General features: G+C 68.9%; 39 protein-coding genes. 6 read left to right on the forward strand and 33 right to left on the reverse strand.

All coding sequences use genetic code 11. The features are described from left to right. Positions 1-90: 90 nt before the first annotated feature. From ACLJK8_RS14710 to fmdA, 7 genes are all read right to left on the reverse strand, one after another. Positions 91-597: a hypothetical protein gene (locus tag ACLJK8_RS14710; RefSeq protein WP_413151062.1), complete on the reverse strand. Its 507-nt coding sequence runs from the start codon at positions 595-597 to the stop codon at positions 91-93. A gap of 33 nt (positions 598-630) precedes the next feature. Next, positions 631-933 (reverse strand): hypothetical protein, encoded by a 303-nt coding sequence (locus ACLJK8_RS14715; protein ID WP_413151063.1) that lies wholly within the window; start codon positions 931-933, stop codon positions 631-633. Between the two features lie 363 nt (positions 934-1,296). After that, on the reverse strand, positions 1,297-1,740 hold the full coding sequence (locus ACLJK8_RS14720) for a flotillin domain-containing protein (RefSeq protein WP_413151106.1): 444 nt from the start codon (positions 1,738-1,740) through the stop codon (positions 1,297-1,299). Between the two features lie 483 nt (positions 1,741-2,223). Beyond that, a complete protein-coding gene (gene nirK / locus ACLJK8_RS14725) occupies positions 2,224-3,819 on the reverse strand; it encodes a copper-containing nitrite reductase (RefSeq protein WP_413151064.1) in 1,596 nt (531 codons plus the stop codon). A 455-nt stretch (positions 3,820-4,274) separates the two neighbouring features. Then, complete coding sequence (locus tag ACLJK8_RS14730; RefSeq protein WP_413151065.1) at positions 4,275-4,568, reverse strand: FmdB family zinc ribbon protein; 294 nt, start codon at positions 4,566-4,568, stop codon at positions 4,275-4,277. 35 nt (positions 4,569-4,603) lie between these two features. After that, positions 4,604-5,116 carry an AmiS/UreI family transporter gene (locus ACLJK8_RS14735; RefSeq protein ID WP_413151066.1) on the reverse strand — a complete coding sequence of 171 codons (513 nt, stop codon included), beginning with the start codon at positions 5,114-5,116 and terminating at the stop codon, positions 4,604-4,606. A 56-nt stretch (positions 5,117-5,172) separates the two neighbouring features. After that, entirely contained in the window at positions 5,173-6,399 is a 1,227-nt protein-coding gene (fmdA, locus tag ACLJK8_RS14740) for a formamidase (protein WP_413151067.1), read from the reverse strand. A gap of 183 nt (positions 6,400-6,582) precedes the next feature. On the opposite strand from fmdA, the gene ACLJK8_RS14745 reads away from it, so the two are divergent. Next, on the forward strand, positions 6,583-7,302 hold the full coding sequence (locus ACLJK8_RS14745) for a response regulator (RefSeq protein WP_413151068.1): 720 nt from the start codon (positions 6,583-6,585) through the stop codon (positions 7,300-7,302). Here ACLJK8_RS14745 and ACLJK8_RS14750 read toward each other — a convergent pair. Further along, positions 7,266-8,804 (reverse strand): response regulator, encoded by a 1,539-nt coding sequence (locus ACLJK8_RS14750; protein ID WP_413151069.1) that lies wholly within the window; start codon positions 8,802-8,804, stop codon positions 7,266-7,268. The genes ACLJK8_RS14745 and ACLJK8_RS14750 overlap by 37 nt on opposite strands. Beyond that, entirely contained in the window at positions 8,797-11,445 is a 2,649-nt protein-coding gene (locus ACLJK8_RS14755) for an ATP-binding protein (RefSeq protein WP_413151070.1), read from the reverse strand. Before ACLJK8_RS14755 ends, ACLJK8_RS14750 begins: the two co-directional genes overlap by 8 nt. 299 nt (positions 11,446-11,744) lie before the next feature. On the opposite strand from ACLJK8_RS14755, the gene ACLJK8_RS14760 reads away from it, so the two are divergent. Both ACLJK8_RS14760 and pdeM read left to right on the forward strand, forming a co-directional pair. Beyond that, complete coding sequence (locus ACLJK8_RS14760) at positions 11,745-14,231, forward strand: ligase-associated DNA damage response DEXH box helicase (protein WP_413151071.1); 2,487 nt, start codon at positions 11,745-11,747, stop codon at positions 14,229-14,231. Positions 14,232-14,273: 42 nt separating this feature from the next. Further along, positions 14,274-14,966, forward strand: coding sequence for a ligase-associated DNA damage response endonuclease PdeM (pdeM, locus tag ACLJK8_RS14765; protein ID WP_413151072.1), 693 nt, complete (start codon positions 14,274-14,276; stop codon positions 14,964-14,966). A 35-nt stretch (positions 14,967-15,001) separates the two neighbouring features. On the opposite strand, the gene folD is transcribed toward pdeM, so the two are convergent. From folD to ACLJK8_RS14780, 3 genes are all read right to left on the reverse strand, one after another. After that, a complete protein-coding gene (folD, locus tag ACLJK8_RS14770) occupies positions 15,002-15,913 on the reverse strand; it encodes a bifunctional methylenetetrahydrofolate dehydrogenase/methenyltetrahydrofolate cyclohydrolase FolD (RefSeq protein ID WP_413151073.1) in 912 nt (303 codons plus the stop codon). Between the two features lie 67 nt (positions 15,914-15,980). Further along, positions 15,981-16,304 (reverse strand): chorismate mutase, encoded by a 324-nt coding sequence (locus tag ACLJK8_RS14775; protein ID WP_413151074.1) that lies wholly within the window; start codon positions 16,302-16,304, stop codon positions 15,981-15,983. A 95-nt stretch (positions 16,305-16,399) separates the two neighbouring features. Next, positions 16,400-18,076 (reverse strand): formate--tetrahydrofolate ligase, encoded by a 1,677-nt coding sequence (locus tag ACLJK8_RS14780; protein ID WP_413151075.1) that lies wholly within the window; start codon positions 18,074-18,076, stop codon positions 16,400-16,402. A 223-nt stretch (positions 18,077-18,299) separates the two neighbouring features. Here ACLJK8_RS14780 and ACLJK8_RS14785 point away from each other — a divergent pair, with 223 nt between their 5' ends. Continuing rightward, positions 18,300-19,406 (forward strand): phytanoyl-CoA dioxygenase family protein, encoded by a 1,107-nt coding sequence (locus tag ACLJK8_RS14785; protein ID WP_413151076.1) that lies wholly within the window; start codon positions 18,300-18,302, stop codon positions 19,404-19,406. Between the two features lie 28 nt (positions 19,407-19,434). On the opposite strand, the gene ACLJK8_RS14790 is transcribed toward ACLJK8_RS14785, so the two are convergent. The 12 genes from ACLJK8_RS14790 to ACLJK8_RS14845 all read right to left on the reverse strand — a co-directional run bounded on the left by ACLJK8_RS14790 (position 19,435) and on the right by ACLJK8_RS14845 (position 30,384). Next, positions 19,435-19,890: a cupin domain-containing protein gene (locus ACLJK8_RS14790; protein WP_413151077.1), complete on the reverse strand. Its 456-nt coding sequence runs from the start codon at positions 19,888-19,890 to the stop codon at positions 19,435-19,437. 37 nt (positions 19,891-19,927) lie between these two features. Continuing rightward, on the reverse strand, positions 19,928-20,512 hold the full coding sequence (locus tag ACLJK8_RS14795) for an MOSC domain-containing protein (RefSeq protein WP_413151078.1): 585 nt from the start codon (positions 20,510-20,512) through the stop codon (positions 19,928-19,930). A gap of 118 nt (positions 20,513-20,630) precedes the next feature. Then, the gene (ftsH, locus tag ACLJK8_RS14800) at positions 20,631-22,550 is read right to left on the reverse strand and encodes an ATP-dependent zinc metalloprotease FtsH (RefSeq protein WP_413151079.1); all 1,920 of its coding nucleotides are present in this window, start codon (positions 22,548-22,550) and stop codon (positions 20,631-20,633) included. A gap of 77 nt (positions 22,551-22,627) precedes the next feature. After that, positions 22,628-23,950 carry a tRNA lysidine(34) synthetase TilS gene (tilS, locus tag ACLJK8_RS14805; RefSeq protein WP_413151080.1) on the reverse strand — a complete coding sequence of 441 codons (1,323 nt, stop codon included), beginning with the start codon at positions 23,948-23,950 and terminating at the stop codon, positions 22,628-22,630. Between the two features lie 18 nt (positions 23,951-23,968). Beyond that, the gene (gene ybgF, locus ACLJK8_RS14810; protein ID WP_413151081.1) at positions 23,969-24,799 is read right to left on the reverse strand and encodes a tol-pal system protein YbgF; all 831 of its coding nucleotides are present in this window, start codon (positions 24,797-24,799) and stop codon (positions 23,969-23,971) included. A 154-nt stretch (positions 24,800-24,953) separates the two neighbouring features. After that, on the reverse strand, positions 24,954-25,499 hold the full coding sequence (locus ACLJK8_RS14815) for an OmpA family protein (protein ID WP_413151082.1): 546 nt from the start codon (positions 25,497-25,499) through the stop codon (positions 24,954-24,956). A gap of 63 nt (positions 25,500-25,562) precedes the next feature. Continuing rightward, positions 25,563-26,891, reverse strand: a complete 1,329-nt coding sequence (tolB, locus tag ACLJK8_RS14820) for a Tol-Pal system beta propeller repeat protein TolB (protein WP_413151083.1) — start codon at positions 26,889-26,891, stop codon at positions 25,563-25,565. After that, positions 26,885-28,057, reverse strand: a complete 1,173-nt coding sequence (locus tag ACLJK8_RS14825) for a hypothetical protein (protein WP_413151084.1) — start codon at positions 28,055-28,057, stop codon at positions 26,885-26,887. Before ACLJK8_RS14825 ends, tolB begins: the two co-directional genes overlap by 7 nt. A 132-nt stretch (positions 28,058-28,189) precedes the next feature. Further along, positions 28,190-28,702, reverse strand: coding sequence for a protein TolR (gene tolR / locus ACLJK8_RS14830; RefSeq protein ID WP_413151085.1), 513 nt, complete (start codon positions 28,700-28,702; stop codon positions 28,190-28,192). A gap of 1 nt (position 28,703) precedes the next feature. Next, positions 28,704-29,408: a protein TolQ gene (gene tolQ / locus ACLJK8_RS14835; protein WP_413151086.1), complete on the reverse strand. Its 705-nt coding sequence runs from the start codon at positions 29,406-29,408 to the stop codon at positions 28,704-28,706. Positions 29,409-29,560: 152 nt separating this feature from the next. Continuing rightward, entirely contained in the window at positions 29,561-30,013 is a 453-nt protein-coding gene (gene ybgC, locus ACLJK8_RS14840) for a tol-pal system-associated acyl-CoA thioesterase (protein ID WP_413151088.1), read from the reverse strand. A 59-nt stretch (positions 30,014-30,072) separates the two neighbouring features. Beyond that, positions 30,073-30,384, reverse strand: a complete 312-nt coding sequence (locus ACLJK8_RS14845; RefSeq protein WP_413151089.1) for a hypothetical protein — start codon at positions 30,382-30,384, stop codon at positions 30,073-30,075. 229 nt (positions 30,385-30,613) lie between these two features. Here ACLJK8_RS14845 and ACLJK8_RS14850 point away from each other — a divergent pair, with 229 nt between their 5' ends. Beyond that, entirely contained in the window at positions 30,614-30,946 is a 333-nt protein-coding gene (locus ACLJK8_RS14850; protein WP_413151090.1) for a hypothetical protein, read from the forward strand. 16 nt (positions 30,947-30,962) lie between these two features. On the opposite strand, the gene ruvB is transcribed toward ACLJK8_RS14850, so the two are convergent. From ruvB to ruvC, 3 genes are read right to left on the reverse strand one after another with little or no spacing between them, the layout of a single operon-like run. Beyond that, positions 30,963-31,991 carry a Holliday junction branch migration DNA helicase RuvB gene (gene ruvB / locus ACLJK8_RS14855; protein ID WP_413151091.1) on the reverse strand — a complete coding sequence of 343 codons (1,029 nt, stop codon included), beginning with the start codon at positions 31,989-31,991 and terminating at the stop codon, positions 30,963-30,965. A gap of 4 nt (positions 31,992-31,995) precedes the next feature. Then, the gene (gene ruvA, locus ACLJK8_RS14860) at positions 31,996-32,697 is read right to left on the reverse strand and encodes a Holliday junction branch migration protein RuvA (RefSeq protein ID WP_413151093.1); all 702 of its coding nucleotides are present in this window, start codon (positions 32,695-32,697) and stop codon (positions 31,996-31,998) included. Further along, positions 32,694-33,206, reverse strand: coding sequence for a crossover junction endodeoxyribonuclease RuvC (ruvC, locus tag ACLJK8_RS14865; RefSeq protein WP_413151095.1), 513 nt, complete (start codon positions 33,204-33,206; stop codon positions 32,694-32,696). Before ruvC ends, ruvA begins: the two co-directional genes overlap by 4 nt. 251 nt (positions 33,207-33,457) lie before the next feature. On the opposite strand from ruvC, the gene ACLJK8_RS14870 reads away from it, so the two are divergent. Then, a complete protein-coding gene (locus tag ACLJK8_RS14870) occupies positions 33,458-33,676 on the forward strand; it encodes a DUF1127 domain-containing protein (protein WP_413151097.1) in 219 nt (72 codons plus the stop codon). 168 nt (positions 33,677-33,844) lie between these two features. Here ACLJK8_RS14870 and ACLJK8_RS14875 read toward each other — a convergent pair whose 3' ends face one another. The 6 genes from ACLJK8_RS14875 to ACLJK8_RS14900 form a co-directional block, all read right to left on the reverse strand. Then, entirely contained in the window at positions 33,845-35,308 is a 1,464-nt protein-coding gene (locus tag ACLJK8_RS14875) for a calcium-binding protein (protein WP_413151098.1), read from the reverse strand. A 195-nt stretch (positions 35,309-35,503) separates the two neighbouring features. Next, positions 35,504-37,126, reverse strand: a complete 1,623-nt coding sequence (locus ACLJK8_RS14880; protein ID WP_413151100.1) for a calcium-binding protein — start codon at positions 37,124-37,126, stop codon at positions 35,504-35,506. 82 nt (positions 37,127-37,208) lie between these two features. Then, positions 37,209-38,072 (reverse strand): 50S ribosomal protein L11 methyltransferase, encoded by an 864-nt coding sequence (locus tag ACLJK8_RS14885; protein ID WP_413151101.1) that lies wholly within the window; start codon positions 38,070-38,072, stop codon positions 37,209-37,211. 82 nt (positions 38,073-38,154) lie between these two features. Continuing rightward, complete coding sequence (gene msrA / locus ACLJK8_RS14890; protein WP_413151102.1) at positions 38,155-38,811, reverse strand: peptide-methionine (S)-S-oxide reductase MsrA; 657 nt, start codon at positions 38,809-38,811, stop codon at positions 38,155-38,157. A gap of 28 nt (positions 38,812-38,839) precedes the next feature. Next, positions 38,840-40,216 carry an MATE family efflux transporter gene (locus tag ACLJK8_RS14895; protein ID WP_413151103.1) on the reverse strand — a complete coding sequence of 459 codons (1,377 nt, stop codon included), beginning with the start codon at positions 40,214-40,216 and terminating at the stop codon, positions 38,840-38,842. Between the two features lie 474 nt (positions 40,217-40,690). After that, a complete protein-coding gene (locus ACLJK8_RS14900; protein WP_413151105.1) occupies positions 40,691-42,118 on the reverse strand; it encodes a homospermidine synthase in 1,428 nt (475 codons plus the stop codon). Positions 42,119-42,625: the final 507 nt, after the last annotated feature.

A 42,625-nucleotide genomic window follows, 5' to 3' on the forward strand; every position in this document is an offset into this window, starting at 1 on the left:
GTCCCTCCAAACGCCGAAGCCGGGCGTTTCGCCACCCCAACCGCTCCACGCCCGGCCCCGGCTCTCACCTCAGCTTCAGGACATCGTCTGTCAGATCAAGTGCTGACTTATACAGTTGAACCCGCCGACGACGGACGCGTCGACGCGGTCGAGTAGCTTCCACCGGGCCTCCTCGGGTTCGAGCTCGAGGACATCTCCTGCCGCCCAGCTGAGCACGTCGTCCCAGATCAGGAAATGGGCGTCTCCATCCCAGGCGACAACTCCGAGTCGCCGGACCGCCGGTATTCGCGCGGGCACCGTCACGTCCTGCTGCGGCTCCCACGGGTCAGACAGCAATCGCAGCGTGATATCGCAGACACCCTCGAACGGCGAGCAGGCGAAAGCTGTCGGAGCCGCCTGTTTCGTCCTCCGGCCGACTGGCGATGGGTAGGTCGGCGACCGGATGTCGAGGTCGGTCCACGGGCGCGTCGGATCCGGCACCATGACCTCGACGACCGGATATCCGAAAACAGGGAGCAGCGCCTCGAGCGGGCTGTCGAAGGAGATGCCCTGCCAAGCGGCTGCATTGGTGGCGTCGGCGCTGCCCACGACCGCCATCAGCGGCCGGTCGGCACGGGCGTCGTCGGCTGGTCACAGTCCGACTGCCGCGAATGCCTCGGGCAGGTCGCGAATGGTGACGACTTCGGCGCCATCCTCGGCTTGCGCATCCTCGAGCCAGGCCGACCAGTCGTCCTGGCTCAAGGGGCGCGCCGCGGCGACGGTCGCACCCAACGGAAGCAGCCGCACCTGACCGAGAATGCGTTCGTCACCCATATGGCGGAGATCGGCTATCCGGCTGGTCTCCTCATAGACCCAGCCATCGATTTCGCGCTGTAGCGGCAGAAATCCGAAGGAGGCGATGCCGATGGCAAGCAGGAGTTGCGCCCAGATCATCGTCCTGAGCGAGGTTAACGCCCCCTCGAGCCATCGTCGCATCCGATGCCCATGCGGTTTCTGGAGCACTATCGCGGCCGCGCGCGCGTCTGACAATGCGCGCGCGAAGGCTCGGACGGGCGGCGGAGCAGATGAAAGGGGGGCCGGCGATTCGCCTCGGCCGCTTCGTGCGGAGGTGTAACACGACAAGAAGGGGATGCGCGGCGGCGCCGCGCAGACCTTTCGCTGTTCGGTCGCCGGTTCGACTCCTGGCCGGATCAGGCGGTGTGGCGGCCTGCTGAAGCTCGATCACCTCGGCCACGGCCGAGGCCGGCTGGCCGCCGAGCCCGCCCTCAAGAATGCCGTGCAGCCCCTCGCCGAGGGTCAGCCTGCGCTCTCGCCAATCGCCTTCAGCACCGGATGATGGAGCGCCATCGCCCCGATTGCTCCGACCGCCTGGTAGACCAGCCCACCCCTGGGCGCCGGTGACAGCGCCGGCAGCACCGTGCCGAGGCCAGTGATTTGGTTGATGCGGATCGACTCGATCTTCTCGGCCGGCTTCACCATCGTGGCTATGATCGCCGGCAGCGCTTCCAGCCGGGCGATCAGCAGCTTGAGCTCGATGATCTCCGGAGAAGGCGCATTCTCGGCCGCGATCAGCGTGGTCTGACCTTGGGCCGTAGCGCGTTTCTTGGTCGCCTCGGCGCGGATGGTGACTGGCGCCGCCTGGGCCTCGGCAATCTCGCGGATCCCCGCCGACCGGTCGGCCGCTGCCTCGCGCTCGGCCTTCGCCTCAACGCGGACGCGAGTCGCCTTCTTCTCGGCGATTTCCTCGGCGGCGGAATCGCGATGCGCTTCTGGCGCTCGGCCTCGGCGACCTTACGGCCGGTCGAGACGCTCGCCTCTACTGCCACCGGGAGCGCATATGGGGCGCCGAGGTCGTGTCTCCGGTGGTGGTGTAGCTCGCCGGTAGCGTCGCCGTCTTTCCAAAGGGGATGCGGTGAACTTCGAGAGCCCAGGCGTGGTTCCACCGACTTTGCCCAGCCGATCTCGTTACTTGAACGTCGCTCATCGTCGCTCAAGTACGGGACAGGTGGCTCTAATGAAATCAATATCTTAGGCCTCAGAGAAGGTTGGATGGCGATCGTTTGGCCAGCCAATATCAAGAGTCTGTGACCTCCCCCGCGAGCCGCCGGTGCGGGCGTGCCGGAGACCCTGGCCGGGCCGGAGTCTCGATCATTTCAGCCGTGAGCGCGGGGTATCGCCGCGCCGGGGCCGAAGCGCGGAGTGGGCCCCGCGCCAGGGATGGGGCTATTCGGGGTTCCGGCCGGGGGCCTGATCGGCCGGGCTCGCATGCATTATCTCGTCGTCCTCCGGGCCGTCGACGATCAGATACCCGGCGAGCCCGCGCTCGGCGCGGGAGAGCGCATGATCGACGAGGACGAAGGTTCCGGCGCGGTCGATCGTGAAGTCGACCACCGTCGCTCCCCCCGGCGGCACGCTGACCGTCTGCACGTTCGTCAGCGGCGGCGAGGTGATGCTGGCGAGCGGATAGACATTGTCGAAGATCTCGCCGATGACGTGGAACGACGAGGTGAAGTTGGGACCGCCAACGCCGAAGAAGACGCGGACCCGCTCTCCGGGATTGGCATAGAGCGGATGCTCCTTGGTCAGCGCGCCGACCGAACCGTTGAAGATGAAGTATTCCGGATTCTCGGAGATCAGCTTGTCGTAGTCCATCTCCATCAGGCCTCGGGTGCCGTAGGGCTCCACAGTGTAGATCTCGCCCTGCATCACGTAGAATTCGCGGTCCACCTGCGGCAGCCCACCCTCGGGCTCGACAACGATGAGACCGTACATGCCGTTGGTGATGTGGTGGGCGACGCTCGGCGTCGCGCAGTGATAGACATAGACGCCCGGCTTGAGCGCCTTGAAGGTCACCACGGTCGCCCCGCCGGGCTCGGTCTGGGTCGCATGCGCGCCGCCCCCGGGACCGGTCGCGGCGTGAAAATCGACCGAGTGCATCATGACGCTGTTCGCATGGTTCTTGAGCGTCACCTCGACGGTGTCGCCGACCCGCACCCGCACCAGCGGCCCCGGAACCTTGCCGTCGAAGGTCCAGAACTCGTAGGAGGTGCCGTCGTCGAGCCTGCCCTTGAGTTCGACGGTTTCGAGTTCGACCTTCACGACCTGCGGCGCCCGCTGGCCGATCGGGTCGGGAAGATCGGCGGGGTCGCGCACGATGTCGGCGCCGTCTTCCCCCTCGGCGGTCCGCTCGCCCCCGACGACGCGGATCAGCCCCTCCATGCCCGCCGCCCGGTGTCCGGCGATCGTGCAGTAATAGGCGAACTCGCCCGGGCTGGTGGCGCGAAAGGAGAAGGTCGAGGAGGCGTTCTTGCCGATCACGAGCGAAGATCGCGCGCCGTACTGGTCGACGAAGATGTCGTGCTCGGCGCCCTCGCCGTTGATGAGGATGATCTGCACGAGTTCGCCCTCGTGCACGGTGAGGGTCGGGTTGACCTGCTTGTCGATCGTACCGCCGACGCCGATGTAGACCATGCGGCCCTCGGCGATGCCGGTCCGAAGGGTGAAGGACAGCGGGGCGTGATAGCTGACGTCCGGCGAGGCCGCGGCCGGTGTCGCGCCCTCTGTCGCGTCCTCTGTCGCGCCCCCTGTCGCGCCCTCGTTCGAGGCTTCGCTGGCGCCCTCGGTGGCCGCCTGGCCGGATTCCCCTGCGGCCTGCGCCACTTCGGTCCCGGCGCCATGCTGATGTTCTTGGGCGAGGGCCGCGTGCATCGCGGCGAGCGAGCCGACCGCCACGGCGCAGAGGATGAGCAGGCACAGGGCGAAACGGCGAAACGGCGCGTGCCCGGCGCCGGGCAATCTTGCGTACTTCGAGAGAGACATCGTCGTATCTCCGATGACGTTGAAAAGAGCCGAGCCCGGCTTCACGGGCCGTGACAGACTTTCCACTACGTCCCGGCCCTTGATCGTTGCGCGATCGCAAGCAACCGGTATCAGGGGATCGGATCGGCAGAAGGCCCCGCGGCGGACCTGCGAGCCCGGTCGCACCTGTCGCTCAGCCTCCGGCGGTTGCCTCGCGGTTCGTCATCGATGAAATTCGCCTGGAAGGGGGGCGGCGCGGACGCGGCGCTAGCTCGGCGCGGCCAGACCCCGCGGCGCGGCGCGGGCGCGTTCCGTCGCCGCCGGGCCCGCGCGTCGAGCCATATGTGTCGAGTACGCCGGGAAACGCATTGAGGGCGTTCAGCCGCGCACCGAACCGCGCCCAGCCCATGAAGCCCCTGGAGCGGGGCTTCCGGAGGAGGTCAATGTCGAGCCCATCCCCGAAAGGGGAAACGCGGTCAGTGGCCGATCTTCCAGCGCGAGGAGACCTGGTTCCCGCTGGGCTTGCAGATCGAGCAGCCGCAGCCCGCGAGATGCTTCTTGTTCACGAGCTTCGGCTCATCGACGCTGCGCTCCGACCGGGCGAGCGCGGAGCGCAGGGTTCCGTTCAGCGTGCTGATCTGGGGCGCGGACACCACGCGGGCGCAGCCGTGGCCGCAATCGGGGCATTCGGCGGCGCTCTCGCTCGCCGCCATGATCATCCAGGCGCGGAACGGGCCGCAGTCGCCGCAGACGAAATCGTAGATGGGCATGTCTTCTTCCTTCCGCGTTTCTGACGAGAGGCGGCTCAGAGCCACCCGTCGAGGATGAGGTAGCCGGGCACCCAGCCGGTCACGACGCCGGCGAAGACCGTGAAGCTCGCCGTCGGGCCGAGGATGTCCTTCTTCAAGGCGAGAAGCAGGAAATACATGAACCAGAGCGCGCCCCAGATCACCCAGTTGATGGCCATCCAGATTTCGAGGGTCGACTGCATCGAGGCGAGGCTGCCGAGCACCACCGGAACCGTGGTGATCGCGACGAAGAGGCTGAACCAGCCGAGCCCGCGCCCGTCCACATCGGCGAACCGGTTGTAGGCGACCCAGAAATAGGTGGCGGTGAAGAGCAGCGTCAGCGCGGCCGCCTTGACCGAGCCGAGGTCGGCACCGGGGCCGAAGGCCCAATAGATCACCACGGCGAGCGTGGCGAAGCCCGAGACGACATTGATCACCGCGATCTCGCGGTCGTCGATCTTGCCGTGCAGCCAGAGGCCGTTGAGGAACAGCACGGCGCCCACGTAGAGCAGGCCAAATCCGAGTAGCATGGGAATTCTCCGCGATGGCGAAGCGGGCCCGCGCCGGAGGCGGGGCCCGCCCGCGCTCAGCTCGACGTTGCGACGGACACTTCGGGGACCATGCGTCGTGGCCCCTCGGCGTTCGGGCGGATGTCGAAGTCGAAGATCGCGGTCGGAATCGCCAGCGTCGCGCAGACGTTCGGAATGTCGACGATGCCGGCGATGCGGCCCTCGCCCGGCGCCGTGCCGAGGATCATGTAGGCCTGTTCGCCGGAATAGCCGAATTTCTTCAGATATTCGATCGCGTTCAGGCAGGCCCGGCGATAGGCGACATGGGCGTCGAGATAGTACTGCTCGCCGGTATGCTCATCGACCGAGATGCCCTCGAAGATGAGGTAGTCATCGAAATGCGGGTCGATCGGGCTCGGCTTGAAGATCGGGTTGATGATCCCGTATTTCGACATGCCGCCCTTGATCACATCGACCTTGATGTCGATCCAGCCCGCCATCTCGATCGCGCCGCAGAAGGTGATCTCGCCGTCGCCCTGCGAGAAGTGGATGTCGCCCATCGAAAGCCCGCCGCCCTTCACATAGACCGGGAAATAGACCTTCGAGCCGCGCGACAGATTCTTGATGTCGCAGTTGCCGCCATGTTCGCGCGGCGGCACCGTGCGCCAGGCCTCGGCGGCGGCGGCGTCGCGCGCGGCGCCCGTCATCTGGCCCATGAGCGCGGTGTCGGCGTAGGGCGGCGCCGCGAGCGGCGGCACGCGGTTCGGATCGGTCGCGATCAGCGCCGCCTCGCGGCGGTTGGCCTCGGCGAGCAGCTTCTCGTCGGGCAGGCAGCCGATCAGGCCGGGATGGATGAGGCCCGGATAGCGCACGCCCGGGATGTGGCGCGAGGTCGTGTAGATACCCTCGAAATCCCAGCAGGATTTGGTCGCATTCGGATAGTGCTCGGTCAGGAAACCGCCGCCGTTCTCCTTGGCGAAGAGCCCGTTGAAGCCCCATTCGGAGCTTTCGAGCGCGCCGATGTCGAGAATGTCGACGACGAGCAGGTCACCGGGCTCGGCGCCCTCCACGCCGAACGGGCCGGAGAGATAGTGGACGCGCGTCAGATCGACATCGCGGATGTCGTTCGCGCTGTCGTTGTTGCCGATCTGGCCACCGGTCCAGTCGTAGCATTCGACCCGGAAGACATCGCCGGGCTTGAACGTCTCGACCATCGGGATGTCGGGATGCCATCGGTTGTGGGTCTTGATATCCTGTTCCTCGGGCGCCTTGTTGAGATCGATCTTGAAGGCCGTCTTCGGCATTTGGATTCTCCCTGTCGTCGGACCCGCCGGTTGGCGAGTCGCGAAAGGAAGCGTATGCAGGGCAATGTAACCGGCCTCGCATCCGCGCCGGGCCGCCGTGTAACGTTTTGTAACGCGAAGGCTCGGACCCGGCGGCCTCGCGGCATAGTCGCCGAAAACGGTTTCACTCGGGAGGGAGCTTCCATGAAGGCAAGGATTCTCCTGGTCGATGACGATCGTCGGCTCTGCGGTTTCCTCGCGCGCTTTCTCACGGACGAAGGGTTCGAGACCACCAAGGCCCATGACGGGATCGGAATGCGGCGCGCGCTCGCCGACGCGGGTTTCGACCTCGTGCTGCTCGACCTCGGCTTTCCCCGCGGCGATGACGGGCTTTCGCTCGCGCGCGACCTGCGGGCGCAGTACGAATCCGCCCTGATCGTGCTCACCGGCAAGAACAGCACGATCGACAAGGTGGTCTGCCTCGAGCTCGGGGCGGACGACTATGTGACGAAGCCGTTCGAGCCCAGGGAACTGCTCGCGCGCATCCGCGCCGTGCTGCGACGAGTGATGACCCGGCCGGAAATAGCGCCGGTCCCGGCGGCGGAGGAGCTTCGCTTCGACGGCTGGTCGCTCGATCTGGCGCGGCGCGAGGCCTATGATCCGGTCGGGGCGCCAGCGGGGCTGACGAGCATGGAGTTCGACGTGGTCGCGGCGCTGGCGCGCAGACCCGGCCGCGTGCTCTCGCGCGATCAGCTGCTCGACCTCGTGGCGAACCGGTCCTGGACGCCTTGCGACCGCAGCGTCGATGTGCTCGTCGGCAAGGCGCGGCGCAAGCTCGGCGACGAGGGGCCGAACCATCGCATCATCCGCACCGTCCGCGGGATCGGCTACGTCTTCGCGCCCGAGGCCGCGCCGCGCGCCTGAAGCGCCGCTCGGACGGCGCGCGCCAGCGTTCCGAGGTCGACGGGCTTGACGAGGAAGCCCGCGCCCGGAACCGGGCCGCGCGGCCTCCGGGCCGGGTCCGCGGTGAGAAGCAGCAGGGCGAGGCCGGGATGCCGGCCCGCCGCCTCGCGCGCGAGATCCATGCCGTCGCGCCCTCCGCCCAGACCGATATCGGTGACGAGCAGGTCGAACCCCTGTCCCCCGCCCAGCAATGCGCTCGCCTCCTCCGCGCCCGCGGCCAGTGTCACGCGGTAGCCGAGGTGTTCCATCTGGCGGCCGAGGGTGCGGAGCAGATCGGCGTCGTCCTCGACCACCAGAAGGCGCTCGGAGCGTCCGGTGGGGATCGGGTCGCGTCCGGGGGCGGCCGCCTCCATGCCCATCCCCGAGCCCACGCCCGAGCCCACCGGCAGGCGGATCGTCGCGGTGAGGCCCTCGCCCTTCCGGCTGTCGAGCCTGAGCGCGCCGCCCGAGCGTTCGGCGAAGGCCGCGACCATCGCGAGCCCGAGGCCGAGCCCCCGACCGGCGGGCTTGGTCGTGACGAAGGGCTCCGCCGCTTGCCCGATCACATCGTCGGGCAGGCCCGGCCCGGTGTCGGTGAGCGAGAGATCGACGAACCCCTCCCCGGCCCGCGCCGCGACGATCAGCGTGCCGCCCTCCGTCATCGCATCGCGGGCGTTGATCGCGAGATTGATCAGGCTCGCCTCCAGCTGGCCGCGGTCGACAAGCACCGGCGGGGTGTGTTCGGGCACATCCAGCACGATGGCGATGTCGTCGCCGAGCGCGCGGTCGAGCAGGCGCAGGGTCGCGGGCAGGGTCGCGGCGAGATCCGTCACCTCGGCGTGGAGCGGCGCGCCCCGGGCATGGGAGAGCAACCGGCTGGTCAGTTCCATCCCGCCCCGCACCGCCCCCAGCGCATCCTCCACCATCTCGCGCAGCCCGGCTTCGCCTTCGAGCCGTTCGCCGAGCAACTGCAGGTTGCCAAGGATGACCGCGAGCGTGTTGTTGAACTCATGCGCGACGCCGGCGCTCAGCTGCCCCAGCGCATCGAGCCGCTGGGCGCGCCTGAGCTTCTCCTCGGCGGCGTCGCGTTCATCGAGGAGCCGCAACCGCTCGAAACAGCGCCCGAGCGTCCGGTCGAGGTCGTAGAAGAAGAAGGGCTTCATCAGGAAATCGTAGGCCCCGGCCTTGAGCGCCCCGATGGCCGTCTCGAGCGAGGCATAGGCCGTCATCATCACGACGACCGCCCGCGGCGCCGCCCGCCGGATGTCGCCCACCAGCGCCACGCCGTCGTCGCGGCCGAGCCGCACATCGACCAGCGCCACATCCGCCGCCCAGTCCGCGAGCACGGCGCGCGCGGAGGCGGCGTCCTGGGCGACGCGGGTCTCGTGCCCTTCGAGAGAGAGCAGTTTCGCGAGGCTCTCGGCGAAATCGTCGTCATCGTCGATGACAAGGAGCCGCCAGGGCCGCCCGGGGAACTCAGCCATCGCCCGGCTCCCGCGGCTTCGGCAGAAGGAGGGAGATCGTCGCCCCCTCGCCGCCCGTCGGTCCGAACTCGATCGCACCGCCGTGCATCTCCATCACCCGCTGGACGACCGACATGCCGAGGCCGACGCCATAGGACTTGGTGCTGAAGAGCGGCTCGAAGATGCGCGCCCGCGCCGCCTCGGGAATTCCGCCGCCATTGTCGGCCACGAAGATCGCGACGGTGTCGGTCCGGGCCCGCGTCCCGACCACGATCCGCCCGCCGCCCTCGGGATGGGCCTCGCGCACGGCGTGGAGCGCATTGTCGAGCAGATTCACAACCGCCTGCCGGAGCCGCTCGGCATCGGCGGGGATCGTGATGCCGGCGGCGAGGTCGAAATCGATGAGCGGCGCGGCCGCGTGCTCGCCGACCTGCGCCGCGAGCCAGGCGTCGATCGGGAGCGGCGCGAAGACCGGTTCGCGCTGGCGGGAGAAGTCGAGCAGTTCCTCGATGATCCGGGAGCAGCGCTGGACACTCCGCCGGATGCGCGCGAATTCGGGGCCGTCGCGCTCGGCTTCCGGCAGGGACCGGTCGAGCACATCCACCGAATTGGCAAGCGCGCCGAGCGGGTTGCGCAACTCGTGCCCGACCGTCGCGGTCAGCTTGCCGATCGCGGCCAGCCGCTCGGTCCGTGCAAGCTCGGCCTGGGTCGCGCGCAATTCCTCCAGCGAGGCGACGAGTTCACGCTCGGCGAGCTCCCGGCTTTCATGCGAGAGCACGATCCACCAGGCCCCGATCGCGAGCAGCGGCAGCACGGCGATGAAGACGCGGATCAGCATCTGCCCGTTGGTGAAGGGCGCCGGATCGATATGCAGTTCCGCGAGCCGGTAGGTCAGCAGGAACACGGCCGCCGCCACGGTCCAGAGCACCAGCGTGATCCCCGCCGCCTTGGCCGCGCGCTGCATCGGACGCAGCGCGAAGCGCTGGCCGGGCGCGCTGACCCGCACCACGCCGCCCTGAACGACGCGGCGTTGCGTGGCACCGGGGGCACCCAGGGGCGCGGCCTTGCACATGTCATGGCAATGCGTGTCGAGGCCGCAGCAGAGCGAGCAGATCGGACCCTCGTAGAACGGACAGAACGCCATGTCCGGCTTTTCGTAGGAATGGTCGCAGGTCCGGCACCGGACCACCTCCCGCCCGCGTTCGGGGTAGTCGGCCGGGCGCAGGATATAGGTCCGGCCGCGCGTCGCGACACCGATCGCCACGGCCGAGACCATCGCGACGACGAAAGCGATCGGCGCCGACCAGGCCTGGGCGCCGGGACCGAGAACACCGCCGTAGCAGACGAGCCCGACCACGGAGGCGAGCGCCATCGAGCCGCAGCCGACCGGGTTGAAGTCTGGCAGATAGGCGCGCTTGAACTCGGGGATCGGCGGGCTGACCCGGAGCGGCTTCAGGATCGCCAGATCCGCCACCAGTGAGCCGAGCCAGGCGGTGGCGATATTGGCATAGACCGCCAGCACCAGTTCCAGCGTGTCGAAGATGCCGAGCAGGATCAGCAGGAGGGCGATCAGGATATTGAAGACGAGCCAGACCACCCGCCCCGGATGGTAATGCGTCACGCGCGAGAAAAAGTTCGACCAGGCGAGCGAGCCGGCGTAGGCGTTGGTGACGTTGATCTTGACCTGCGACACCATGACGAAGAGCGTCGCCGCCGCGAGCGCCGTCTCCGGACTGGCGAAGACATATTCGTAGGCGAGCGTGAACATGTGGATCGGCTCCAGCGCCTCGGCCGTCGGCCGGCCCGCCGAGACGACCAGCACCGCGAGCAGGCTGCCGCCCAGCATCTTGAGCCCGCCGACCACGATCCACCCCGGCCCCGCCGACAGCATCGCCGCCCACCAGCACCGCCGGTTGGTCCGCGTGAGATCCGGCAGGAAGCGGAGGTAATCGACCTGTTCGCCGACCTGCACCGTCAGCGAGCAGAGCACCCCGACCGCGCCGCCGAAGGCGAGAAAGCCGAAGCCACTTTCGGCCCCGGCGAAGTCGCGCCATTGATCGAGCGCGCCGGGGTCCCTGACGATGATGAAGAGAAACGGCGCCACCAGCATCACGACCCAGAGCGGCTGCGTGATCATCTGCAACCGGCTCAGCATCGTGATCCCCATCGCGGTCAGCGGAATGATCACGAGCGAGGAAACCACATAGCCGACGACGAGCGGCACATCGGCGTAGACACGCATCGCCTGTGCCATGATCGCGCCTTCGAGCGCGAAGAAGATGATCGTGAACATGGCGTAGATCAGCGAGGTGATCGTCGAGCCGATATAGCCGAACCCGGCGGCCCGCGTCAGCAGGTCCATGTCGATGTTGTAGCGGCTGGAGTAATAGGCGATCGGCAGGCTGGTGACGAAGATGAAGACGGAGACGCAGAGGATGGCCGGGATCGCATTGGTGAAGCCGTAGCGGAGCGTGATGGCGCCGCCGATGGTCTCGAGCGCGAGAAACGCGATGCCGCCGAGCGCGGTGTTGGAGATGACGAAGGGCGACCAGCGGCGGAAGGAATGCGCGGCATAGCGCAGCGCATAATCCTCCATCGTTTCGTTCGCGACCCACGACCGGTAGGACCGGATCGACGGCCGCTGCTCCGCCGCGCGCGCCATGCTTCCCCTCCCTCCGGTCGATCTCGTCCGCCGGCTTTCTCGTCCTTCCGCCCGACCTCTTCCGCCGGGCCACGGCTGTAGCGCATCCGATCCCGGCCTTCATAGTTCGGCCCCTCGGGCCCGTCGAGGCGACCTTTTGGTCTCGCCGACCTCGGCGGCGGTAGCGAACACTCGTACACGGCGACGATCACCGGGACGAAAATTGCGCGGCCCAACTCCGGCATTCGCGGATGCGCGCACTTGGACCTCCGGGCGATCCGCGTTAGCTCATCGCGGGCAAGCCGCCGCGAAGGTCGTCCATGCCAGATGCCCCCGCCCCGCCCGCGGCGAAAGCCGCCCAGCGCCCGCCGGAAGCCGCTCCATCCCCGGCGGCGGCCGATCCGCCCCGGGTGGACGCCGCCCTCCCGGAGCCGTTCGCGGGCTGGTTCGCCCGGCAGGGCTGGCAGCCGCACGCGCACCAGCTCGAGCTTCTCGCCCGGGCGGGCGACGCCTCGACGCTGATGATCGCGCCGACCGGCGGCGGCAAGACGCTCGCGGGCTTCCTGCCGAGCCTGATCGCCCTCGGCGCGACGCCCCCGCCGGGGCTTCACACGATCTACGTCTCGCCACTGAAGGCGCTGGCGGCGGATATCCGGCGCAACCTCGAACGGCCCATCGCCGAGATGGGGCTCGCGATCCGGGTCGAGGGCCGCACCGGCGACACGCGCGCCGCGACGCGCGCGCGCCAACGCGTCGATCCGCCGCATATCCTGCTGACCACGCCCGAGTCGCTGGCGCTCATGATCTCCTACCCCGAGGCGCCCCGCCTGCTCGGCTCGGTCGAACGCGTCATCGTCGACGAGATCCACGCGCTCGCCGAATCGAAACGGGGCGACCAGCTGGCGCTCTGTCTCGCGCGGCTCCGGGGCCTCGCGCCGGGCCTCCGCCGCGTCGGCCTCTCCGCGACGGTCGAGGACCCGCCCGCCCTCGCCCGGTTTCTCGGTCCCGGCACCGCGCTCCTGATCGCCGATCCCGGTCCCGAGCCCGACATCACCATCCTCGAAACCGGAACTCCGCCGCCCTGGGCAACGCAGGGGGCGCGCTACGCCGCGCCCTCGGTAATGGAGTTGATCCGCGAAGCGCGCACCTCGCTCGTCTTCATCAACACGCGCGCGCAGGCCGAGCTCTTCTTCCAGGCGCTCTGGGCCGAGAACACCGACGGCCTGCCGATCGGCCTGCACCACGGCTCGCTCAGCCGGGAGGCGCGGTCGCGGGTCGAGGATGCGATGGCGCGGGGCGAGCTTCGCGCCATCGTCGCGACCGGCAGCCTCGATCTCGGCATCGACTGGGGCGATGTCGATCTGGTGATCCAGGTGGGAGCGCCGAAGAACATCAAGCGGCTGGTCCAGCGGATCGGGCGGGCGAACCACCGCTACAACGCCCCCTCCCGCGCCGTGCTGGTTCCCGCCAATCGCTTCGAGGTCCTCGAATGCCGCGCGGCGCTGGAAGCGGCCCGGGAGAACGACCTCGATGGCGCGCCGCGCGCGGCGGGACCGCTCGATGTCCTCTGCCAGCACATGCTGCTCACCGCCTGCGCCGGGCCGTTCGACGCGGAGGCGCTGCTCCGCGAGATCCGGACGGCGGCGCCCTACGCCCGCCTCTCCCGCGCCGATTACGACGCCTGTCTCGACTTCTGCGCCACCGGAGGCTACGCGCTCCGCGCCTACGACCGCTGGCGGCGCCTCGTCGAGCGCGACGGGCTCTGGCAGCTGCGCGATCCGCGCCGGGCGAAGACGATCCGGATGAACGTCGGCACCATCGCCGCCACCGAGACGCTCAAGGTGCGGATGCGGGGCAATTTCGCCGCGCTGGGCGAGATCGAGGAGGATTTCGCCGCCACGCTCTCGCCGGGCGACACCTTCCTGATCGGCGGGCAGACGGTGCGGTTCGAATCGCTCCGCGAGATGGTCGTGGAAGTCACGCGGCAGGCGTCGCAGAGCCCGAGGATCGCCGCCTTCATGGGCGCCAGGCTCGCCACATCGACCCGGCTCTCGCACCGGGTGATGGATCTGATCGCCGATCCGGCGCGCTGGGCGACGCTGCCTCCGCATATGCGCGACTGGCTCGCCACTCAAGGACGGGTCAGCCGGCTGCCGGAACCCGACCGCCTGCTCGCCGAAAGGTTCCGGCGGGGCGGGCGCTGGCATCTCTGCCTCTACGGTTTCGCCGGGCGCAACGCGCATCAGACACTGGGTCTGCTCGTCACGCGGCGGATGGAAACGGCGGGGCTCAACCCGCTCGGCTTCGTCGCGAACGACTACGCGCTGCTCATCTGGGGGCTCGACGAGGTGCGCGATCCCGCCGCGCTGCTTTCGCCCGAGGGGCTCCGCGAGGGGCTCGAAGGCTGGCTCGGCGAGAACGCGGTGATGAAGCGCACCTTCCGCACGGCGGCGACCATCGCCGGTCTCATCGACAAGAACCTGCCCGGCCTCAGGAAATCCGGACGGCAGGCGACCTTCTCGACCGACATCCTCTATGACACGCTGCGCCGCTACGATCCCGAGCACCTGCTGCTCCGGGTCACGCGCGAGGAGGCGGCGCACGGGCTCGTAGATTTCGACCGGATCGAGGAAATGCTGGCGCGTGTCTCCGGCCGGATCGACGCGGTGAGCGCGCCGCATGTCACGCCCTTCGCCGCGCCGCTGCTCCTCGAGGTCGGAAAGGTCCCGATCCGGGGCGCGGCCGAGGCCCGGCTGCTGACCGAGGCGGCCGAGGCGCTGATGCGGGAAGCGGGCCTTGGCACCTGACGGGTTGCGCCACCGGTACTGATGGGGCTAAGCGGGAAGCCCATGGGGCAAAGCGTGAACATGCTGGAGCGCGTGATCGACTTCGCGGGGGTCCGCGTGACGGCGCGGGCCGCGGGCTCGCTCTGGTGGGCGGAACACCGGCTGCTCTGCGTCGCCGACCTGCATCTGGCGAAATCGGAGCGGATCGCGCGGCGCGGCGGCGCGCTGCTGCCGCCTTACGAGACGCGCGAGACCATCCGCCGCCTCGCCGCCGAGATCGCCGCGCTCGATCCGGCGACGGTCCTCTGCCTCGGCGACAGTTTCGACGACATGGCGGGTGCGGCGGCGCTGGAACCCGCCGACCGCGCCGAACTGGCCGCGCTGGCGCGGGGGCGGGACTGGCTCTGGCTCGCCGGCAATCACGATCCGGCGCCGCACGGGTTCGCCGGGCGGTGCCTCGGGACGCTCCGGCTCGGCCCGCTCACCTTCCGTCACGCCGCAGCCCGCGACGCGGAACCGGGCGAGATCTCGGGGCACTATCACCCGAAGCTGCGCCTTCCCCTCAGGGGGCGGGCCCTGGCACGGCCCTGTTTCCTCTGGGACAGCCGCCGGCTGATCCTGCCGGCCTTCGGCGCCTATACCGGCGGGCTGGAGGTCGGGAGCAGCCCGCAGCTTCTCGGCCTGCTCGAACCCGGGGCGCGCGCGATCCTGACGGGGGAGCCCTGCGTGATCCTGCCGGTCCCGACGCGCGCCTGAGGAGGGACGGCTGGCCGAAGCCGGCGCTCCGCGGTTCAGGCGGTCAGGTCCCGCGGCTCGGCGAGGCCATGCGCCCGGCAGCAGGCGGTGACCGTATTCGCGAGCAGGCAGGCGATCGTCATCGGACCGACGCCGCCCGGCACCGGCGTGATCGCGCCCGCGACATCGGCGACATCGTCGAAATCGACATCGCCCACCACGACGGATTTGCCGCCCGGCACCTCGACCCGGTTGATGCCGACATCGATCACAGTCGCGCCGGGCTTGATCCAGCTCGCCTTGACCATCGCGGGACGGCCGACCGCCGCGACGACGATATCGGCGCGCGACACCACCTCCTCGATATTCGCCGTCCGGGAATGTGCGATCGTCACGGTGCAGCTGTCGCGGAGCAGAAGCTGCGCCATCGGCTTGCCGACGATATTGGAGCGGCCGATGACGACGGCGCTCCTGCCGGAGAGATCGCCGAGCCGGTCGCGCAGCAGCATGAGGCAGCCGAGCGGCGTGCAGGGCACCATCGCCCGCTGCCCCGTCGCGAGACGGCCGGCGTTCGAGATGTGAAACCCGTCCACATCCTTCTCGGGGGCGATCGCATTGATGACCAGCGCCTCGTCGAGATGCCCCGGCAGCGGCAGTTGCACGAGGATGCCGTGGATCGTGGGATCGGCGTTCAGCCGCTCGATCAGTTCGAGGAGTTCCGCCTGCGTGGTCGTGGGTTCAAGCCGGTGCTCGGCGGAATGCATGCCGCATTCCACGGTCTGCCGCGCCTTGTTGCGGACATAGATCTGGCTCGCCGGGTCCTCGCCGACCAGCACCACCGCGAGCCCCGGGACCAGCCCGGCCTCCTCGCGGATACGCGCCACTTCCTCGGCGACGCGGCCCCTGATCCGCGCCGCGAAGGCCTTGCCGTCGATCACTTCCGCGCGCGTCTTCGTGTCCGTCGTCATCTGCCAAGCTCCCATGAACCCGGTCCCCGCCCGAAGCGGAGCTTCGAAGCGCGGCCCATCCGCGATTTCAGTCGCGCCCGAGATCGCGCCCGTGTCCGGGTCCGAGCCGGCGTTCCTCGAGCGCGATCGACCAATCTATCAACCGGCGCCACAGCGCCTCGACGAGCTCGGGATCGAGCTCGTTCTCCTCCGCCGTGCGCCTTGCCCGCGCCACGACCTCCTCGACACGGGTCTCGATCCGCGCCGGCCATCCGTTTCCGCGCTTCAACTCCGCCGCGCGCTCGATATAGCGCCGCCGCTCCGAGAGCATGGCGACGAGTTCACGGTCCAGGCGGTCGATCTCCCGTCGGAGTTCCGCCATGTCGGCGCAGTCGTTGGGGGCACGTTTCATGCCCCATCGGGTAGCCTCCCCGTCCGCTTGATGCAATGCGGGAAACGAACACCGCGCGCTCAGCCGCGACAGGGTATGCGACGCGAGGGGCCGACTCAGGACAGGCCATGGATCTCGCCGTCGGGACTGATTCCGATCGTCTGCGCCGAGGGCGTCCGGGGCAGGCCCGGCATGGTCATGATCTCGCCGCAGATCGCGACGACGAACCCGGCCCCGGCGGCGAGCCGCACCTCCCTGATCGGGATCGGGAAGCCGGTCGGGGCGCCGCGTTTCGCCGGATCGGTGGTGAAGGAGTATTGCGTCTTCGCCATGCAGATCGGCAGGTGCCCGTAGCCCTCCTTCTCCCAGGTTTCGAGCTGGGCGCGGATGCTTGGCGCGGCGACCACCTCGTCGGCGCGGTAGATGCGCTTGGCGATGGTCTCGATCTTCTCGAAGAGCGGCATTTCGTCGGGATAGAGGAAATCGAACTGCGGCTTCGTCCCCTCGGCGATCCGCGCCACGCGGGTTGCGAGGTCGGTGATCCCGGCCGATCCCTCGGCCCAGTGCCGGCAGAGCACGGCCTCGGACCCATGGGAGGCGACGAAAGCCTTCACCGCCGCGACTTCCGCCTCGGTATCGGTCGCGAAATGGTTGATCGCGACGATGACCGGAAGCCCGAAGCTCTTCACGTTGGAGATATGCCGCCCGAGGTTGGCGCAGCCAAGCCGAACCGCGCCCACATCCTCGGTTCCGAGCGCGTCCTTGGCCACGCCGCCGTTCATCTTGAGCGCGCGCACGGTCGCGACCAGCACCACGGCGTCGGGCACCAGGTCGGACTTGCGGCACTTGATGTCGAGGAATTTCTCCGCGCCGAGATCCGCGCCGAACCCCGCCTCGGTCACCACGAAATCGGCGAGTCGCAGCGCGGTGCGCGTCGCCATCACCGAGTTGCAGCCATGGGCGATATTGGCGAAGGGTCCGCCATGGACGAAGGCGGGCGTGTATTCGAGCGTCTGCACGAGGTTGGGCAGCAAGGCCTGCGCCAGCAGCACGGTCATCGCCCCATCCGCCTTCAGATCGCGCGCGGTCACCGGCGTCTTGTCCCGGGTATGGCCGATGATGATATCGCCGAGCCGCCGCTGAAGCTCTTCGAGATCGCGCGAGAGGCAAAGGATCGCCATGACTTCCGAGGCGACGGTGATATCGAATCCGGTCTGCCGCGGAAAGCCGTTCGCCACGCCGCCGAGCGAGACGACGACATCGCGCAGCGCCCGGTCGTTCATGTCGAGCACCCGGCGCCAGGTCACGCGGCGCGGATCGATCTCGAGCTCGTTGCCCCAGTAGATATGGTTGTCGATCATCGCCGCCAGCAGGTTGTGCGCCGAGGTGATCGCGTGGAAATCGCCGGTGAAATGGAGGTTGATGTCCTCCATCGGCACCACCTGCGCCCGGCCGCCGCCGGCCGCCCCGCCCTTCATCCCGAAACACGGCCCGAGCGAGGCCTCCCGGATGCAGACCGCGGCCCGCTTGCCGATGGCGTTGAGCCCGTCGCCGAGACCGACCGTGGTCGTCGTCTTGCCCTCGCCCGCCGGCGTCGGGTTGATCGCGGTGACGAGGATCAGCTTCCCCGCCGGCCGCGTTTCAATCTCCGCGATGAAATCCGCGGTCAGCTTCGCCTTGTCATGGCCGAACGGCAGCAGCGCCTCCGACGGGATGCCGAGGTCGGCGCCGATCTCCTGGATCGGACGCATGACCGCCGCGCGGGCGATCTCGATATCGCTCAAATAGCCCATCCGCTCTTGATCCCCCGCGAAACCTTCCGGAACGACCTCAGAATACCGGGCGGTCCCCCTTGGCGCGACAATCAAATAGTCGCGCGGCTTAGGTCGTAGGCGGCGGCGGGCTACCGCGCTGACCTGAAAGCACCGAATGTTGACTTATAGGATCTTAAGCAATATTCATTGCCAAAAGCAGGCAACGGCGGCGACGCTCCGCCGTGACGATGACGGAGGAGCCATGCTCACGCTCGATGAACCCGATCTGGCCGCCTTCCGCGCCGAGGTCGAGACCGAGACACGCGCCGCCGATTATCCCCGCGCGGTCGCGGTCGAGAAGAACATCCCCATCTATGATGGCGCGGACGCGGACGAGACCACGGCGCTCGAATGGACCCGCGTGCTCTCCGAAGGACCCGGCGTCTTCGTGATCCGCCGCGCCTTCCGCGATCTCGGCGCGATCGACGCGGCGACGGAAACCTTCCGCGCCATCATCGCCGAGGAACGCGCCGCCGGCATCGCCGCCGGCGACCATTTCGCCAAGGCGGGCGCGAATGACCGGGTGTGGAACAGCCTGCAGAAACTCTGCCTCCGCGACCCGGGCGTCTATGCCCGCTATATCGGCAATCCGGTGATCGATCTCGCCTGCCGCGCCTGGCTCGGCCCCGGCTACCAGATGGCGACGCAACTCAATGTCGTGCGCCCCGGCGGCAAGGCGCAGCAGGCGCATCGGGACTATCACCTCGGCTTCATGCGGCCGGAGGAGATGCGCGCCTATCCCGCGCATATCCACGCCCTCGGCCCGGCCCTGATCCTGCAGGGCGGGGTCGCGCATTGCGACATGCCGGTGGAAAGCGGCACGACCAAACTCCTGCCCCATTCGCAACGCTACCTGCCCGGCTATGTCGCGGCGACGCGGCCGGATTTCCGCGCCTATTTCGAGGAGAGTCACGTCCAGTTGCCGCTCGCGAAGGGCGATGCGATCTTCTTCAGCCCCGCGCTCTTCCATGCCGCCGGCGAGAACCGGACCGAGGATGTGGCGCGGACGGTCAACCTCATCCAGACCGCCTCGGCCTTCGCACGGCACATGGAGTCGATCGACCGGGCGGCGATGAGCCGCGCCGTCTATCCCCATCTCGCGGCGCTGACACCCGAGGCGCGGGCGGCGGTGATCGCGGCGACGGCGGATGGCTACGCCTTCCCGACCAATCTCGACACCGACCCGCCGATCGGCGGCCTCGCCCCGGAAAGCCAGCAGGCGCTGCTCGCGCGCGCGGTGGAGGAAGGCTGGGCTCCGGAACGCGTCGATCAGGCGCTCGGCGCGCAGCTCGCGAAACGCGCCGCCTGATCCGTCCCGCCTTGGCACCCGGCGCGCCCTATTCGTAGGGTGTGCCGTTCTTGCGGGTGAACCGGCCGTCCGCGTTCGCGCTCATCATGTCGACATCGGAGCAGGTAGTGAGGTCCTCCGGCTGGCGCGAGCCAATCTCGAGATAGACCGCCGGACGATCCGACCGGTTGACCATGTGGTGCCCATTGCCCGTGTTCTTCGGAAAGGCCGCGCAGTCGCCCGCTCGCAGGATGCTCTCGCCGCCATCCTCGACGAGCGTCAACTCGCCGTCCAGCACATAGACGAATTCGTCCTCGTGCGAATGCCAGTGCCGCTGGCTCGACCATTGGCCCGGAGGCAGCGAAGTCAGGTTCACGCCGAATTCGGCGATCCCGCCCGCATCGCCGAGTCGCTGGCGGGTCCGGCCGGCCGAGACCGCGCGAAAAGGGGCCGGATATTCCGTCCCGACCCGCTTCGGGATCGTCTCCACGCGGAGCTTCGGCATGCATCCTCCGGTCAGGTCGCGGGCAAGGTCGATACGTTCAGCTCAGCGGCGGGTAGAGACGGACCGGCGGGGTATGCAGCGTCGCGATGGCATGGATCGTGATCTCTCCCTCCGCCTCGACCCAGGCGGTGACACCGCGCCGGCCGCGCGCCGCCGCCCGCCAGCGTGCGCCATGGCCCGGGTGTTCCGCGTCGATCTCCTTGGCCGGGAAGGCGCAGGGACCGTTCTCCATGTCGACCGTCAGCGAGGCGCCACTGTCGAAGATGAGCCGCGACGACGGCGGCATCAACGTCAGTTCCGGCAGCCCCTCCAGAACCAGATTGGCACCGAGCAGCCGCGGGTCGACATGATCGAGCCCGATATCCGCCGCCGTCGCGGTCATCTCCTCGAGCGACAGGATCGAGACCTGCCGCGTGTTCCGGATCGTCGTGCCCTTGGGATACTGCTCCGACACGCGCGAGCAGGAGGGGCGCGTCAGGCCGCCATGGCATTCCCCCTCGAAGCCCTCGAACCGCGCAGACACCCGTTCCAGCGCCTCGGAGCGGAGCGACGTGGCGCGATCGCGTACGACACCGATGAACACCACGCGGCCCGCGAGGCCGGTCGGTCGCAGAATGGGCATGGGCGGGCTTGCTCCGGCGAGGGGTTGACGATCGACATCCTGAATGAACGGCAGGCTGAATCAGGAATGCCGCGCCACAAACGGCGCGGCATTCGAAATCTGCACGGGGCGCCGCGGCTCAGCCCACCGGCTCGGGCTCCATTCCCTTGTCCCGGCTCGGAAGGCCCGCCTTCCCCGCCTTCGGGATCGCCGAGATGCCCTTGTCCTCGCGGTCCCCGCCCTCGTCGTCGCCGCCGCCGCGGTTGAGCGGCTGGCCGGCGACCACGCGGGCGATCTCCTTGCCGGTCAGGGTCTCGTATTCGAGCAGCCCCTGCGCCATCCGCTCCAGGTCGTCGCGCTTCTCGGTGAGGATGCGCTTCGCACTCTCGTAGCCCTCATCGACGAGCTTGCGTACCTCGGCGTCGATCAACTCGTGCGTGTCGGGGCCGGCGTTCACGCCCCCGGCCTGCGGCCCGAGATACGAGAACTGCTCGTTCGCATAGTCGATGTTGCCGAGCTGATCGGACATGCCGAACTTCGTCACCATCGCGCGCGCGATCCGACTCACCTGCTGGATGTCGGAGGCGGCGCCGGAGGTGACGTTCTCGGGACCGAAGACCAGTTCCTCGGCGACCTTGCCGCCCATCGCCATCGCGATCATCGACTTGTACTTCGTCTTGGTGACCGAAAGCTGGTCGCGCTCGGGCAGCGAGAGCACGAGGCCGAGCGCCCGGCCGCGCGGAATGATCGTCGCCTTGTGGATCGGATCGTGCTGCGGAACGTTAAGGCCGACGATCGCATGGCCCGCCTCGTGATAGGCGGTCAGGCGACGCTCGTCGTCGGTCATCACCATGGAGCGGCGTTCCGCGCCCATCATGACCTTGTCCTTGGCGTTCTCGAAATCCTCCATCATGACGAAGCGCTTGCCGGTCCGCGCCGCCATCAGCGCCGCCTCGTTCACGAGGTTGGCAAGATCGGCGCCCGAGAAGCCGGGGCAGCCGCGGGCGATGATACGCAGATCGACATCCGCGGCGAGCGGCACCCGGCGGGCATGGACGGCGAGGATCTTCTCGCGGCCCTTGATGTCGGGGTTCGTCACCTGCACCTGCCGGTCGAAGCGGCCGGGGCGGAGCAGCGCGGGGTCGAGCACGTCCGGACGGTTGGTCGCGGCGATCAGGATCACGCCCTCGTTCGCCTCGAACCCGTCCATCTCGACGAGAAGCTGGTTCAGCGTCTGCTCGCGCTCGTCGTTGCCGCCGCCATAGCCCGCGCCGCGATGGCGACCAACGGCGTCGATCTCGTCGATGAAGACGATGCAGGGCGCGTTCTTCTTCGCCTGCTCGAACATGTCTCGCACGCGGCTCGCGCCGACGCCGACGAACATCTCGACGAAATCGGAGCCGGAGATGGTGAAGAACGGCACGCCCGCCTCGCCCGCGATGGCGCGCGCGAGCAGCGTCTTGCCCGTGCCCGGAGGTCCGACGAGCAGCGCGCCCTTCGGGATCTTGCCGCCGAGGCGCGAGAATTTCTGCGGGTCACGCAGGAATTCGACGATCTCCTCGAGCTCCTCCTTGGCCTCGTCGATGCCGGCGACATCGTTGAACGTGACCTTGCCGGATTTCTCGGTCAGGAGCTTCGCCTTGGACTTGCCGAAGCCCATGGCGCCGCCGCGTCCGCCGCCCTGCATCCGGTTCATGAAGAAGATCCAGACGCCGATCAGCAGCAGGAACGGCAGCCAGAGGCCGAGCGCGGACATGAAGCCCGACTGTTCCTGCGGCGCGGCCTGGATCTCGACGCCGGCCTCGCGCAGGTCGGGGATCACGTCGCTGCCGCGGGGCTGGATCGTCTGATAGGCGACGCCGTCCGTGGCCGTGATATAGACCCGCTCGCCATCGAGCCGGACCGCGGACACCTGGCCCTCATCGACCCGGTTCAGGAAGTCGGAATAGCTGATCTCGCGCCCCATGCTGGTGCGGCTGCCGTTCGAGAAGACGTTGAACAGCGCGACCATCAACAGGAACAGGATGATCCAGAACGCGATATTCTTGGTGTTGCCCACGGGACACTCCCTTTCGCGAGCAGGCGGGAAGCCGCTCACGCTCTTTGATCTCTAACATAAGCTCTGGGGCCGGGGATTCAACGCAATAACGTGAACTCCCAGGGGGGTGGCAGCGCGGAAATCCTGCGGAATCGCGCCGCGGGCTCCGGCCGGGCCAGCGGCGCGGCGACGAGCCGCGTTCCGCGCCAGAGCGCCGGGGTGCTGAGCAGCGCCTCGCGCCGCAGTCCGCGAGCCCGCCAGTCGCCGCATTCGGCGAGACCCGCGGGGCCCAGCGCGCCGATCCGGAGGCCCGTTTCCCCTGCCTTCGGCCCGACTTCCTTCGCGGTCTCTCCGGCCTCTCCGATCCATTCCCAGCGTCCGTCCCAGCGCCCTTCGGCGAGTGGCACGGGCGGTGCCACGCAGGCGGGCTCCCGCCGGACCGCGAGTGTCGCCCCGCGGCGCCTGATCAGGCAGCCGTGCAGCGTCGCCGCCGTGCTCGCCCCGTCCGGGCCGTCCGTCTCCGGACCATCGAGGCCCAGGGTATCGAGCGCCCGTTCCAGGCTCGCGAGACGCGGGCGGTACGGTGCTCCCGAGACCCAGCCGAGCGTCGCGGCGAAAAGCCGCGACCGGATCTCGCGCGGCGCCTCCCTGATCGCGGCGAGGTCGAGGATCGCGTCGCCCGCCGGGCCCGCGGTCAGCGCGGCGCGGGCCAGATCGGCGGTCGATCGCTCCAACGCCTCCCGCGCGCGCGCCATCGCACCGGCGGTCTCCGCGAGACGCTCCACCCCGAGGCCGAACGTTGCGAGCGACTCGAGCGCCTCGCGGACGCGGACCCGTGCGAACCGCGGGTCCCGATTGCTCGGGTCCTCGATCCAGCCGACGCCCGCGCCGCGAAGGAAGGCGCGCAACGCCTCCCGCCGCGAGCCGAGCAACGGGCGGAGCACCGCGAGGCCGTCCCAGGCGATCTCCGCGCGCATGGCCGACAGCCCGTCGACGCCGGAGCCGCGGGCGAGGCGCATGAGGAAGGTCTCCGCCTGATCCTCCAGCGTATGGCCGAGCAGCACCGCGCCGGCGCCGCGCGAACGGGCGAAACCGCCGATGAGGCGCCGCCTCGCCCGGCGCGCCGCGTCCTGCGGATTGCCTTTCCCGTCCCAGCCGGTCCAGCGCAGGACCGCGTGCGGAATGTCCAGCGTGGCGCAGACGGCCCCCGCCCGCGCCGCCTCGTCCGCGCTTTCGGGGCGGAGGCCATGATCGACCGTGACGGCGATGACCGCCACGCCGCGCGGCGCGGCCCAGGCACGCGTCAGCAGCAGGAGCGCGGTCGAATCGCCACCGCCGGAAAAGCCGACCACGAGCGGTCCGGCCGGCGCGCGCCCGAGAACCGGGGAAATGGCGTCGAGAAGCGGGGCCCGGCCGGTCACGCGCAGCCTACCACGGGCTCATTGCTGGCAATCGAGTGCCCGTTCCTCCGCGGCCACGTCGGATGTGACCTCGGAACCCGGGTAGCGGCTGTCGACCTCGGCCAGCGTCAGGCATGCCTCGTTGGTCTGGCCAAGCTCTCCGAGGCTCACGCCCAGACGATAGAGCGCCCGGGGTGCGAACGGCCCCTCCGGCGCGCCGCTGAACGCATCGAGATAGCTCCGCGCCGCCCCGCGCCAGTCGGAGGTCGCCGCGAGCGCCTCGCCCCGGCGATACTGCGCCTCGCCCGCGAGAGGCCCGCCCGGATAGGTCGCGAGGAAGGTGCCGAAAAGCTGAGCCGCCTTCGCATTGTCGCCCGAATCCGCGGCCGCCACGGCGGCGTCGAAATCGCTCTGCTCGGCCATCGCAAGCTGCGGCTGATCGGAGGGTGGCGCCGCCGGGGAGGTGGCCACCGGCGCCCCGCCGCCCCGGCGCGGTGGCGGACTGGTCGCGGTCAAGCCGCCGCCGAGGGGCGCGGGCTGGCCCAGCGTGCTCGTGTCGCCGCCTTCGAGCTCGGTGAGCCGGAACTCGATATCGCCGACCCGGTTCGTCGCATCCTCGACGATGCGCCGAATGTCATTGGCCAGCACGTCGTAGCGGTTGGTGAGCCGCTCCAGTTCCGCCTGCAACTGGTCGAGTCGCGTCAGGGCCGTCGCCGGCGCGACGGGCAGCCCGCCGGCGGCGCCGGCCTTGACCAGCTCCTCGCGCAACTGGTCGATCTGGCCGTTGAGCACGGTCAGTTCCGACTGGATGTCCGCGACGCTCTCCGCCCGCGCCGACGGCGCCAAGGCGACAAGGACCAGGACGCTCACCGTGCAACCAAGGGCGCGCCCGAGGGACCGCCAATTCGACAACCAATTCGCCATCATGGGCTCGCAACTCCGAAGATCCGTCCAAATCTAGACGATGCGCGGGGCGGGCGGAACCCGCCCCGCGCGCGAGATCACGAACCGGTTAAGGCGCGTCTCAGCTTCCCGGCTGGGTCACCACGGTCACCGCGCGGCGGTTCCGGGCGAAGCAGCTTTCCTCGGCGCAGGTCGCGGCCGGTCGCTCCCGTCCGTAGGTGATGATCGAGATCCGCGCATCAGGGATCCCCTGACTAACCATGTAGTTGCGTACGGCGCTGGCGCGGCTGGAGCCGAGCTGGAAGTTGTAGTCGCGCGTGCCGCGCTCGTCGGCATGGCCCTCGATGGTGATCTGGCCGGAGTTCTGGTTCAGCCAGCCGATCTGCTGGTTGAGGATGCCGGTCGCCTCGGCCGAAAGCGTGCTCTGATCGACGGCGAAGAGCACGCGGTCGCTGATCGACGTGCCGGGCAGCGTGCTCGACCCGAGCGCCCCGCCGCTCACCCCGTCGAGCCCCAGGCCGCCGCCCGCCCCATCGACGCCGAGGCCGTTATACCCCGGGTCCGCGCTCGAGGGTACGTCGATCGCCCCGCCGGCGCAGCCGGCGAGCGCCAGCGCGGCGGCGAGAAGACCGCCCCTCACGATCCCGTTCCGCATCATTCGTTCCATCTCTCTCTCCCTGCCCCGAAGTCCCCGTGGTTCAATCCGTGGTTCAACGATCATCCCGGACGATCATCCCAGAAGCCCCGACCAGGAGGGGTCCGAGGCGAAGCCCGCCGTCGGCACCTCGCGCAGGTTCCGGCCCGTGATGTCGACCGATTGCACCCGCGGCCCGCCGCTGTCGCCCGGCGTTTCGCGGAAGAACATCAGCACGCGGCCATTCGGCGCCCAGGTCGGACCCTCGTCGATGTAGCTCGCGGTCAGCAACTGCTCTCCGGAACCATCGGTGCGCATGACGCCGATATGAAACCGGCCGCCGACGATCTTGGTGAAGGCGATCATGTCGCCCCTCGGCGACCAGACCGGCGTCGCATAGCGGCCGTCGCCGAAACTGATCCGGTCGGGCTCGCCGCCGCCCGCGGGCATCACGTAGATCTGCTGGCCACCGGAGCGGTCGCTCTCGAAGCAGATCCGCAATCCGTCCGGCGAGAAGCTCGGCGCCGTGTCGATCGACGCCGACCGCGTGAGCCGCTGGCGCCCGCCGGACCCGGCTTCCGCGACGAAGATGTCCGATCCGGCACCTTCGGAAACGGTGTAGACGACGCGGGAACCATCGGCGGAGAAGCTCGGTGCGAAGCTCATCCCCGCCTCGGCGTCGAGAACGCGCCTGCCGCCGCCGTCGGCGTTCATGATGAAGATCTTCGGCGCGCCCTGCTCATAGCTCGTGTAGAGGATCTGGCGCCCCTTGATCGAGAGCCGCGGCGTGACGACCAGCGACGACCCGTCGGTGACCGCGACCGCGTTCGCCCCGTCGTAGTCCATGACCGCGATGCGCTTGCGCCGCGTGCTCTTCGGCCCACTCTCCGCGACATAGGCGACCTTGCTGTCGAAATAGCCGCCCTCGCCGGTCAGCCGCGCATAGACCTGGTCGGCGATCTTGTGACCGAGCCGCCGCCAGCTTGACGCGGGTCCCTGGAACTGGAGCCCTTCGCCGAGGCCGGTCTGCGCGAAGACGTCCCAGAGCCGGAACCGGACCTGCGCCCGGTCGCCGCTCAGCCCGACCGCGCCGGTGACGAGCGCCTGGGCGTTGATCGCCTTCCAGTCCGCGAATTGCACCGGCGCGTCGAAATTGGTGATCCGCCCGATATGCGCCGAGGACGGGATCTCGCGGAAAAGGCCGGTGCCGGTCAGATCGTCGATCACCACCTGGGTGATGCGCCCCGCCAGATCGGCCGCCATCGGCGTGTCGGCGACGAAGAACGGCGCGGCGAAGGGCATCGGCTGGACCACCCCCTCGGTGATCTCGATCCGGAGCGGCGACTGGGCGACGCTCGCGAAAGGGCGCAGCGCCAGCACCGCGGGCGCGGCGAGAATCAGCGTGCGGCGGAGCCGGTTTACCATGAGACCATCCCCTCGGGGTTGAAGACGACTTCGATGTCCCGCCAGCGCGCGTATTTCTCGCGGGGCAGGTTGTCATAGGGCGCGCAGCGCAGCAGCGCCCGGCGCCCGGCGTCATAGGCGCGCTGGAACCGCGCGTCGGGAACCGGATTGGGCTCGACCAGCCGGACGGAGCCGCCGACGATCGACCCGTCCGGATTGAGTTCGGCGGCGAGCGTGACCTTGAGCTCACCCGCGTCGCGCAGCCCGGCAGGCAGGTTCCAGCAGGCCTGGACCGCGAGCACGAGGCCATCGCGCTCGGCATTGGTGATCGGCGGTCCGCTCGGCAGCGAGGTCGCGGCGGAGGTTCCGCTGCTCGGCGGCGTCGGCGCGGTGGGCGGCGTGGCGCCCGCGTCGAGCGCCGCCTGCCTTTCGGCCTGAAGCTGGGCCACGAGGTCGCTCGGCCGCGTCGAGGGCGCCGGCTGCCGGGCGGGCTCCGCCGCCGGTTCCTCCCCCGGCTCATCGGCGGGTTCATCGGCGGGCTCATCCGCCGGGTCATCGGCGGCCGGTTCGGGCTCGGGAGCCGGCTCCGCCCTCGCGATCTGCATGTTGCCGCGCCGGGCCATCGGACGAAAGGAGGTCTCGGGCGCCAGCGCCTGTTCGGGTTCAGGCTCCGGCTCAGGTTCCGGCTCAGGCTCAGATTCCGGCTCGGTGGGCCGCTCGGGCGTTGGCGCGGGAGCCGCGGCGAGGTCCTCGGACGGTTCATCGGCCGCGGGCGGCGTCGGCGCCGGCGCGATCGTCACCCCGCTCCGCGCCCGCGGCTGCACGGCGGCGAGATCGGTGGACGGGGGCGCGGGTTCGATCGGCGCCATCTCTGGCACCGAGAGCGGACTGTCGGGATCGAACTCGGGGCGCAGGGTCGTCACTTCGGGCTCCGGCGTCGTCGGCGCAGGCGGAGCCTCCGCCTCGGGCGCCGCGGGAGGCGCGCTCTCCGCATCGGGGCTGGGCTCCGCGTCCGGCACGGGCTCCGGTGGTGTCTCGCGCGGCTGCTCGGGTGGCGCCGCCTCGTCCCGGACGCCCTGCGCCGCGGCCTGCGCGCGGTCGAAATCCGCCTCGCTGATGAAGCTCACGTCGGTCACGGGAATCGGCGCGCGCTCCCGGGGCGGAAACCAGGGGAGCCCAAGGATCATCACCGCGATCAACGCCGCGTGCGCCAGTCCCGATATCGCCGCGCCGGTTCCCATTTCCCGACCCTAAGCGCCGTCCCGAATCCGGGCGGCGTCCTTTTCAGCCCCGCTGCCACGCTCCGCCCGGGACACGGCTCACTCGCCCTCGCCGGAACCGGAGCCGCCAGAAGTCGCGCCCCCGGAAGTCGCACCACCGAAGCTCGGGCCGCCCTGCTCGGTCACGAGCCCGATGTCATTGAATCCGCTCGCGTTGAGCGCCCCCATGACCTGCATCACCTCCGAATACGGGATGCCGCCATCGGCGCGGAGGAAGACCTTGTCGTTCGTTCGCTCCGCCGCGACGGCGCGCAGGCGCGGGATGAAATCCTCGCGTTCGATCTCGCTCGATTGCACCACGATCCCGCCCTCGCGAGTCAGCGAGATGGTCAGCGGCTCCTCCTGCTCGGCCGGCAGCGCGGCGGCGGCGGTCCTCGGAAGCTGCACCGGCACGCCCACGGTGAGCATCGGCGCCGCGACCATGAAGATGATGAGCAGCACCAGCATCACATCGACCATCGGCGTGACGTTGATCTCGGCCATCGGCCCCCGGCCGGTCCCGCGCCGCCGCCGCCGGCGCGCGGGCGCGGTGCCCTGAAGCGACGCGGCCATCTCAGGCGGCGTTCCGGTCGAGTTGCCGCGACAGGATGAGCGCGAATTCGTCGGCGAAGCTCTCGTAGCCGCCGATCGTCGTGTCCGTGTCCTGGTTCAGCTTGTTGTAGAAGATGACCGCGGGGATCGCCGCGAGGAGGCCGAGCCCGGTCGCCACCAGCGCCTCGGCGATACCCGGCGCCACGACGGCGAGATTGGTGCTCTGCTGCGTCGCGATCTCCTCGAAGGAGCCCTTGATGCCCCAGACGGTGCCGAAGAGCCCGACGAAGGGCGAGATCGACCCCACGGTCGCGAGATAGGTAAGCCCTTTCTGGAGCGTCTCCCCCTCCCGCCCGATCGCGACGTTCATCGCCCGCTCGATCCGGCTCTGGGCGCCGGCGATCAGCCCGCCGTCGGTCCGGTGCGAGCGCCGCCACTCGGTCATGCCGGCGGCGAAGATGCGCGCGGCACCCCCCTTCGGCTCCGGTCCCAGCTTCTCGAAGACGGTATCGAGCGGTTCTCCCGACCAGAAGGCCTGGTCGAAGTCCCGCGCCTCCTCCTTCGCCCGCTTCAGGTCGAAATGCTTCTGGATGATGATCGCCCAGGACCAGAACGAGGCCGCGATCAGGAGGAGCATCACGAGCTTCACGGTGACGCTCGCGCGGAGAAACAGCGCGAGCAGCGAGAAATCAAGGGTCTGCGCGGCGACGATGGTGTCGGGTTGCATGGTGCCTGCTTTACGTTGCTCGATATGCCCTGGCCGTGTTTTCCCGGCCCTCGGCGCATCCTACGTCAATTCGCGCGACTTGTGTCGAAAAACCCCGCTGATGTCTAGAGCGGCGGCGGCGGCCGGACAAGGATTTTCAACCATAGCGTGCATCACACGGCCGTGTCCCCGTCGTCGTCGCTGATACTCTCCCCGGTACCCTGCGACGGCCCCAGTTCCGCGAGCGCCGCGCGCGCCGCCTCGGGGACCCGCGCCGCCCGGCCGTTCGCGCCGAGCGCGACGATCAGGACCTTCGCTCGGAAGAGGCAGGTTCCGTCGCGCCAGACCGACTGTTCGAGCCCGACGCTGGCGCCGCCAAGCGCGCCGAGCGCGGTCTCGACGCGCAGCGTATCAAGAAGATGCGCGGGCGCGAGGTACTCGGCCTCGACCCGGCGGACGGCGAAGACCACGCCCTGCTCGGCCTTGAGCGCGCGCTGGTCCACGCCACGCTCGGTCAGCGCCTCGGTCCGGGCGCGCTCGATGAAGCGGAAGTAGTTGGCGTAGTAGACGATGCCGGCGAGGTCGGTGTCCTCGTAATAGACCCGGCAGAAGAATTCATGTGCCATGATTGCTCGATGCGCTGGGCCGGGACCGCGATCGGGACGGCCCCGGCCCGGTCGGACGGTCAGGGAGCCGTGACGGCGGAGAAGCTCGAAACCTGCAGGTCGGGTCCGACGACGCAGTCATAACTCACGCCATTGGCACCCACGGTGTAGATCGTGTCCCCGGTCTTGGTCGAAGCGGCTGGCGCCACGGTGATTCCGGCGGGATCGGCGGCCGTCACCGCGGCGGCGCGGTCGATACAGGCCTGTTCCTGCGCGGAAAGCGCGACCGGGGCCGGCGCGGGCGGCTCCTCACGGGCGCAGGCGCCGAGGCCGAGAGCGACGCCCAGAAGCGCCGGCACGGCGAAGCGCGCCGGGAGATGGGGGCTCGTCATGGGTGTTCTCCTTCCATTCGCCGCCCTCGGACGAGGCGGCGCGCCAACCCTGCGCCGAAGGCACCATGGCTGACAAGGCTCGGCCGGGACTTCGGCGAGGCTCGGCGGGCGGGCGCCGGTACGCGAACCCCGCGCGGGCATGTTCGGGCCGCTTGCATCGCCGATCCCGCTTTGAAAGCATGGCGACACATCGCCGCGATCCGCGAAGCAAATCCCGAGGTTCTGTTCGATGTCCCATTCCGCATCCGGACCCACACCCGAGAACCCGCCTGAAGATGGCGGCTCGTCCGCCGAACGGCTCTCGCGCATCCTCGCCAATCCCGCGCTGCTCGCCCGGCTGGCCCGCGAGGCGGAGGGCGAGGACCCGATCGACTGGGGCGGTCTCACGCTCGATCGCGGCGCGGCCTATGAGCTGATGGCCTCGCAGATCGCCGAGATGTTCCGGAATTACAACGCCCAGGGGCTCGGCAGGGACCAGCAGCTCGTCCTCGCGCTCGGGACGATCGTCAAACTCGCGACGGAATCATTCGTTCTGAATCAGCGGCTTCTGTCGCGCAGCTGAAGCCCCCTCTCAGCACCTAGCCGAAGAGATCCGCCTGCCCCGGTGCCGGGCGCGGCGGGGCGAGGCCGAGATGCGTCCAGGCGCGCGGCGCGAGCAGCCGGCCGCGCGGTGTCCGCTGGATCAGCCCCTGCTGCAGCAGGAAGGGCTCGATCACCTCCTCCACCGCGTCCCGCGCTTCCGAGAGCGCCGCCGCGATCGTCTCGACCCCGACAGGCCCGCCGCCATAATTCTCGGCGAGCAGCGTCAGGTAGCGCCGGTCCGCCGCGTCGAGGCCGAGGTCGTCGACGCCGAGACGCGAGAGCCCGGCGTCGGCGATCTCGCGCGTCACCTTGCCCTCGCCTTCGACGATCGCGAAATCAATCACCCGGCGCAGCAGCCGCCCGGCGACCCGGGGCGTGCCGCGCGCGCGGCGGGCAATCTCGCGCGCGCCCTCGGGTGTCGCATCGGCGCGCATCAGCCGCGCGGCCCGGGTCACGATCTGGATCAGCTCGTCGGTATCGTAGAATTCGAGCCGGGTCGGAATGCCGAACCGGTCGCGCAGCGGCGTGGTCAGCAGGCCGAGCCGGGTGGTCGCGCCGATCAGCGTGAACGGCCGAAGCTCGATCCGGACCGTGCGCGCCGCCGGCCCCTCGCCGATGACGAGATCAAGCTGGAAATCTTCGAGCGCCGGATAAAGGATCTCCTCCACCACCGGGTTCAGGCGGTGAATTTCGTCGATGAAGAGAACATCGCGCGTGTCGAGATTCGTCAGGATCGCCGCGAGATCGCCCGCCTTGGCAAGCACCGGTCCCGATGTCATGCGGAAGTTGACGCCAAGCTCGCGCGCGACGATCTGCGCCAGCGTCGTCTTGCCTAGGCCCGGGGGTCCGTGGAACAGGGTGTGGTCCATCGCCTGACCGCGGCGCCGGGCGCTTTCGATGAAGACGGAGAGATTCGCCCGCGCGGCGCGCTGGCCGATGAATTCGTCGAGCGCCCGCGGTCTGAGCGCCCGGTCGGCATCCTCGGGCAGCGGCTCGGGCCGGAGCGTCGGATCGGGTTCGGCCATGGTCTCAGCCCTTCGGTGCCAGCAGGCGCAGCGCCGCGCGTATGAGTCCGGCGGTATCGAGCTCGGGATCGGCGCCGATCGCCTCGGTCACCGCCGCCGCCGCCTCCCCCGGACCATAGCCGAGATTGCCGAGCGCCGAGAGCGCATCGGCCTGAGCGACGGCGGTCCGCGCGACCGCGGATCTCGCGGCGGCGGACCGGGCGGGCGCGGCACTGGCGGGCGATGGCGCGGCCGCGGGCTGGGCTTCGATGACCTCGCCCGTCATCGACGCGCGCGCACCCTCCGCCCCCATCGCCATGATCGCAGGCGCCTTGGCCTTCAGTTCGAGCACCAGCCTCTGCGCGATCTTCGGTCCGATCCCGGGCGCGGCCCGAAACGCGGCGCTGTCGCCGAGCGAGAGCGCGCGCGCGAGCCCGTCGGTCCCGAGCGCGCCGAGGATCGCGAGCGCGGCCCTGGCCCCTACCCCCTGCACGGAGACCAGAAGCCGGTACCACTCCCGCTCCGCCAGCGTCATGAAGCCGATGAGCTGCAACAGATCCTCGCGCACCAGCAGATCGGTGTAGAGCGAGACGAACCCGCCCGGGCCCGGCATCGAGACGAGCGTGCGGTCGGAACAATAGACGAGATAGCCGACCCCGCCCGAGGTCTCGATCAGCACATGATCGGCCGCGCGGTGGTCGAGCCGGCCGGAGACCTTGCCGATCATGCCAGCCCCTCCGCCCGGGCGATCGCGGCGTCGAGGCGCCCGGCGAAACGCGCGTGATGCGCGTGGCAGAGCGCGATCGCGAGCGCGTCGGCCGCGTCCGGTCCCGCGATCGCCGCCGTCGGCAACTGGAGCCGGACCATATGCGCGACCTGATGCTTCTCGGCATGGCCGACGCCGACGACGACCTTCTTCACCGCGTTCGGCGCATATTCCGCGACCGGCAGGCCGAAGAGCGCCGGTACCAGCAGCGCGATGCCGCGCGCCTGTCCAAGTTTCAGCGTGCCGGCGGCATCCTTGTTGACGAAGGTCTGTTCCACCGCCGCCGCCTCCGGATGCCAGGCCGCGAACACGCGGGTCAGCGCGTCATGCAGGCTCCTGAGCCGGAGCGCGAGGCTGTCGCCCTCGGAAACGCAGACGCCGTTCGCGACATGGGCGAGCCCCGCCCCCTCCATGTCGACCACGCCCCAGCCGGTTCGCCTCAGGCCGGGGTCTATTCCGATGACGCGCATTGGCGTTCCTGTTCCTTGCCTCGACGCCCTCACTAGCACGAACCCGGAACATCCGCCAAGCGCCACCGTGGGGGCGTTTCCATTGCTCATCGGCAAGATACTGTTAAGGTTAATTTTTTCCTGCGAGCCATGCAGGCATTGCATAGATGGAATGCAGTAATGCCAATTGTTTGAGCAGCGCGAGAACCGATATATTGGCGGTGTTCGGAACCTCGGATCGTCAGAGGTTCCCGCGGTCAGGAAACTGTGAAATGTCTGTCTATGAAACCAACCATCAGGTGCCGCTGGGCTCCGTCGCCACGCTCCGGGTCGTGACCCTGTTCGAGCGCGCTTATGATGCCGTGCTGGCCTGGTACAATGCGCGCGCGACCAAGGGCGCCCTTGCCCGGCTCACCGACGCGCAGCTCAACGATATCGGCCTCAACCGCGCGCATATCGTGGCGGTCGCCGAGGATCTCGCCCGCCGCTGAGCCTGCGCGCCGAGCCTCACCGCGCCAGTTGTTTCCGGGCCGCCCCTTGGGCGGCCTTTGTCTTTGGCGGCGTTCGCAGCGGCGGGGGCCCGGGATTGCCCCCGCTCCGTAGCGCAGGGGCGATGGATGAGCGGGACCCCGGCATCACCGGAACCCCGCTCGTATCGCTCAGAGAACGAAGTCGTCGCCCGACCAACCCTGACCCGCCTGCCCGTCGAGCACTCCGATGACGAGCAGCCCGTCGCCGGTATCGGCGTAGATGAGGCTCGCGCCCGACGCCGCCGCCTCGGCCCAGACATGGCCGGGTCCGCGTCCGTCGTCGAAGGTGAAGGCCTGATCGCCAGCGAGGGTCGGATCGGCGTCGAGGCCCGAGACATCGATCCGGTCGATGCCGTGCTCGAAATCGGCGATCCGGTCCCGCTGCCCCGCGTTCGTCCCGGTGGCCGCCGCGAAGATGAAGGTATCCGCGCCGCCGCCACCGCGGAGTTCGTCGGCGCCCGATCCGCCGCTCAGGCTGTCGGCGCCACCGCCACCGCGCAGCGTGTCGTTGCCGCTGCCACCCGAAAGCGTATTGCCGTCGCCGCCCCGCGCCGTCAGCGTGTCGTCGCCCGAGCCGCCGATGAGTTCGGAACGCGCCGTCGCCCCGGCCTCGGGATCGACCCTGATCACCGCGAGGAGCCGGTCATCGCCCGTGCCGCCCCGGAGCGTGTTGAGCGCGGTCGTCTCATAACCCGAGGCGAGCTCAATGCGCGCGGTCAGCGCGTCGTCGCCATTCCCGCCGCCGTCCGTGTTCGTCGCCGTGCCATTGTCATCGGCCAGCGAGATGCGCGCGACGATGGTGTCATCGCCGGCGCCGCCGAAGGCCTTGTTGTCGGCCGTGTCCTGGAAGTTGGGCCCCCGCGCGATCACCTCGATCCGGTCGTCGCCCGCGCCGCCACGCGCGACATTGTACTCGCCGCCGCCGAAGCCGGTCGGGGATCCCTGGACGACCGAGCGGATCACGTCATCGCCCGCGCCGCCGTCGGTCCGGCTGGTCGCGACGCCGCCATCGTTGCCGCTCGCCCGCAGACGGACCGAGATCTCGTCGTTGCCCGCGCCGCCCGCGACAGGAATGTCGAGTTCCGGGTAGCCGGAGTTCGACAGATAGAGGTCCACGGTGATCTTGTCGTTCCCCGAATCCCCGTTGACGATCAGCGATTCGCCGAGCGTGCCCATGCCGCCGGAGATGAGACCGTAGGTCACGGAGATCGTGTCATCGCCGCGGCCGCCGCCCACGACCCCGCGGAGCGCCGCGTCCGTCGAGCGCAGGTCGAGCGTGATCGCGTCGTTTCCGTCGCCACCCAGGAGCCGGGCGGTCGCACGCGTCGTCAGGCCGACATCATAATCCTCGATCGCGAGCTTCGCGGAGATCTCGTCATCACCCGATCCGCCGCTGAGGTTCGTCCGCAGCGTTGTATCGGAATGCGCGGTCAGGCGAATGTCGGTCGACAGCCAGTCACCGCCAGCATTGCCGAAGACGCGCGCGCCGGAAGCGGTGACGAGAACATGATCTCTTCCGGACCCGCCATCGAATTTCTTGTTCTCATCGGTGATTTGGACAGAGTTATCCCAGTCCGAAGCAGGTGCTGCCACGGCTTGATCCTTTCGATTCGCCCTCGCTGGAGGTGAGGCGAGTGAAACGCAACCGGCTTCACCATACAAGCGGATTTCCGCCGATCGTCAGGAATTTCGTAACACCGTGCGCTCCGGGCCACGGGCGCGCGACGGTTTCGCCCCGCGCCCGGGTGGCTGGCCTGGCCGACCCTCCCGGGACCGGCCGTGGCCTTCTCAGAGCAGGAAATCCCCCGCCGAATAATCACCGGCATCCACCGATCGCCCGTCGAGCAAGGACACCACGAGCACGCTACGGCCATTGTCGGCATGGACGAGGCTGCCGTGGCCGTCTGGGTCCTCCTCGACCCAGACCCGGCCCGAGCCGCCCTCGCCGCTGTCGTCGAAGGTGAAGGACTGGTTTCCGCTCCGCCATGACTTGGCGTCGACGCGGCTGATGTCGATCAGATCCTCGCCGATGGCGAAACCGAGCACGCGGTCACGCTCGCCACCGCGGATCGAGCCGAAGACGAATGTGTCATCCCCGCCGCGACCGCGCAGCAGATCGTCACCCACCCCGCCGACCAGCCGGTCGTCGCCGGAACCGCCGAGCAGCGTGTCATCGTCCTGGTTGCCCTCGAGAATATTGCCGTCCCCGCCCTGCACGCTCAGCCGGTCCGCGCCCTCGCCGCCGGCGAGTTCGGAATGGAGCGCTGCGTCCTCCGCCACTCCATCCGCCCGAATGATCGCGGTGAGCTCGTCATCGCCATCCCCGCCCTGGAGGAGGTTCACCCCGATGATCCCGGTGTGTTCGTCACCCTCACCCTCGGGCGAGAGTGTCAGCCGCGCCGTCAGGCGGTCGCCGCCGGCGCCGCCGATAAGCTCGTTGGTGCCTTGGGCTCGGTCACCCATCAGGTCGATGCGCGCGGACAGAGTATCCTCACCGTCGCCGCCCGAGAGCCGATTTTCTCCGATCAAGGCGTCGAAACCATCGCCAGGCTCGCGCCCGACTTCCACGGCCGCCACGATGCGGTCGTCGCCTTCGTCGCCTCGGACTTCATTCTGCCCCTTCCCGTCCAGATAAGCACGAATGATCGCGGTCACCTCGATATCATCGTCGCCCGCGCCGCCGCGAACATCATTCTGGGATTCGCCGAAAGTTGATCCGGCCTCGGCCACGGCGCGGATCACGTCATCGCCGTCGCCGCCGTCCAATTCGTTCAACGTCGCGCCCGCGTCAATCGAATAGGCATCAAGATAAGTCTCGATGCGGTCGTTGCCCGCGCCGCCGTTGACGATCGCGTGGTTGTACGCGCCCGGCAAGTCGGGCCCACCGCCATCGGCGAAGATCGAGATGTCATCGTCGCCGTCACCGCCTTCGACGGTAGTCGGCCCGCTGACGCCGAAATATCCGTCCACGGTCATCGTGTTGACGCGGACGATGTCATTTCCCGTTCCGGCATCGACGAAGGCCTCAGCCAGCCCCCCGGAGCCCGCGAGGTCGATCCAAAGAACGTCCTCGCCGTCCCCACCATCGAGCTTCGCGGTCAGGTTGAGAGCGTCGCCGAAGTCGTCATGCCGTCCCCGGATGCTGGCATGGAGATGGTCGTCGCCAGCGTCGCCGCGCAGTTCGGTGGTCAGTTCCCGCACCGCGTCTTCGCGTTCCTCGCCGTCCTCGTCCTCCATGGGTTCGCGGACGAAATCGATCGTCGTCGTCAGCCAGTCGTCGCCCAGCCCGCCGTTGATGACGGCTCCGCTCGCGGTCACGAAGACCGTATCGGTTCCGCGCCTGGCGTCGAGCTCAGTATCCGGTGCATCGACCCGGATATGGTCATTCTCGTCGCTTGCCTGTCGCGCCATGATCTCACACCTCATTAACGTTACGTTAAGAGCGGCCTAACCGGTGCGATCCGTCAAAACAAGCGGAAATCCGCCGATACCCCTAGTGTCGACGGAGCACCAGCGTCGTCCATTCGCCGATCGGAACGCGATCGATCCGGCGATAGCCCCAGCCTTCGTAGACGGCGAGGACGCCCGGCGCCTGCCGGGTGAGGAGACCGGACAGGATCGCCACGCCGCCCCGGGCCTGATGACGGGCCATGTCCGGCGCCAGCCGCTTGAGCGGCGCGGCGAGGATATTCGCGAAGACGAGGTCGAAGGGCGCGCGGGCGGCGAGCAGCGGGTGATTGAAGCCGGGCGCGGTCAGGCAGAGGATTCGCGGGCCGAGCCGGTTCGCGCTAGCGTTCGCCCGCGCGGTGAACGTCGCGACCGGGTCGATGTCAGAGGCGACGGCGCGTGCCGGCCAGACCGAGACCGCGGCCATCGCGAGCACGCCCGTGCCGCCGCCGATATCGGCGACGTTGCTCCCCACGAGGCCCGCGCGCACCAGACGGTCGAGCGCGGTGAGGCAGCCCTGGGTCGAGGCGTGGTGGCCAGTGCCGAAAGCCTGCGCCGCCTCGATCTCGAGGCCGATCCGCTCGGACGGGATCTTGTCGCGGTCATGCGAGCCATGGACGACGAAACGCCCCGCCTCGACCGGTGTCAGTTCCGCGCGGACCTGCGCCACCCAGTCGCGATCCTCGACCTTCGAGACCGCGAAATCCGGCGCCCCGTTCAGCGCCGCGAGCAGCGCCAGCCCGCCCGCGTCCGGCCGCCCGTCGAAATGCGCGCCAACGTCCCAGCGCCCCGAGCCATCGTCATGATCGCGCACCTCGGTCGAGAGCGGATCGAGGGCCTCCAGCGCATCGCCGAGCGCGCGCGCCGCGTCCTCGCCCGTGAGGACGGTGCTGGCGTAGAAGAGGGGCATGGGCGTCTCCGGAACTTCGCGGGGCGTTTCGGGCGCGCCTATGCCGACCGGCCGCCCGCGTCAAGCGGGCTGCCGCGCCGGGTCAGCCGGAGACACCGAGCCCCGCCGGACAGGCCACGCCCGTGCCATCGAGCCCGCAGTAGCCGCCGGGGTTCTTGGCGAGATACTGCTGGTGATAATCCTCGGCGTAGAAGAATTCGGGCGCGGGCAGGATCTCCGTGGTGATCGGCCCCAGCCCCGCCTCGGTGAGCGACGCCTGATAGGCCGCCTTCGAAGCTTCGGCCGCCGCCGCCTGCTCGGGCGTGAAGGTGTAGATCCCGGACCGATACTGCGTGCCGTGATCGTTGCCCTGCCGCATGCCCTGGGTCGGGTCGTGGCCCTCCCAGAAGGCTTTCAGCAGCGCCTCGAAGCTGATCTCGTCAGGGTCGTAGGTCACGAGCACGACCTCGTTATGGCCGGTGCGCCCGGTGCAAACCTCCTGATAGGTCGGGTTCGGCGTCCCGCCGGCGGCGTAGCCCACGGCCGTCATCCAGACGCCCGGGAGGCGCCAGAACAGCCGCTCGACACCCCAGAAACAGCCCATGCCGAAGATCACCTGGCCGAACCCGTCCGGGACCGGCCTCTTGAGCGGGCGGTGGTTCACGAAATGCGTCTCGGCGGTCGGGATCGGATCGGGGCGGCCCGGCAGGGCCTCGCCCTTCGCCGGTATCTCGCGCGGTTTCAGAAGGCCGAACACCATCCCCGTCTCCTTTCACGTCTCGGAACCATCATCTCTGGCGATGATGTAAGTCCTCCGGGGCGGTTTCCAAGACGGCCAGACCTTCGGGCATCAGCCCTCCGACGAAGCGCCAGCCGGCCCAGACGGCGATCGTGCCGACGAGAACGCCAGCCGCGGCCTGCCCGTAGAGCACGCCGGGCGCGCCGAAGGCGTTCGACATCGCCCAGGCGAAGGGCAGCAGCACGAAGCCGTCGCGGGCCCAGTTGAACCCGGTGGACCAGAGCGGCTTGCCGAGCGTGTTGAAGGCCGAATTGGCGACGAAGAGCGCCCCGGTGAAGATGAATCCTCCCGCGGCGATGCCGACGAAGGCGTCCACCACCACGGCGCCCTCGGGGCCGAGGCGGAACATCTCGACGACCAGCTCCCGCGTCGCGAAAAGGACGCCCCAGGCGGCGAGCGTGTAGGCGAAGCAGAAGAGCACGCTGTCGCGGTAGATCCGCCGGACCCGCGACATGAGCCCGGCGCCGTAGTTCTGGCCGAGGATGCCGCCGATCGCGCCCGAGAGCGCGAAGATCCCGGCGAAGGCGAGAACGGTCAGCCGCGAGATCACCGCGAAACCCGCCACCGCGCCGTCGCCGAAGGAGGCGATGAAATGCGTGAGCAGCGCGTTGCCGAAGGGCGTCGACATCTGCGTGAGGATCGCAGGCACCGCGATGACCCCGAAAGGATGCAGGATCGCCCGCAGATCCCGCGCGCTGACACGGCCGAGCACCCGGTGCACACCCATGAGATACCAGAGCGCCAGGATCCCCACGCCCACGCGCGCGATCAGCATGACCCAGGCCGCCCCGTCGATGCCGAGATCGAACCCGAAGATGAAGAGCGGATCGAGCAGCATGGCGACGATGCCGGCGATCATCGTGACCAGCATCGCCCGCCAGCCGTCGCCGATCGCCCGCAGGATCGCGCCACCGCACATGCCGATCGCCATGAGCGGCATCGACGGCAGGGTGATGACGAGAAACCGGTCAGCGATGTCGAGCGTCGCCCCGCTCGCCCCGGCGTAGTGCAGGATCGTCCGCCGCCAGAGCAGGATCGCCGTGACGAGCAGGATCTGCGAGGCCAGCGTGATGAGGAGCGAGGCCGTCGCGAGCCGCCGCGCCCCCGCCGCGTCGCCCTGCCCGAAGGCCCGGCTGACGAGCGCGGTGGTCGCGATCGCGAGCCCCATGCCGGTCGAGATGATGAAGAACTGGATCGTCCAGGCGAAGCCGAGCGCGGCCATCAGCGCCTGATCGCCGAGGCGCGAGATCCAGAACAGCGTCGCCGTGTCGATCAGGAACATGAAGGTGAGCCCGGCGGCGCCCGTCAGCGTCATCCGGATCACATGGCTCATCGTCGAGCCTTCGAGGAAACGGGCATGGGACATCACCGCGCCCCTCCCGCTTTGGGAGCGACGGCCGGGCTCCTGATCGGAGAGGCGAAAGCGGTGAAGGGAACGCGCGATGATACCGGGAACACGAACTGACCTGACAATGCGGCGGGATGCCTCACAAGGCTACGGCAAGGCAGGTCGGATGGCGAGCACCTATTTCGCGTCGGCGGAATTCTTCCATGCGCGTTTGGCATGAATTCTCCGTGACCCGTTCAATTATGACGGTCCTCTGGCTTGATGCGGCTGCGAAGAGCCCTTTCGGTTCTCCGATCGCAGCCACTCCGGATGGTCACCCATGTCCCGGTTTCGCCGTCGCGGCGGGCGAGGACTTCGCGACGCACGGCCCATGACGAACCATCCGGGCGGTAGAGCGGGACGCGTCGGCGGCGAAGACGACCAAGCGATTCACGAGATCGCGCCTCGACCGGACTCGCGCCGGACATCCTGGCCGGGACGCCCGGCCCTCCGTCAGTTCGTCGCGAGCACGTTCTGGAACTGCCAAGGGTCGCTTTCGTCGATCTCCTCGGCGAACTGCGCCCAGCGGGTCGAGATCGGGGTCCAGTCGGTGTAATGCCCCTCGATCCGGCCGAGATAGGGCCGCATCACGTCGAGGCAGAAGGCGTGGTCCATCTCGTCGGTCTCGACGATCCCGGCTTTCGGGTTCTTGAGCGCCCAGGCCATGCCGGCGAGAACCGCGCTCGTAACCTGAAGCCCGGTCGCATTCTGGAACGGCGCGAGGTCGCGGCACTCCTGGATCGAGAGGCGCGAGCCGTACCAGAGCGCGTTCCTCTCATGCCCGTAGAGCAGCACGCCGAGGCAATCCTCGCCCCAGAGGATCTCGTTCTCGTCGAGGATCTTCTGCGCCTCCTGGATCTTGCCGGAGCCGAGCATCTCGTGAAGCGACAGCACCGCCTGCCCGCAGGGGTGATAGGCGTAGTGGCAGGTCGGCCGGAACTCGGGGCTCGCGCCCTCGCCGACGGTGTAATAGTCGGAGATCGAGATCGCCTCGTTATGCGTCACGAGGAAGCCGTATTGCGGACCGGCCTCGGGCGTCCAGGTGTGGACCTTGGTGAGCAGGCCGGGCGAGTCGAGATAGATCGCCGCCTGACAGCCCTTCTCCTGACGATGACCGTTGGGCGGGAACCAGGTCTCATGCGTGCCCCAGCCGAGTTCCGCGGGCTGGAAACTCTCGGAGATAAACCCCTCGACCGACCAGGTGTTGACGAAGGTGTGCAGCGGCTTCGCATCGCGCCCGGCCTGGGTGTCGCGCTCGGCGATATGGACGCCCTTGACGCCGAGATCGCGCATCAACGCCGCCCAGCCGGCGCGGTCCTTCGGCGCCGCGGTGTCGTGGCCGGTATCGCGTGCCAGCACCAGCAGCGCCTCCTTCAGGAGCCAGGACACCATGCCCGGATTGGCGCCGCAGCAGGAAACCGCCGTCGTGCCCCCCGGATTCGCCGCCTTCTCCCGCCGCACCGTCTCGCGCAGCGCATAATTCGTGCGGTCCGCGTCCGAGAGCGACAGGTCGAAATAATGCCCGGCCCAGGGCTCGACCACCGTGTCGATATAAGGCACGCCGATCTCGCGGCAGAACCTCATGAGGTCGAGCGAACTGGTATCGACCGAGAGATTGACGCAGAACCCCTTGCCCTCGGGAAACAGCTGTCCGAGCAGCGCCCGGTAATTGTCGCGGGTGATCTCGGTATGGATGAAATGCACGCCGCGCTGTTCGAGGAAGGTCTTGTGTTCGTCCGAAGGCTCGATGACATGGACCTGCTTCGGATCATAGGTGAAATGCCGTTCGATCAGGGGCAACGTCCCCTGCCCGATCGACCCGAAGCCGATGATCACGATCGGCCCGTCGATCCGGCCGTAATTCGGATGCGTCCGCGTCAATTTCCTGAACTCCCTCAAGCAGCGGTGCCAGCCTCGGCCAGCGTCGCGCGCACCATAGGAAATTTGGCGCGGAAGGGAAGTGTGGTGGGCCGGGTGTGACGGTTTGGCAATGCGAAGACAGGCGGAGTTTTGCGGAATCCGGCTTTCTAGCAAATGCAAGCCAGATCACGGAAAATTCACTTTCTGATTGCAACCGATCCGAAGGCGATTACTCTCGCGGAAAGCGAATGGAGATTTTCGTGCCAAGATCAATCATAGTGCTTACGATCGCAGCGGTTCTATGCTCTTGCGCTACACCGGAACCAGCAACCTTCGCCTACCGCGCCAGTACGACGAATAGCGAGAAGGCGATGGACTATGTCGACTGCCAGACCGAAGCTACAAACCGGGTTGATCGTGCCCCATCTGGTGGTGTAGCTCACGGCGGGCCTCGCGCTCATCAGCGGGCCGAGCAGGTCAGTCGCGCTGCGCGGCAGGCAGGCTGACGGTGAGATCATCGCAGACGGG

This window comes from Amaricoccus sp. W119 (assembly GCF_047275745.1).
Lineage (GTDB): Bacteria > Pseudomonadota > Alphaproteobacteria > Rhodobacterales > Rhodobacteraceae > Amaricoccus.

Coding starts and splice junctions, on each gene's coding strand:
- ACLJK8_RS14735 (WP_413151066.1), bottom strand. CDS start 5,116: ATGCTACTCGGATTTGGCCTGCTCTACGTGGGCGCCGTGCTGTTCCTC.
- ruvA (WP_413151093.1), bottom strand. CDS start 32,697: ATGATCGGCAAGGTCTCCGGCCGGCTCGACCACCGCGCGGCCGATCAT.
- nirK (WP_413151064.1), bottom strand. CDS start 3,819: ATGTCTCTCTCGAAGTACGCAAGATTGCCCGGCGCCGGGCACGCGCCG.
- ACLJK8_RS14795 (WP_413151078.1), bottom strand. CDS start 20,512: ATGCCCATTCTGCGACCGACCGGCCTCGCGGGCCGCGTGGTGTTCATC.
- ACLJK8_RS14745 (WP_413151068.1), top strand. CDS start 6,583: ATGAAGGCAAGGATTCTCCTGGTCGATGACGATCGTCGGCTCTGCGGT.
- ACLJK8_RS14790 (WP_413151077.1), bottom strand. CDS start 19,890: ATGCCGAAGCTCCGCGTGGAGACGATCCCGAAGCGGGTCGGGACGGAA.
- ACLJK8_RS14850 (WP_413151090.1), top strand. CDS start 30,614: ATGTCCCATTCCGCATCCGGACCCACACCCGAGAACCCGCCTGAAGAT.
- ybgC (WP_413151088.1), bottom strand. CDS start 30,013: ATGGCACATGAATTCTTCTGCCGGGTCTATTACGAGGACACCGACCTC.
- ACLJK8_RS14825 (WP_413151084.1), bottom strand. CDS start 28,057: ATGATCCTTGGGCTCCCCTGGTTTCCGCCCCGGGAGCGCGCGCCGATT.
- fmdA (WP_413151067.1), bottom strand. CDS start 6,399: ATGCCGAAGACGGCCTTCAAGATCGATCTCAACAAGGCGCCCGAGGAA.
- msrA (WP_413151102.1), bottom strand. CDS start 38,811: ATGGTGTTCGGCCTTCTGAAACCGCGCGAGATACCGGCGAAGGGCGAG.
- ACLJK8_RS14710 (WP_413151062.1), bottom strand. CDS start 597: ATGGCGGTCGTGGGCAGCGCCGACGCCACCAATGCAGCCGCTTGGCAG.
- ACLJK8_RS14775 (WP_413151074.1), bottom strand. CDS start 16,304: ATGAAACGTGCCCCCAACGACTGCGCCGACATGGCGGAACTCCGACGG.
- ACLJK8_RS14785 (WP_413151076.1), top strand. CDS start 18,300: ATGCTCACGCTCGATGAACCCGATCTGGCCGCCTTCCGCGCCGAGGTC.
- ruvB (WP_413151091.1), bottom strand. CDS start 31,991: ATGGCCGAACCCGATCCGACGCTCCGGCCCGAGCCGCTGCCCGAGGAT.
- ACLJK8_RS14870 (WP_413151097.1), top strand. CDS start 33,458: ATGTCTGTCTATGAAACCAACCATCAGGTGCCGCTGGGCTCCGTCGCC.
- ruvC (WP_413151095.1), bottom strand. CDS start 33,206: ATGCGCGTCATCGGAATAGACCCCGGCCTGAGGCGAACCGGCTGGGGC.
- ACLJK8_RS14895 (WP_413151103.1), bottom strand. CDS start 40,216: ATGTCCCATGCCCGTTTCCTCGAAGGCTCGACGATGAGCCATGTGATC.
- ACLJK8_RS14845 (WP_413151089.1), bottom strand. CDS start 30,384: ATGACGAGCCCCCATCTCCCGGCGCGCTTCGCCGTGCCGGCGCTTCTG.
- ACLJK8_RS14780 (WP_413151075.1), bottom strand. CDS start 18,076: ATGGGCTATTTGAGCGATATCGAGATCGCCCGCGCGGCGGTCATGCGT.
- ACLJK8_RS14730 (WP_413151065.1), bottom strand. CDS start 4,568: ATGCCCATCTACGATTTCGTCTGCGGCGACTGCGGCCCGTTCCGCGCC.
- ACLJK8_RS14880 (WP_413151100.1), bottom strand. CDS start 37,126: ATGGCGCGACAGGCAAGCGACGAGAATGACCATATCCGGGTCGATGCA.
- ACLJK8_RS14760 (WP_413151071.1), top strand. CDS start 11,745: ATGCCAGATGCCCCCGCCCCGCCCGCGGCGAAAGCCGCCCAGCGCCCG.
- ACLJK8_RS14885 (WP_413151101.1), bottom strand. CDS start 38,072: ATGCCCCTCTTCTACGCCAGCACCGTCCTCACGGGCGAGGACGCGGCG.
- ACLJK8_RS14815 (WP_413151082.1), bottom strand. CDS start 25,499: ATGGAACGAATGATGCGGAACGGGATCGTGAGGGGCGGTCTTCTCGCC.
- tolR (WP_413151085.1), bottom strand. CDS start 28,702: ATGGCCGCGTCGCTTCAGGGCACCGCGCCCGCGCGCCGGCGGCGGCGG.
- ACLJK8_RS14750 (WP_413151069.1), bottom strand. CDS start 8,804: ATGGCTGAGTTCCCCGGGCGGCCCTGGCGGCTCCTTGTCATCGACGAT.
- ACLJK8_RS14715 (WP_413151063.1), bottom strand. CDS start 933: ATGATCTGGGCGCAACTCCTGCTTGCCATCGGCATCGCCTCCTTCGGA.
- tolQ (WP_413151086.1), bottom strand. CDS start 29,408: ATGCAACCCGACACCATCGTCGCCGCGCAGACCCTTGATTTCTCGCTG.
- tolB (WP_413151083.1), bottom strand. CDS start 26,891: ATGGTAAACCGGCTCCGCCGCACGCTGATTCTCGCCGCGCCCGCGGTG.
- folD (WP_413151073.1), bottom strand. CDS start 15,913: ATGACGACGGACACGAAGACGCGCGCGGAAGTGATCGACGGCAAGGCC.
- ACLJK8_RS14755 (WP_413151070.1), bottom strand. CDS start 11,445: ATGGCGCGCGCGGCGGAGCAGCGGCCGTCGATCCGGTCCTACCGGTCG.
- pdeM (WP_413151072.1), top strand. CDS start 14,274: ATGGGGCAAAGCGTGAACATGCTGGAGCGCGTGATCGACTTCGCGGGG.